The sequence below is a fragment of the Nocardia abscessus NBRC 100374 genome (assembly GCF_000308455.1).
Taxonomy (GTDB): Bacteria; Actinomycetota; Actinomycetes; order Mycobacteriales; family Mycobacteriaceae; genus Nocardia; species Nocardia abscessus.
Genome location: NZ_BAFP01000064.1, coordinates 57,308 through 113,321, shown reverse-complemented (window position 1 = coordinate 113,321; position 56,014 = coordinate 57,308). Strand labels below are relative to the sequence as shown.

Below are 56,014 nucleotides of genomic sequence, written 5' to 3'. Positions count from 1 at the left end.
GGCCCATGAACTGGTTGCACGGCACGCCGACCACGCTGAAACCGCGCGGCCCGAAGGACTTGTGCAGTTCGACCAGACCGGAGTACTGCGGCGTCAGTCCGCATTTCGAGGCCACGTTGACCAGCAGGACGGCGCGGTCGCCGACCAGGTCGGCCAGCGTCGTCGGTTCGCCGGACAGCGTGCGTAGCGGAACTTCTCGAAGGCTCATACCTATGGACCTGCCCATTCTTGATACCGTGGATCCACCCCGACGGCCACGCTACCGGATCGACCGGGCCGGTGACCGTCGCAGGCGCCGCGAGGGAACCGCGCTCAGCGCAACCTGGTTCGGCGCATCAGCCGCAGTGAGGTCAGGGTCATCTTCAGCTGCTTGTCGTAGGGCTGCCCCGCCCGGGCGGCGAGCACCTGTTTCTTGAGCACGCCGACGTTCACCGTGTCGGTGTACTTCAGCAGGCCCTGGTCGCCGTGGCGGGTACCGACTCCGGACTGCTTCACCCCACCCGACGGCGTGCCTTTGGCGGCGTAGGTGGCGACGAAACCGTCGTTGATGTTGATATTGCCCGCTTGCAGCTGGGCGGCGATCCGCTCGGCGTGCGCGAAGTCCCGGGTCCACACACTCGCGTTCAAGCCGTAGTCGGTGGCGTTGGCCAGGCGCACCGCCTCCTGCTCGTCGTCGAACGTATACACGGTGACGACCGGGCCGAAGGTCTCCAGCGTCGCGTGGGTCATCTCGGGTGTCACGCCGGTCAGCACGGTGGCCTCGTAGAACGCGGGACCTACGTCGGGGCGCGCCTGCCCGCCGACGTGCACCGTGGCGCCTTTGGCCCGCGCGTCCTCGACGTGGGCGGCGACCCGTTCCAGATGCTGCGGCGACACGAGGGAGCCGAATTCCGGCGTGTAGTCGTAGGCGGCGCCGATCTTCCCGTTCAATTCGGCCGCGGCGGCGACCAACCGGCGCAGGAACTCGTCGTGGACGGAGCGGTGCACGTAGATCCGTTCGATGTGCATGCACGCCTGCCCCGAGTTGGCGAACGCCGCGAACACCGCGCCGGGGATCACCTCGTCCAGGTTCGCGTCGGCGAGCACGATCATCGGATTCTTGCCGCCCAGTTCCAGGCTGCACCCGATGAGGTTGCGGCCGGCCTGCTCGCCGACGATCCGGCCGGTGGCGGTGGAGCCGGTGAACATGACGAAGTCGACATTGTCGATCAGGGTCGGTCCGATGTCGGGTCCTTCCCCGCACACCACTTGGACCAGACCGCGGGGCAGCCCGGCGCGGTGCAGCAGCTCGACGCCGAAGAGCACGCACAGCGCGGTCTTGTTGTCCGGCTTCAGCACGACGCCGTTGCCCGCGATCAGCGCGGGCATGGCGTCGGACAGGGCGATGGCGAAGGGGAAGTTCCAGGGCGCGATCACCGCGACGAGCCCCTTGGGACGGTGCTGCTCGGTGGAGGTGGTCAGCAGCGGCATCGGGCCGCCGCGGCGCTTCGGCCGCAGCACCCGGCGTGCGGTCTTGAGGTAGTGGCTGATCACCATGGGCACGTCGCAGGATTCCTCGACGGCCATGCGACGAGTCTTGCCGCACCCGATCTGGATGAGGTCGGCGGTGGTCTCCACTTCGCCGAGCATCAGCTCGTGCAGCCGCTCGAACACGCGCAGCCGCTGCCGCAGCGGCAGCGCGGCCCACTCCGTCTGCGCGGCCCGGGCGGCGGCGCACGCGGTCCGGACGTCCTGCGGGGACGACTGCGGCAGCTCCCCGACCGGCGCGCCGCTGTAGACCTCGGTCATCTCGAACGGCGCCGCGCTACCGTCGGCGGCGACCAGGCCGGTCAGCCGGGCGATCAGCTCCCCGGTGATCCTGGCGGGCAGGGTGCCCTTCGCCTTGTCGGTGTGTGCTGTGCTCATCGGATCTTCTCCATGACGTCGGGCATCGCCGCAGGTGCCGGGCCGGACAGTGCGACTGAATTAGAACACGTTCCGGTTTTGGATTCATCGTATTCGCCCCGGCACGCCCTGCCTACCCGCCGCGCGCGGGGAATTCCGCTCACTCGTCCGCGGCGATCGACAACGCCTGGGTGGGGCAGTAGCGCACGGCGCGCTGCACGTCGGCCTGCGATCGCGGGTCCCCGGCGGCGTCGCGGATCTCCACTTTGCCGTGCTTGGGCACATGGAACGCCTCGGGCGCCTCGTCCTGGCACACGGCATGTCCCTGACACAGATCCAGATCGACCAGCACGCGCATCGTCGCACTTCCTTACTGGTCGCTCGGCGCCGCGTCGTCCGCGAGCGGACGCACCGGCGCCTCGGGTTGCACCTCGACCAGAACCAAGTGCGAGCCGCGCGGCGTGGACACCACCGCGACCACCGCGGCGGCCAGGTCGCTCGCGCGCAGCATGAACGGGTGCCTGGCGAACCCCCAGGCCTTCCAGTCCTCCAGCACCGGGCCGACGATCTCGGGCGTAGTGTCCATGCCCATGCCGGTCAGAGTAGGGCCCGGCCGGACCAGCGACAGGCGGATGCCGCTGCCCTCGAGCTCCATTCGCATCTGCGCTGCCATCGCTTCCAAGCCCGCCTTGGCGGCACTGTAGGCGCCGGTGCGCGGACGCGGTTCGGGCGCACAGTCCGAGCTGATCAGCACCACGTCGCCGCGTTGCCTGCGCAGCATGCCCGGCAGCACCCGGTGCACGAGACGCTGCGCGCCGACGAGATGGACCTGCACCTGGTGCACGAACCGTTCCGGATCCATCGCGTGCGCTTGACCGAACTCGATGTCTCCCGCACTGGACACCAGGATCTCGGTGGGGCCGAGCGCTTCTTCGGCGGCGCGCACGAACTCGTCGACCGAATCCGGCTCGGTGACGTCGAGGCGGTGGGCGAAGGCCGCACCGCCGTTGGCGCGAATCTTGTCCGCCAGCTCGGCGCACTGATCGACGCGGCGCGCGCCGAGCGCGACGGGGTGGCCGAGTTCGGCCAGGGCCACGGCGGTGGCTGCGCCGATTCCGGAGGAAGCGCCGGAGACGAGCGCCGGCCTGCGCTCGGGATGAGGGGCGAATCTTGGCATTATCGAGTCTCCACGGTGATGGGTAGGTGTGCGAAGTTACGCACATCGGACGAGTGAATACGTGCGATCCCGGATTCCAGGACGTCGTAGGACCGCACTCGCGACCTGAACTCGTACAGGGCGGCGGGCGCTTCCGGGCCTGCGAGGTGCGCACCGAGGCAGACGTGCGCTCGCGGATCGAATACCAGCGGCGCCACCGCAGTCGTCATCGCCCACACTCCGAAACCGATAACACGTTCCGCCTTGCGACATGGTGCTGCGGCGCAGGCAAAGACAGATAGCTGGACATGTGTCTGGACAGTACCACCGCACTTCGGTCCCGAACAATACTTCCGGACCACCAACCATTTCACCCGCCTGAGCCGAATGCAGGAGGGTGTCAAACGGGCCGCCCCGCCGCAGGACACAACCTCGGTGAAAGTGGCAGAGTTAGAACCTGTTATTGCCACAGATCACATTCCGAGACTATATTCCGTACACGTGTCCAGACAGTATCGGAGTAATCCATGAGCAGCCTTCTGCCCGCCGACGGGTCCCGCCTGCTGATCGGCGGCAAGCAGGTCGAGGGCGCCGACGGTGTCTTCGCGACGGTGAATCCCGCGACCGAGGAGGTCCTCGGCCTCGCCGCCGACGCGAACGCGGCCGATCTCGACGCGGCCGTCGACGCCGCGCGCACCGCGTTCGACGAGACGACCTGGTCGCGCGATCACGCCTTCCGCGCCCGCTGCCTCGAGCAGTTGCGCACCGCGCTGCAATCGCACGTCGAGGAGCTGCGCGAGATCACCATCGCCGAGGTCGGCGCCCCGCGGATGCTCACCGGCGGCCCGCAGCTGGAAGGCCCCGTGGCCGACCTCGGCTACTCGGCCGGGCTGGCCGAAACCTACGACTGGGAAACCGATCTGGGCGTGGCCGAGCCGATGGGCATCAAGACGCGCCGCGTGCTGCGGCGCGAGCCGATCGGCGTGGTCGGGGCGATCACGCCCTGGAACTTCCCGCATCAGATCAACTTCGCCAAGCTCGGCCCGGCGCTCGCCGCGGGGAACACCGTCGTGCTCAAACCGGCTCCCGACACCCCGTGGTGCGCGGCGGCAGTCGGCGCCATCATCGCCGAGGAGACCGATATCCCGGCCGGCGTCGTGAACATCGTGACCTCCGCCGACCACACGCTCGGCGCCCGGCTCACCGCGGACCCGCGCGTCGACATGATCAGTTTCACCGGGTCCACCGCCACCGGCCGCGCCGTCATGACGGGCGCGGCGGCGACGCTGAAGAAGGCATTTCTCGAACTGGGCGGGAAATCGGCGTTCATCATGCTCGATGACGCCGACATCGCCGCGGCCTGCTCGGTGGCGGCGTTCTCGGTGTGCGTGCACGCCGGACAAGGATGCGCTCTGTCCACCCGACTGCTGGTCCCCCGGGCCGCCTACGACCGAGCGGTGCAGGCGGCCGCCGCCACGCTGGGCGGGATCAGGCCGGGCGATCCCGCCGACCCGCGCACCATCTGCGGGCCGCTGATCTCCGAACGGCAGCGCGCCAGGGTCGAACGTTATCTCGACATCGCGCGCACCGAAGGCGGGCGGATCGTGGTCGGCGGCGGCAGGCCGGCCCAGCACGAGCGCGGGTTCTTCATCGAACCGACCCTGATCGCGGACGTCCCCAACAGCGCGACGGTCGCCCGCGAGGAGATCTTCGGCCCGGTGCTGGTGATCATCCCGCACGACGGTGACGCGGACGCCGTCCGCATCGCCAACGACTCCCCCTACGGCCTCTCCGGTTCGGTGTGGGGAACCGACCCCGAACGCATCCGGCGCGTCACCGAAGGCGTGCGCACCGGGACGCTGAGCGTCAACGGCGGCGTCTGGTACTCCGCCGACGTCCCGTTCGGCGGCTACAAGCAATCCGGCCTCGGCCGCGAAATGGGCGTCGCCGGATTCGAGGAGTACCTCGAGACCAAAGTCATCGCCTCCCCGGCCTGATTCCGCCGCGGGACAACGACAACACAGAGGAGCTGAACCTCATGGCCCGTTTCACGGGAAGATCCGCCATCGTCACCGGTGCCGCCCAGGGCATCGGCGCGGCCTACGCGCAGGCGCTGGCCGCCGAGGGCGCGAACGTCGTCGTCGCCGACAAGAACGCCGAGGGCGGCGCGGCGGTCGTCGAGAAGATCGTCGCCGACGGCGGCACCGCGGTGTTCGGTCAGGTCGACGTGTCCGATCCCGAATCCGCCACCGAGCTGGCCGATTTCACCGTCGCCGAGTTCGGCGGCATCGACCACCTGGTGAACAATGCCGCCATCTACGGCGAGATGAAGCTGAACCTGCTGCTGACCGTGCCGTGGGATTACTACAAGAAGTTCATGAGCGTGAACATGGACGGCGCGCTCACGATGACCCGCGCCGTCTGGCCGCACATGTCCAAGCGCGGCAGCGGATCGATCGTCAACCAGTCCTCCACGGCCGCGTGGCTGTATTCCAGCTTCTACGGCCTGGCGAAGGTCGGCATCAACGGGCTCACCCAGCAACTGGCCTTCGAACTCGGCGGGTCGAACATCCGCGTCAACGCCATCGCGCCCGGTCCGATCGACACCGACGCCACCAAAGCGGTCACCCCCGACGTGATCGTCGACGACATCGTCAAACGCCTGCCGCTCAAGCGGATGGGCACCCCGCAGGACTTGGTCGGCGCCTGCCTGTTCCTGCTGTCGGATGAGGCGAGCTGGGTCACCGGGCAGATCTTCAACGTCGACGGCGGACAGATCGTGCGGTCATGAGCCCCCGCATCGGATTCCTCGGCCTCGGCAATATGGGCGCGCCGATGGCCAAGCGCCTGCTGGAATGGCCGGGCGGGCTGGCGGTGTGTGACATGCGGGCCGAAGCGGTCGAGCCGTTTTTGGCGGCCGGGGCCGACGCGGTCACCTCGGCCGCCGAACTGGCCAGGCAGGCCGCGGTCATCTCGATCACCGTGGTGAACGACGCCCAGGTCCGCGAGGTGATCACGGGTCCGGAAGGCGTCTTGCGGACCGCCGCGCCGGGCACCGTGATCGCCGTGCACTCCACGATCGGTGATCGCACAGCCGAAGAACTCGGCGCTGTCTGCGCGGACCGTGGCGTCGAACTGGTGGACGCGCCCATCAGCGGCGGCGCGGCCGGTGCGACACGCGGTGCGCTCGCGGTCATGGTCGGCGGCAGCGAGGCGGCCTTCGAGCAGGTGCGCGAACCGTTCGGCTGCTTCGCCGATCTGATCGTGCACGCCGGGCCGATCGGCGCGGGCACGCGCATGAAACTGGCACGCAACCTGCTGCACTTCGTCTCTTTCACCGCGGCCACCGAGGCGCAGCGCCTGGCCGAGGCGGCCGGTCTCGACCTCACCGCGCTCGGCAAGGTGGTGCGGCACTCCGACGCGGTCACCGGCGGGCCCGGCGCCATCATGCTGCGCGACACCACCGCCCCGATCCAGGACGGCGACTTCTGGCTGCCGATCCTGCGGCACGTGCGCGACCTCGGCGAGAAAGACCTGAGTCTCGCCCTGGAACTGGGTGAACGGCTCGGCACCGCGCTGCCACTGGCCCAATCGGCCCTCGACCGGCTCGGCCCCGGACTCGGCGTCGGGACGGGCACCTCCGCATCGGAAAGGCAATCATCATGAGCGACAACGGTTCCGGCGAGACCGTGCGGCAGCGCGGTCTGGCCAAGATGGCCGAGGTGTACGGCACGGAGTTCCAGGACTACCCCGGCCCCCACTTCGCGCTGACCTCCGACCATCTCTTCGCCGAGATCTGGTCGCGGCCCGGCCTCACCATCCGAGACCGCAGGCTGCTGCTGCTCGGGGCGTTGGCGGCGCAGGGCGCCATCGACACCGCGGGCATCCAGATCGGGGCCGCACTGCGCAACGGCGAACTCACCGAAGAACAGCTGCACGAGATCGCGGTGTTCCTGTGCTACTACGTGGGTTGGCCGAACGGCACCAAACTCGACCTGCTGGTGGGCACGATTGTCGCGCAGCAGAAGAAGGCCGCCCGCGCGCAGTCCGCGCCCGCCGAACAGTGAAGGATCCGTTGACCATGTCTGACGCCACCACCATTCGCCCCTTGCGCGCGAGCCGAGTCGAGACCTGGGACCACCGTGCCGACGTGGTCGTCGCCGGATACGGCATCGCCGGGGTCTGCGCCGCCATCGAAGCCGCCCGCGCGGGCGCGGACGTGCTGGTTCTCGAGCGCACCGGCGGCTGGGGTGGCGCCGCCGCCCTGGCGGGCGGATTCATCTACCTCGGCGGCGGCACACCGCTGCAGCAGGCCCTCGGCTTCGAGGACACACCGGAGAACATGGAGACCTTCCTGCTCGCGGCGCTCGGTCCCGGCGTGGACAAGGCGAAGATCGCCGACTACTGCCGCGGCAGCGTCGAGCACTTCAACTGGCTGATGTCCTGCGGTGTGCCGTTCCGCGAGGCGTTCTGGGGCGAGCCCGGCTGGGAACCGCCGCACGACGAGGGACTGATGTACTCCGGCGGCGAGAACGCCGCGCCCTTCAACACGATCGCCGAACCCGCTCCGCGCGGCCATGTTCCGCAGATGGCCGACAAGCGCACCGGGGAGAAGGGCGGCGGCTACATGCTGATGAAGCCGCTGGCCGACACCGCGGAAGCGCTGGGCGTCCGCGCCGAATACGACATCCGGATCGCGCGGCTGATCGTGGACGACGACGATCGCGTCGTCGGCGTGCTGGCCCGCCGCTACGGCAAGCAGATCGCCATCCGCGCCGAGCGCGGCGTCGTGCTGGCCACCGGCAGCTTCGCCTATCACAAGGAGATGATCGAAGCCTACGCGCCGCGGCTGATCGGCAGGCCCGGCGCCGCGATCGAGGAGCACGACGGCATCGGCATCCGGCTGGCGCAGGCGCTCGGCGCGGAGCTGGCCCACATGGACGCGACCGAGGTGGCGTTCTTCGGAGACCCGCAGCTGCTGGCGCGCGGCATCCTGGTCAACGGGCGCGGCCAGCGCTACATCCCCGAGGACACCTACCCCGGCCGGATCGGGCAGGCCACGCTGATCCAGCAGGACAACCAGGCGTACCTGGTGATCGATGAGGCGGCGTACGAGGAGGCGCTGACGACCGAGACCTCCACCCCGTTCTTCCGCCAGCCCCCGACCTGGGTGGCGGAGACGATCGCCGAACTGGAAGCCGAGATGGGCCTGCCCGGCCAGGCGTTGCAGGCCACCGTGGAGTGCTACAACCTGCACGCCGCCGACGGCGCGGACCCGTTGCTGGGCAAGAAGCCGGAATGGGTGCGCCCGTTGCGCGGACCGGTGGCGGCGTTCGACATGCGCGGCTTCACCGCGGGTTTCACCCTCGGCGGACTGCGCACCGACCTCGATTCCCGGGTGCTGCACGTCTCCGGCGAGCCGATCCCCGGGCTGTTCGCGGCCGGACGGTGCACCTCCGGTCTGTGCGCGGGCGGCTACGTCAGCGGCGCGTCGCTGGGCGACGGCAGCTTCTACGGGCGCCGGGCCGGCATCGCGGCGGCCAAGAACTGAACCGCTCCGACCCACCTAGTAGGATCCAGACACATGTCCGAACCCGATTCCGTCATTCTCGAGGCGACCCGCCGCAGGCTCTCCGGTAAACAGGCCGACACGGTCGACAAGCTGACCCGCTCGGCGGTGGAAGTGCTTGCGCGGGAAGGTTTCGCGGGCATGACCATCCGGATGGTCGCCGCGGCGGCCGGCGTCGGGACGGCCACGGCGTACACGTACTTCTCCTCCAAGGAGCACTTGGTCGCGGAGATCTTCTGGCGGCGGTTGGTCGCGTCGCCGTCGCCGGTCAGCGAGGACGAGGACCCGACGGTCCGGGTCCTCGCCGAACTGCGGAACATCGCGATGCTGGTGGCCGACGAGCAGGAGCTCTCCGGCGCGGTCACCAGCGCCCTGCTCGGCCGCGACCCCGACGTGGAGCATCTGCGCAGCCGGATCGGGGCCGAGATCCGCAAGCGCATCATCCGTGCCCTCGCCCCGGAGCCCGACCCGGACGTGGTCGAATCGCTGGAATTGCTGTACGCGGGCGCGCTGGTGCGCGCGGGCATGGGCTACGGGTCCTACTCCGAGATCGCCGATCGCATCGAGACCTCCGCGCTGCTGATCCTGCGGTAGCTCGGACGACGCCGGACGACTTCGTGCCGGTTAACCGAAACCGGGCCACGCGGCGCGCGCTTGCTCGTATCTTTGCCGTAGTCGGTGCAGATCGGAGTGGGAAAAGTGCAACCTGGTGAGCTTTCCGTGGACTACGTCGTCGTCGGCTCGGGATCGGCGGGCGCGGTGGTGGCCGAGCGGCTCAGCGCCGATCCGGGCACCACGGTGGCGCTGCTGGAAGCGGGCCCGCCGGACAAGAACAAGTTCGCGCACATTCCCGCCGGGTTCGCGAAACTCTTCCGCTCCGAGGTGGACTGGGATTACCTCACCCAGCCGCAGCCGGAACTGAAGAACCGCGAGATCTACTGGCCGCGCGGCAAGATGTTCGGCGGCTCGTCCTCGATGAACGCCATGATGTGGGTACGCGGATTCCGGGCGGACTACGACGAGTGGGCGCTGCTGGCGGGTGCGGAGTGGGGCTTCGCCGCGGCCGTCGAGCAGTTCCGCCGCATCGAGCGCGTGGAGAACGCCCAGTACCCCGACGAAGGCACCGAGGGTCCGCTGCACGTTTCCCGGCAGCGCAGCCCGCGCGGCCTCACCGCCGCCTATCTGGCCGCGGTCGAGGAGGCGGGATACCAGGTCGAGCCGCCGAACCGGCCGCAGCCGGACGGGTTCAGCGAGACCATGGTGACCCAGCGCGCGGGTCGCCGCTGGAGCACCGCCGACGCCTACCTGCGGCCCGCCCTGCGCAGGCCGAACCTCACGGTGCGCAGCGAGGCGCTGGCCACCCGGGTGCTGTTCGAGGGCACGCGTGCCGTCGGCGTGGAATACCGCCGAGGCGGTGGCACGCACACGGTGACCGCGCGGCGCGAGGTCGTGCTGTGCGGCGGTGCGATCAACAGCCCGCAACTGCTGATGCTCTCGGGCATCGGCGACCGGGACGAACTGGCCCGCCACGGCATCGAGGTGCGCCACCACGCGCCGGAGGTGGGAGCGAATCTGCAGGACCATCTGGTCGCGGGCCTGGGCTACGGCGTCGCGGGCGACTCGCTGTTCGGCGCCGAGAAGCCGCGCCAGCTGCTGGCCTACCTGCTCCGCCATCGCGGCATGCTCACCTCGAACGTCGGTGAGGCCTACGGGTTCGTGCGCAGCAGGCCGGACCTGGAGTTCCCCGATCTGGAGCTGGTCTTCGCGCCCGCGCCGTTCTACTACGAGGGACTCCAGGACCCGACCGAACACGGCGTCATCCTGGCAACGGTGCTGCTGCGGCCGCAGAGCCGGGGACGGATCGCCCTGTCCGGCCCGGACCCGTCCGCCAAGCCGGTCATCGATCCTCGCTACCTGTCCGACAGCGCGGGTGCCGACCGCGCCGCGATCATGGCCGGACTGCGCGTATGCGCCGCCATCGCCGCCAAGCCCTCGATGAAGGCGGTGCTCGGCCCGCTGATCTACCCGCCGCAGGCGCCCGCGGAACCGGAAGCCGTGCTGGAACTGACGCTCAACTCCTACGCGCACACGCTCTACCACCCGGTCGGCACCTGCCGCATGGGCACCGACGCCACCAGTGTCGTGACGCCCCGGCTGGAAGTACGTGGCGTGCAGGGACTCCGAGTGGCCGACGCCTCGGTGATGCCGCTCATCATCCGCGGCCACACGCACGCGCCCGCGGTGTTCATCGGCGAGCAGGCGGCCAAGTTCATCCTTGCGGGCTAGGAGTCCGCCCTCCGATGCGGCCGGGGGTTCGCTTGAACCCCGCGACCGGCGTCGTAGCCCGCACGAGTGCCTGCTTTCGTCCGGGCTCACCGACACCTGCCTCGGATCCGCCCGGCTCCGCGCCGTCCGGAGCGGAGGTCCGTACGCCGATTCATGCTCTACGCGCAGCGGTGAAGCCAGCTCGCACCGTTACGACGCGAGGGCAAATCCCAGCGAGGCGGCGGCCAGCGCGAGGAATGGCAGCGGGTAACCGAGATGCGCGTACTGCCGCGCCCGCAGCAGGGTCAGCTCCGCACCGACGAAGTAGACGACCAGCCCGGCCGCCGCGGCCACTGCGATCGGCGCAACCGCCAGCCCCACCAGCAGCCCGGCCCCGCCGACCGCCTTGACGACCGCCAGTGGCGTCAGCCATGACTCCGGAATCCCGGAGCCCCGCATGTTCGTCCGCACCCACTCGGCGCGAACCACATCGATGCCTGCCGCGAGCAACGCGGCCGCGGCCGCGAGCACTGTGGCGACAACGTAAGCGACGTCCATACGAATACCCTTCTGTCAGATGTCGCGCCCGGCCCACACCTCGGTCACCTGGGCGCTGTCGAATCCGTCATCTCGATGACGGACCACGAAGCGGAAAGGTGACCGATGCACACCGACGACGAGTTGGCGCGGGAATTCGAGTCCCTGCGCGGCCATCTGCACGCGGTCGCCTACCGCATGCTCGGCTCACCGACCGAGGCCGACGACGCGGTGCAGGAGACTTGGCTGCGGCTGACTCGCCACGACATCGAGGACGTACGGAACCTGCCGGGCTGGCTGACCACCGTCGTGTCCCGGATCTGCCTGGACATGCTGCGCACGAGGGCGGCGCGGCGCGAGGACCCGCTCGATGACCCGTCCCGGCTCGACGGCGGCGCCGAGGAGAACGAACCGGAACGCGAGGCGGTGCTCATCGAATCGGTCGGCCGGGCGCTGCTGGTGGTGCTGGACCGGCTCGGCCCCGACGAACGAGTCGCGTTCGTCCTGCACGACTTGTTCGCGGTGCCGTTCGACCGGATCGGGCCGATCGTCGGGCGCACAACGCCGACCACCAAGAAACTGGCCAGCCGCGCCCGGCAACGCGTCCGCGGCGACCACACCGCCGGTACCGCGGAACTCGCCGCACAGCGACATGTCGTCGACGCGTTCCTGGGCGCGGCCCGCACCGGCGACCTCGACCGGCTCCTGGCCGTGCTCGCCCCCGACGTGGTCCGGACCGCCGATGCGGCCGCACTCCCGCCGGGGCTGGCCACGACGGTGCGCGGCGCGTCGACGGTGGCCGCGGAAACCGTGCTGCTGCGCAGGCGTTCGCAGGTGGCGACGCTCGCGCTGGTGGATGGTCACCCAGGCATCGTGGTCGCGCCGCACGGCAGGCTGCTGCTCGCGCTCACGGTCACGGTGCGCGGCGACCGAGTGGCCGGATACCGGGTGATCGCCGATCCGGCCAGGCTGCGCGAACTCTCGATCGCCCTGCTGCCCAGTTGATTTCGATCAGCCTCGACTCAGGACGTCGGCACCCGCTGCGGCACACCGCCCGGCTCGGCGCGTTCCGCCGACCTGCGCCGCCGGAATTCGCGCGGCGTCTCGCCGAAACGCGCCTTGAACGCCGCGGAGAACCACGCCGGGGTGAATCCGGCGCGGACCGCCAACTCCCGGATGGGATCCTCCGCCCGCGCGGGATCCTCGAGCAGATCGCGTGCGGCGCGCAGCGCTTCGTCGCGCCGCACGTCGCGGTAGGTGGTGCCGGACTGTTGCAGGACCACGCGCAACTGCCGGGGCGACCAGCCCAGCGCGTGCGCCACCGCGGGCAGCCGCACGTCGCCCCGGCCGACGTTGGCTCGCACGTACTGCCGGATCTGAGCGACGATCTGGGCGTGGTGGGACCGCTGCGGATGGGTGTCGCCGAGGGAGATCATGCTCAGCAACTCCGCGATCCGGTCGCAGACCGCGTTGAACTCGTGATCGGAGAGGTTCGACTGCTCGGCGTGGGTGCTGCGGATCATGGCCCGGGCGATCCGGCCGAGGCCGGAGTTCAGGTCGATCGTCATGCCGCGCTCGGCCAGTGGTCCCGCGCGGTGGTCGAGTTCCGCGCGAGGCAGCTGGATCGCGTAGGCCGACAACAGCGGGATGTGTATCTGGCACAGATCGTCCAGGGCGGTCACCGCGGCCTGATCGGGCTGCGCCGAGGTCTCCTCGTCGCGATACCGCACCGAGTACACGCCCCGCTCGGGGACGACCACCCAGTAGAAGTCGTCGCACGAGACGCGGCGAATGTTCGTCCGCGTGCGGTATGAGGTGCTGGTTCCGCGCTGCTCCCAGCGCAACAAGCGGTAGACGGCCGATTCCTGGACCGTCAGTCCCGAATACCACCGGTCGGGATCGCCGTACCGGTAGTCCATCGGAACGAAGCTGTTGGCGATCGTGGTCCACGACGTGGAATCGCTCGCGGTCACGCCATAGCACTGCATGCTGACAACCTATCGCCGCCCGATTTCTCCGATATCGTATCGTCCACCGAAACGATATGGCTCGCCCCGCGATCTCTGCGCGGCTGGGAAGCCTCGGTCCGCTTCCTGCGCGGCCGCTGGATTCCCCGGCCCGGAGCGGGTTGCGCGCGGGAATACCGCGGGTTTCAGCGCGCGGGCACCCTGGCGAAACCGAGCGGCGGCGTGGGCGCGGGCCCGGTTCGCACCACGGGGCGGAAATCAGGCAGTACCGGCAGCACGTCGGCATTGCGGGCGGCGTAACAGCGCACGACGGGCAGCGCGCGCGCCACTTCGGCGCGTTCCACCGGCTCGTGATCGATGAAACCGATGGCGTCGAGGCCGAGACCGAGCGTGCGCCCGATCCGCGTGATCGCCGAAGACTTGGGGCCCCAGCCGATCTCGACGGCCGAGAACATCTCGTAGACGCCGTACCGGTACAGCTTGTCCAGCGTCCACTCCCGCTCACCGCGGCTGGCGACGGCATGCCAGATCCCGCGCTCGCTGAGCACGCGCAGAGTGCGCAGCGCGGCGGGCCGCAACGCGCCCACAGTCGCGTCGCACACGGCACCGTCCCACAAAGTGTTGTCCAGTTCCCAGACAAGACATCTCAGAGCCGGTCTCATCGCCCTGCCCCTATCGTTGCGTCATCACTGCCTTTCCGCCGTGACGTGCGCGGCGGATGGGCACTGCACACCATCCAGGACACGACACGTGCCGGACAAGACCCGCATTACATGGCCACGCCCGGCGCGGGTGATCCTACCGGCATGCCGGCCGCGCCTCGCGGCAACGACAGAACCGGCACCGGCGCCGCCCGGCACGTCGGTAGCACCGAGGCCGGAGTGTGACAACTGTCATCAAAAACCGGTCACATGTCCAACTGCTGTGACCGCTCACAACTCGTTCCGACCGGTCTCGCACGCTCTCACAGAACCCGTGGATCGGGTCCGCAAAAGACATCGACCGATTAGTGTGAATGCGCTGCACACCAATCGTGGGCGGAAGGGAGTCGCCAATGTCCGTCGACAGTTCGGCCCGGCAGAGCCTGACCCTGTCAGGCAAGCCGATGTCGTCCCCGCTGAAGGACGTTCGCGGGCTATCGCGTCAGATGGTCGGGCATTTCGTCGAGAACGTCATCCCGTGCGGCACCCTACCGGGTGACGCCATCGCAGGCGACGTCACCACCATCACCCGCGTCTGCCTGGAGCTGGCGGTGAGCATGCTCGACGGACAGGACCTGCCGGAGAAACTCCAGCGGCTCGGTGACGCCGCCGCGGGGTGGGCACGCGAAGGAGTGCCGATCGACACCATCCACCACTCGATCCACGAGGGCTTCAAGATGGGCCTGGACCTGGTGGTGTCCGGCGCGACGATGAAGGACTACGACGACCTCGTCGACGGCGCCAAGATGGTCGTCGAGATGCTCGACATGATCAACTCGGCGGTCTCCATGGCCTACGTCCGCGAGCTGCGCGCGGTGGTCAGCGAGCACCACACCGCCGTGCACACGCTGACCTCGGCGCTGCTGGGCGGCCACAGCACCTCCACCATGGCTCGGGAATGCGGCATCGCCATCGCTGCCTCGTATGCCGTTCTGGCGGTGGCGATTCCGCCGCACCGCGAGGAACGCAATCCGATGGTGGACGGCAAGGTCGTCGCGCGCCGGAAACTGCGCCGGGTCCAGGCCGAGCTGGCCACCCGGTGTGGCGAGGCCGCGCTGTCGCTGCTGAGCGTCGACGGCGGCACGGTGCTCATCCCCTCCGGCCATCTGGACAACGACCAGCTGGACACCCTGGTCACCCAGCTGTCGCACGCCGCGCAGGTGGGCGTCACCGCGACCATGGTCGAGGCCATCCCCGAGAAGATCCCCACCGCCGCCGACCAGGCGCACGAACTGCTCGACATGGTGCAGCGCTTGGAGGCGGTGGCCGGACTCTACCGCTTCGACGAACTGGCGCTGGAATACCAGCTGACCAGGCCGGGGCCCGGCCGCGAATACCTGGGCTCGCTGCTGGACCCGCTGGACGCGCATCCGGAACTGCTGGAGACGCTGCAACGGCACATCGCCAACAACCTCAACCGGCAGCGCACCGCACGCGTGCTACACGTGCACACCAACACGGTGGACTACCGGCTCAAACGGATCGGACAGCTCACCGGCTTCGACCCGTCCCAGCCCTCGGGCCTGTGGTACCTGCGCTCGGCGCTGGTGGCCCGCACGTATCGCACCACCTGAGCATCGAATGCCGAGCCCCGCGGGAGAGTCCGCGGGGGCTATCGCTCACCGGCTCCGGTCAGTACCGACGCATCGATGAAGGACGGATCGCGCGGAGTGTCCGTGCAGTAGGGCTGCGTGGACTCGGAGGCGCACAACTCCTCTTCCTCGACCAGTCGCTCGATCATCGAAGAACCGGTCCTCGACGGGGCGCAGCGCTTCGATCGGGGCAACCAGACATTCTCAGGGACAACGCAATCCGACCAATCGTGTCGGGTACGCGCCACGTTCCACCGCGGCAGGGGGGCATTCGGGCATCTCCCCGTACATGTGTCGTTAATGTCGTGTTTACGATGTCTCGGTGCTAGTGAACGATGTTCAAGGGAGCTTGACCCCACCGGGCGAGCGTGTGGGTATCGAAGAGCTCCGCGAGCGTCGGTTGCGGCCGGTGGTGGTGTGGTGCGGTATCGCCGTCATCGTGCTCGCGCTGATCGGCGGCGAGTTCATGGCCGCGCACATCGGGGCGCTCGGACCGCTGACCAGTCTGTTGCGGGACTATGCGGGCACGCCGAAGTCGGCGACCACACCGTGGGCGGGCTTTCTGCTGGCTCTGGTCGGGATCACGATGCGCGCACGCGTCGGCGCCGTCACCGCGGCGATCGCCATCGACCTGCTGTTCGTGGTGATCCGGGCGGCGGAAGGACGGCCGTTCACCGTCGGCAACGGCCCGACCATCGTGCTCACCGCACTGGCGGTGATCGCGTTCGCGCGGTGGGACGGACAGCGACGGCGTACCGCGTTGCGCGCCATCGCCTTCGGCGCACTGCTGATCTCGGCGACCAAGGTCAGCGAGATCTGGTTGGACATCACCGCGTGGGCCTGCCCGCTGGTCCTCGACCCGTACGTGCAAGTCGCCGACCGTGCCCTCGGCAGCCCGTCGTGGCTGGTCGGGCGCGCGCTCGACGCGGCGGGACCGATCGCGTCGGGCGTGGTGCGCTGGGTGTACTTCGAGCTTCCCCTGGCGGCGGTGCTGGTGGCCGCCTGGCAGCTGCGCGGCGTGACCGCCGGTGCGTGGCCGCGGCACTACCTGGTGCGGACGTTCCTGACGCTCGGCGTCGTCGGGCCGATCTGGTATGTGGTCTTCCCGGTCGTGGGGCCGGTACTCGCGTACGGCCCGCAAGGGCTGGGCTTCGAGATCGCCGACGTGTGGCCGAATGTCGTTCCGGCGGTGCCGTCCTCGATCGAGGCGTTGCGCTTCGACGGCATCACCCCGCGCAACTGCATGCCGTCCCTGCACACCGCCTGGGCGCTGGCGTTGTTCATCCACTCTCGCCGCGGTCCCGTGTGGTTACGCTGGGGCGGCGCGTTCTGGCTGGTGTGCACGCTCACCGCGACACTCGGCCTCGGCGCCCACTACGGCATCGACCTGGTCGTGGGCGCGGCGTTGTGCCTGACGGTCGAATCCGCGCTGCGCGACCCCGACCGGGGGTGGGATCCCCAGCGCGTCCGGATCGTGGCCGTGGGGGTCGCGGTCTGCGCAGGAGTACTGCTGTGCATTCGCTTCTTCGCCGTGCAGATGGCGACGTACCCGTTGCCGTTCGCGATTGCGATCCTCGGTGCGCTGGGTGCGCTGGCGATCATGTTCTACACCATGTGGTTCGGCGCGGCATCGGTCGAAGCGACCAACGCGGCCGGCCGGTCGTGAGCCATCACACCGACCACCGGCTCGGCGGAGGGATGGCCACGCCCCGGCAGCGTCGCTGACGGGGCGGGTGTCCGGTCTGCGGCGAACCACCGGCCTTCCGCGCTCAGCGACCGGTCTCGACAGCGCGAGTGCTCGGGCGATGAGCGGCCAGCGTCGAGGCCAGCGCTGCCCGATCCAGCTTGCCCCGCGGCGTGCGCGGCAGGCTGTCCACGACCAGAACCTGCACCGGCATACTCGGGCTCGGCAACCTCGCGCGCAGCTGCCGCCAGATCTCGTCGGCGCTCGGTGCGGCCTCGCCCACCACGATCGCGGCCGCGGGCGCCTCCCCCATGCGTGCGTCGGGCACGCCGATGCAGGCGGCCTCGGCGATACCCGGTATCGCGGTCAGCGCGGCTTCGACCGACGCGGGTTCCACGTTGAGACCGGCCCGGATCACCATGTCGCTCTCCCGGCCGAACAGCCGCAGGCGGTCGCCGATCACCTCGCCCCGGTCGCCGACGGTCATCCAGCCGTCGACGGGCCCGCCGGTCACGCCGTCCGCGGTGAGGTAGCCGTCGAACAGCATGTCGCTGCGCACGTACACCAGGCCGTCGCGAACCCGTGCCTGCACGCCGTAGAACAGTTCACCGGCCGACTTCTCGTCGTCTTCCCCGAGTCCGCGATCGAAGGAGACGAAGCTCAGTTCGGACGCACCGTAGAAGTGCACGAGTGCGGCGTTCGGCAAGACCTCTTGCAACGCTTGCCGTCCCGTGCGTGGCCACCGGGCAGCGGAGGACAGCACTTCCCGAACGCCGCGCACGGGGCCGATCCCCGCGCGCACCACGTCCCACGCGATCGTCGGCACCGAATACAGTTGCGTCGCACCGTCTTGCAGCGAGTCGGCCGCCGACCGCAGATCGACGGTCGCGCCCCTGGTCAAAGCGTGCAACGCGCCGTAGAGGAAATGCGTGTGGTCCAGCACACCGGGCACCGACACCTGGTCTCCGGCACCGATGTCGAAGGTGCGGTCGGAGCGATCCAGCGTGGTGGCCCAGGACCGCTGGTCGCGTACGAACAGTTTCGGCTCGCCCGTGGTGCCGGAGGTGATGCCGGCCAACAGTTCGGCACCCGGATCCACCCGGCCCACCGACCCCTCGGATGCCAAAGTGGCGGCGGTTCGCACAGTTCCCTCGAATCCCAGCCGCCGCAAACGCCGATGCTGGTGCGGCGCGGCCACCACGGCTCCCGGCTCGGCGAGCGCGAGCACCCGGCTCAGCTGGGCGGGCAGCAAATGGCGGTGCAGCAGGACGACACTCACTCCCGCGTGCATCGCCGCCGTCACCGTCACCAGCGATTCGACGTCGGAGGTGGGCAGCACGGCCACCCGGTGCATCCCATCGAGCCCGGCGGCGGTACTGACGACCTTCGACCAGAATTGTTCGTAACCGACCCGCTCGCGTCCCGAGATCACCGCGGTCGCCCGCGGATTCGCCGCGACCTGCCGAGCGATTCGCGCGGCGAGCAGTTCAGTCATCGTCCACTCCCCTCGCCGCGAGGGCGTCGCCCATCGCGTCGGCCGTCCGCAATGCGCGCACCAGCACCGGCGTCACCAGCGCCGTCATCGACCATTCCAGCCCACGCGCACGCCGCGCTTCGGCGACGTCGTGCACGATCCCGGCCAGCAACGGGACACAGCGGATGGCCAGAGCCAGCAGCAGGCCGATTCGCTCGGGATCGACACCGACCCTGCGCAGCGGACCGAGCCACCGGGTCACGGCATCGAGCATGTCGGTCACCCGCGTGGTCAGGGTGAACAGCGCCGCGAGCGCCACCGAGAGCACCAGCACGCCGCACACTACCGCCGCCCGCGCGGGCGAGGTGATCAACACCTGGAACGCGGCGATGAGCAGCACCATCCACACCAGCGGACGCAATTGGGCCAGCGCGACGCGCCACGGGGTTCCGGCTGCCGCGAACAGTCCGGCCACCGCCGTGGCGGCGACCAGCACCTGCACCGGGGTGCGCACGAAAACCGTGCCGGCCACGATCGACACCAGCAGCAGCACCAGCTTCGCCCCGGCGGGTATCCGGTGCAGCAGCGAATTCCCCGGACGATACAGGCCGATCATTCGACCGCTGCCCGGTATGCCGCGACGGCGTCGCCGGGTGGTCCGTCGAACGCCACCGCCCCGTCGTCGATCACGATGACGCGTTCGAAGCTCTCCAGCAACGACAGCTGATGCGTCACGACGATCACCTGCTGGTCCACGCCGTCCAGCGCCTCGGCGACGACCCTCGCATTGCGCAGGTCCAGCAGGGTGGTCGGCTCGTCGGCCACGATCACCTCCGGTCGGCGGATCAGCACGGCACCGAGAGCGAGCAACTGTTTCTGCCCGCCGGAAAGCAGGTGCGAGGGATGCTCGGCGTGGCCCGCGAGACCGAATCGTTCCAGGATCTCCCCGACGCGGGCGGCGACCTCCGGTTTGCTCAGCCCCGTGCGCCGCAGCGAGAAAGCGAGATCCTCGGCCACCGTGGGCATCACGATCTGGGTGTCGGGATCGGTGAAGACGAAACCCACCTTTCGCCGCACCTGCGCGCCCTTGCGGGAAACGTCCACGCCGTCCACCGTGACCGTGCCGGAGGTCGGTGTCAGCAGGCCGTTGATCATGCGCGCGAGGGTCGATTTGCCGGATCCGTTGGACCCGATGATGCCGACGCGGCGCTCGCTGATCCGCAAGGTGATGTCGCGCAGCACCTTGCGTTCGCCGAAGCGGTGGCCGACCGAGTCGAAGACGATCTCGCTCACGACACTCGCTCCACGAGCACGGCGATCCCCTGCCCACCGCCGATGGCGCAGGCCGCAAGACCGAGCGCCGGGCCGCCCTCGGCCAGCATCTGACTCGCCAGGCGCACCAGCAAGATCGCTCCGGACGCTCCCCACGGATGACCCATCGCGATGGCGCCGCCCTGCGGGCAGATCGTGGACTCGTCGAGGCCCAATTCGTCCGCCACCGCCAGCACCACCGAAGCGAACGCCTCGGTGATCTCGATGACGCCGAGATCCTCAACGCGAAAACCGGTCCGGCGCAGCAATTTCCGGATCGCGGGCACCGGACCGAGGCCGGGCAGAGCCGGGTCGGATCCGGCGACCGCGCAGCCGAGGATCCGCAGCGCGGGCAGCCCGGCGGCCATCGACTCGGTGGTGACCGCCATGACCGCCGCGCCGTCGGAGATGCCACAGGAATTGCCCGCGGTGGCCGTGCCCTCGACGCCGAAGCTGGGGCGCAGCCGCGCGAGCCGGGTCGCGGTCATTCCCGCCCGGATGCGCTCGTCCCGGCGCACGTCGCCGATCGGCACGATCTCCGCGGAGAAGTCGGCGGCCGCGGCGAGCGTGTGCGAGCGAGCCGCGTAGGCGTCCTGCCGCTCCCGGCTGATGCCGCGCGCCCGCGCGAGATCGTCGGCGGCAACGCCCATGTCCGGATCCGGAAAGCCTTGTGGCGCAAGGGGAGCCCGGGTGTACCGCGCAGGCTCGGCAGTACCGGTCGGCGGCCAGAAGCGCCACGGGGCGGTGCTGGCCGATTCCACCCCTCCGGCGAGGACGAGTTCGTCCGCGCCGCTGCGCACCCGCAACGCCGCCTGCATCACCGCGTCGAGGCCGGAGCCGCACTGCCGGTCGACGGTGACTCCCGGGACGTGCACGCCCATCCCCGCGCGCAACGCCGCCACGCGGGCGGGGTCACCTCCGGGGCCCAGACAGTTTCCGAGGACCACGTCGTCCACTTCGGCGTCGATGCCCGCGCCGCGCACCGACGCCAGCACCGACTGCAGTACGGGAGCGGCCAGGTCGATGATGGTGACGTCCGCCAATCCGTGCCCCGCGTTGCCGATCGGCGTGCGGCGCGGCGCGACCAGAACGGGAACGGGGCTCATATCAGCAAGTCTCTCAGCCGGCCCCGGGCGACCTTTCCGGCGGCGGTCCGCGGCAGCGCGGGCAGCGGCACCCACCGGCGCGGCATCGCCTCCTTGGCCAGCAAGCCACGTGCCCGCGACCGGATCTCGTCGAGTCCGGCGCCGCCGTCCAACTGCACCGCGGCCGTGATGATTTCACCCAGCACGGCATGCGGCGAGCCGATCACGGCCACCGCGGCGATGCCGTCGAGCGATTCCAGGACGCGCTCCACGTCCTCGGCGACCACCGTGGTGCCGCCGACGTTGATCGCGCAATCGCCCCTGCCCAGCACCGTCAGCTCGCGGTCGTCGCCGAGGACGGCGAGGTCGCCGACCGCGAACCATTCGGGCGCGCCCAGCACGTGGTAGGGCGATCGAACGGAGAGCAGTCCGTCGCGTACTTCGGCCTCGACTCCGTCGAGCAGCCGCATCGGCTCGGGAACGCGGCGCGCCGCCACCAACGAGACCTCGGAGGATCCGTAGTACTCGACGACCTCGACGGAGCCCGCCGCGGCCAGCGCGCCATCGTCCAGCGCGATGCCCGCCACGATCGCGGTACGCAGGCGTGGGCAAGTGCGCACCACCTCACGCAGTACCGCGGGGACCGCGTGCACCACGGTGGCCCGCGCCGGATCGTCGGTGACGCACGCGCCGCGCCACAGCGCGTGCAGGGCACCGAACAGATGCATCGTCGCGTGCAGCGGGCCGGTGATCAGGACGCGATCGGCCGGTGCCACGCCGGTGATCGCGGTGAACGCGGGAAAACTGTCGTACCAGGAAGCGGCCGTCCTGGCCAGCGGCCGGGGACGACCGGTCGAGCCGGAGGTCGCCACCAGCAGAAACGCCCCGGGCGGGATCTCCGCGCGCTGCGGCCGCGCGGCGGGATTCTCGACGCGTACCGGGATACCACGCCGTGCCGCGGCGCAGACGCAGATCAGCGCGTCCGGCACGGGCAGGGCCGACGCGTCGTAGCCGGTCGCGTCCGGGTTCCGGGCGATCCACTGCTCGATCGCGCGGTCGAGTTCGCGGTAGGTATAGGCGCGGCCGCCGAAGTCGACGGCGGGGTCGTCGCCCGTGCCGCCGAGTTCGGGACTAAGCACGGATCAGACCCGGATACGCGCGGTGCACGCCCTTGGCCACCACGCTCGCGACCACGACCTTCAGCAGGTCGCCGGGAATGAACGCCCAGTTCGTGGTGATCGCTGCCCTGACCCCGAGATCGGTGCGCAGCAGCAGGCCCACGGTGCCGAAGAGGTAGATGATCAGCAGGCCACCGATGGCGTTGATCAGCAGGCCGAGCGCGAGCGGGTATTTCGGCAGGATGCGGGCGGTGCACAATCCGATGAACAGCGCCGCGGGAATCCAGCCGACGAGATATCCGGCACTGGGCCCCGCCAGCGCCGTCAACCCGGTACGGCCACCGGACAGCAGCGGCAGGCCGATCAGCGTGAGCGCCAGGAAGACCAGCACCGCGGCTGTCCCCTTGCGCGCCCCGAGCACCGCACCGGCCAGGATCACACCGAGGGTCTGCACCGTGATGGGGACACCACTGAACCCGACCGTGATGGCGCCCGGCAGGCCGAGCGCCGCGATCAATGCCGCGAAGACGGCGATCTGCGCCATGTCCCGCGCGGAAATCCCGGCTCTGGACTCCCGAGAGTTCTCGACACCCTCCACGACGACCCTCCGCATAGAACTTGAACGACGTTCAAGGTAGCAGGACGAGTGCGATGCCGCGCGGATCGGGCCGCTTGGGGACCAGTCCCCGCGCGGGAGTCCGTCGACCGTGCCTAGCGGTGGGTCCAATCGGGTTGGGTGAAGTGAGCCACTCTCGCCGCGGCAGCGTCTGTGCCGAGCAGGACGACTTCGCGGAACTGCCAGAGCATCGCACCGGTGGGTGCGTGGATGGTCATCTCCGGGCCGAGCCGCATCTGCAGCAGGCCCGCCGCACCGGCCGGCGCGGCATCGTCGCGAAGCTCCGCTTGCCGCACCGCGTCTTCGGCCCGAACCCAGCGCGGGGTGTCCTCGGCGGCGAGCCGGGCGAGGTCGACCAGGTGGACCGAGTAGACCTCGTCCGGATTGGGCCGCAGCTGCGCGGCGTCGGCCAGCGCCAGGACCAGAGGGGTGATCGTGAATCCGGACGCGGCGGGGAAGTCGTCGAGCGCGCCGAGCAAGTCGTCCGGACGCGCGCACAAGCCCAGTTCTTCGTGTAGTTCACGTAAGGCGGCTTGTTCGGCGGTCTCGCTTTCGTCCAGCCGCCCGCCGGGCAGCCCCCACTGTCCGGCGTTGCGGCCGCGATAGGCGCGCTTGATGACGATCACCGACAGCGGTCCACCAGGCTCCTCGACCACGCACAGAACTACCGCCGCGCGACGTACACCGGGCGCATCCGAGACCTCGATACGCGGGAACCCGGCCAGGCGAGAGTGCGCGAGCACGCGGAAGTCATCGATGCTCCTGGGCAGAGGCACACTCGGGGTCGGCTCCATGGCTTCGATCTTGCCCGAGCGCCGTGTACAGCACACGTCAGAAATTTGATAGTTGAATGCGCATATCTACGTAAAGTCATATTTGTCACTTGGTTGATCGAGAGGAGTAATCACTCAACCGCAGTCGGACGCTTCGACGGGAAGCCATCGCCGTCACACGTACCTATCCGTCGATCACCGACCGCCCCGTGCCGCGGCTTCGCCGACACATTCCCCTACCCACGCCAGAAAGTCGCGAACATCATTGCCAGGCAGCGCGAATGCGTCCGAGCGTGGGCGCTGGAAGCTGAGCAGCGCCGATTCGATGAGGGACCGGAATTCCCACTCGGACTTCGAGATCGTCTGCGCCGCTGACCGTTTGGGCATCCAGCGACCCGTGCGGCAAAATGCCACCGACCGGCAGCCGTTCAACACCTGATTGTCGGCGAGGTGCCCCTCTCCCCCAGCATGCTCATGGACGGAGGCCAGAATCGCGGCGAGCAGGTCGCGTCGCGAGGGCGCCGCGATGACCTGCCGCACCGGGGCCCCGTACAGCACACGCCCCGCTTGGCGGGCGATGGAACGATCGATGACATACCAGAAAGACGATGATTCCGCCGGATCGAAACTCACGCGGTTCGGCAGCATCGGACCGGTATTGAGGTCCATGAGGTAACCGGCCTCGCCGGACGGAACGGCGACGAAGTCCGCACCGTAGACCACCAACTCCAGCCCGGCCGCCGGGCAGAACAGCGCGGGGTGAGCGAGTGACTCGGCCAGCTCACCCAGAACCTGCGCAGGGAGTGACGGGGCGGCGACGATCACCACGTCGACGTCGCTGCGCCCGTGTCGATAGTCGTCGAGTGCGACCGACCCCACCGCGATGACGCTGATCAGCTGACTGCCACAGAGGGTGCAGGCGCGTCGCACGAGATCTTCCAGGTAGGCACGCAACTCGATCGGCAGGGATCGCGGATCCATCCGGGCGTGGGGCATGCGGCCAGTATCCGGCACGTCCACCTTGTGGCCGATTACACGCCTACTTCCCGCAGCTCGATCGCGACATTCACCAGAAGCCGGCGAGCCGGCCCCCAGTACGTATCGGAGTGGCGATCGCTCCAGCGCCGACGGACACGATCCTGTCGCGAGGCGCGCGTATCACACTGCGTAGGAACGCGTCCCATCTGAGCCCACGGCGGCCGCGCCGGGGCCGCGATGCGCCCGGATCAGTAGCGCCGCCCTCAGATAGCACAGGCCGGTGACGTCGTTCGGGCCGAATCCGGTGATCTGTTCGATCCGTTTCAACCGGTAGTCCACCGTATTCGTGTGCACGTACAGTCTGCGAGCGGTCCGCGCGCGTTGCATGTTCATCGCCATATGCACTTCGAGCGTTTGCAGCAACTCCGGGTGCTCTTCGAGGGAATCGAGGACAGCACTCAGGTAGTCGCGGGCTGGGCCGGGCCGGGTCAACTGGTACTCGAATGCCAATTCGTGCGGGCGATACACCTTGCTCTCGCCACCGAGCCGGTGAACGATGTCGACGAGTTCATGAACTTGCTCGGCAGCGCGCGGGATCTCCGCGGGCGCCGCTGCCATGACAACCGCTTTGACCGGTACCTGAGCCGCGGCGGACAAATGAACGATCAACTGGTCCAGATCCGGATCGGCGAATTCCGAGACGGGTAACAGCAGCGTACCGCCGTCGACGCTCAACAATGACAACACTTTGCCGCCGCACCGGTTGGCCAGTTCCGCCTGAACCCGCCGTAACTTCCGGCGCGCGACCACTTTCGCATCGAGCGAGGAATCGCGTTCCTCGGGATGCGGTGGCAGTTCCAATGCCATTACGTGATAGCGGTCGGCTACCTCGATGCCACACTCCCGTGCCATGGTCGAGGGGTTCTGTCCGCCCAGTAGCGCCGAGGTCAATGTGTGGACGGCGGTGTGATGCTCGCTGACCGCCGAACGTAGTTCGCGAACGTAGGCCACCGACACTGCTGAGGTGATCATGCCCAGGGCATCCATCAGACGTCGGGCGATCCCGGCGACCGTGGCGTAGTCATGGGTGGTGGCATCGGCCAGAAGGAGGTCGAATCCGAGTTTGAAGCCTTCGTGGATAGCGTGAAGGATGGTGTCGATAGGGATCCCCTCCCGTGCCCAGTCGCCGGCGGCATCCCGCACTCGCTCGGTCCGCCCCGGAAGGTCCCGCCCGTCGAGCATGCTCTTCGTCAATTCCAAGCACACCCGAGTGACGGTGGTGATATCGCCATCGAGAGCTTCGCCGGGCAACGTCGCGCACGGCACGACGTTCTCGATGAAATGACCCACCATCTGGCGGGAGATGTTCCGCACATCCTTCAGCGGAGTCGAAACCGGCTGGCCCGACGAGGTCAGAAACGGCTCAGCAGAGGTAGCGACAGACATTGTGACTCCTTACCACCCATAGGCCACTGGGCAGGGACTTACGCTACCTCGAACGCCGAACTTGCCGTTCCACCTCCGCTTGTGAGAAAGAGGAACGGATATCCGGATCGTTTAGGGATTCCGACAACCAACGCCAGGACGAGAATCAGGTAGTCAGCAGAGCAACTGTCCGGGCTCAGAGCCGTTGGCGCTGCGTGCACCCGAATCCTCCTGAGCCCGGCCAGGTCCGAGCCGCCGACCTGAAGTGCGATCTTGCGCCGGAAGACCACATCGCCGACGGCCTGGGCGCCGTTGGGCTGCCGCCGATCGACCTTGCTGCGCGGCGGTGACGATTCCGGAACGGCCTCGCCACCGCCGTGTACAACTGAGCAGGCCGATTACAGGCAGAAGCTGATCTCGACCGGGCCGACCGGGATGCCGGTGCACACTTCCACCGAGCCCGACACGGGTGTGGCCGTGGTGGCAGCCGCGGAGGCGGTGCCGAGGGCGACGGCGGACAGCGTGAACGCGGCGACGGCGAACGGACGAATAATCTTGCGGTTCATACGTATTCCTCGGTGCTGTGTGATGCGTCCCGGGTTCGGGACGAGGCCGATCAGATCACGGCCCGTGGGCTCCAGCTGACTATTCACGCCGATTTTGGAGGCTTTCAGATCAATGTTTGCGAACTTGTCGTGGATATTCACAAAAATATGAACTTGAATACGCACAGTTATTCTGTCGATTGATTGCGCCTTCCGTTTCGGCATTCGATACCACGAGGGCGTACTGCGTCGCCCTGCCGACGAGACATTCTCGGTGACAAGACATCGAACGGGATCCGACGGCCGTTATCGGATCGGATGCACCATGGAGCGGCACACAGTGAAGACCGACCGCGACGCAAGGTCATCTGTTCTTCACCGGCACCGTGATCTCGAATCGGCTGGCAGGATGGGTTGTTCAGCACCCACACCGGAGAGGGACAGATGACCATCCTGGTAACCGGAGCCACCGCGAACATCGGCCGCAAGGTCGTCGACCACCTGCTCGCGCAGGGAGTCGACGATATCCGCGCACTGACCAACAACCCACGGAAGGCAGCGCTGCCCGCTGGGGTCGAGGTCGTTGAGGGCCACCTGCGTCGGCCGGACACCCTGCCCGCGGCGTTCGCGGGTGTGGAGCGGATGTACCTGGCGCCGACACCGGACAGTGTCACCGAGGTGCTCGCGCTGGCCCGCGCGGCCGGTGTCCGGCATGTCGTCGATCTGTCCGGCGAACCGGAGAGCTGGTGGGGCGGCGTCTGCATGGCTGTCGAGGACAGCGGCCTGGCCTGGACCCACCTGTGGCCTGGCGATTTCATGGAGAACACCCTCAGCTGGTCGCACCAGATCCGCTCAGGCGCCGTGCGGGATCCGCGGCCCGAAGCCGCGAGCGCGCCCATCGCCATGAACGACATCGCCGCCGTCGCCGCCACCGCCCTGCTGAGCGACAACCATCTCGGCCGCGCCTTCCCGTTGGCGGGGCCGGAGATCCTCACTCGCACAGACCTGGTCCGGCACCTCGCCGACGCACTCGGCCGCGACATCAGCTTGCACCGGTCCTCGCGCGAGGACACCATCACCGCGCTGACCCCCACCATGGGCGACACCGCGACCTGGTATGTCGACAATGTTCTCTGCGGTTTCGACCCGGACCCCGCGACCCTGCCCATCACCAGCGTCCAGGACGTCACCGGCCGACCCGCGACTACCTTCGCCCGGTGGGCCGCAGCCAACGCCGCACGCTTCGCCGCCGACTGAAACCACGCTCACCAGCGTTCACCGACCGCCTCGCACCGCTCCCGCAATGCCTCCGGGGTTCGGCCGGTCGACGACTATCACCATGCCGAGTCCAGACGATGCACTGCCACCGCGACATTCCGCTCACGGCCAGCGCTCATCCTGCACTCATCGCTCAAAGCGGCAGCCCGAGGCCCTCCGCCAAGACCGGCCACGAATTCTTCAGCGCTTCTTGCCAATACCCCCAGGAATGGGTACCGGTGGGCTGAAAGTCATAGGTGGCGGGGATACCGAGAGCGTTGAGCCGGTCGCGCATGTTGTGGGTGCACCAGTTCACCGCAGCCTCGATCACGCCGCCCAGCACGAGCTGGTTCAGATAGCCACGCGGCCCCGGCTGGGCATACGCGCCGTTGTAGGTGTCATACATGCCCGGAATGCCGGTCCCGGTGGACAGGAACAGGCGGATGCCGCGGAGTTGGTCGGCGTGCAGGTAGGGATCGTTGGCCGCCCACATCGGGTCGTCGGGTGGGCCGTACATGTTCTCGGTGTCGCCGCCGCCCCAGCTTTCGACAGCGAGTTCGATGAACTCACGGCCGATCGGGTCACTGGTCTGCGCGCAACCACTGTAGGCCGCGACTGCCTGGTACAGCCCGGGTTTGGCGATCGGCAGCTGCAGCACCGAGGTTCCGGAGGTGGACAGGCCCGCGATGGCGTTTACGCCGGTGGTGCCGAACTCGGCGTCGATCAGCGGCGGCAGCTCTTCGGTGAGAAACGTCTTCCATTTGTACACACCCAGTTTCGGGTCCGGCGCACGCCAATCGGTGTAATAGCTCCAGCGCCCACCCACCGGTTGCACGACATTCACGTCCTTGTCGGCAAGGAAGCGCAACACGTCGGTGTTCTTCTGCCAGGTCGCGCTGTCCTGTCCACCACCGCCACCGTTCAACAGATACAACGTCGGCCTCGGCACCGAACGGTCGGCCGGACGCAGCACCTTCACCATGATGTCCTGCCCCATCGCCGCGGAATGCACCCGCAACTGCACGGTCCGGTCGTCCTCGGCCCACGAGCCGGTGATCGACGCGGTATCGGCGCTGCCAGGCGGTGACGCCGTGACCAGTCCTGCGATCACGGCGAACGTCACCGCCAGCACGACGAGCGCGTGAGCCGCGGAGCGCCGAGCTGTTCGGATTCTCACCCGCACGCTGCCCGAATCGGCAACAGACGCGGCCGCACGTCCGGCGCCGACGTCGGAACTAGGTTTCATCGCTAGCTTTCCTCCAACCGTCACGTTCGTCTACCCGCCACCGATTCAGCTCTCGACGACGCACAAGCTCCGCCAACGCTAAGCCGAAGAAGGCAGCGCATTCTCCCGGTTCGGATTGGGTCTGGACACCTCACGAATCGGCCCGATTGCCCTGATGGCGCAACACAAGTAGAGGCAAGACCGCGCAGTGCGTCTGATGGTGGCGCGTAGGTAGGTGCGGCGGTCGGCGATACTGCGCGTATACGAGATGCTGGAGCGGCTGCCGAAGCTGACACCGAACACGAATCAGGAGAACTGCATTGGCGAAGCTACACCGGCCCGGGCGCCCTGCCGATCTGCCGGATGCGCGGCTGCTGTGGGCGCGGTGGGCGGCCGTAGCGGTCGCTACCTACGATCGCGACGAAGAGCTCGAGCCGCAGCAGCATCGTTCGGGATACTGGATCGATGACGACGGCCTGCACTGGGACGACTGCGGTTGTACCTGGTGGGTGCTGAAGTGGTTCGGCGACGGCCGTGCAGTGCTCGTCGGAGAAGACGAATCGAGCAAGGTCAAGGGGTACGAGCCCGCGATCGACCTGCTGGCCGGAGCGCCGGAATGGTTGCCGCGACGCTACCTGCAGGATCTGATCAATGCCTACATGGTCGGCTGTATCTACTGGTTCGATGAGGGGGCCTGGCACCGGGCGCCCTACCCCAACGATCTGGCCGACGACGGACTCGACTGTGGCATCTCGGCTTTGACGACACGGGTGGACGCGGTCGGCGAGATCGCCGAACGGCTGGAGTTCGACGCCACCGACACCGGTATGCCGGAGCTGTGTGAACAACTGCTCGACGACGCCGAGCGTGGCGCTCTCACCGAGACCGTACTTCGATCCTTCGCCGAGACGATGGTGCGGTTGAAGGCACAGCACTACCCCGAGGACGATTCCCAACCACGCACCGACAACGACCTCGCCGCCATGTTCGCACTGGCCGCGCGGGCCGGTCTCGACACGCCCACCTGGACCGGCACGCTCGGCATCCGAAGCTGAACCGGACGGCCCTTTGCCCGGTCAGGCGGCGTATATGCCCGACCCACCCTGCCCCACTACGACATCATGAAGACGGCGAAGAACCCTGACCTCGCACGACGCACATCCGAAAGATCATCCTGACATCGGCATGACCGGCTCACGTTGCTCGCGAAAGCAATCCGCGTTCCGCGCGCTCGTCGAAAAGGGCCGAGTAGTGCTGGATCTGCGCGCCGATCCGTACCTGCGTCCCGAGCGAGCCGCGTGCACCGCCTCCGGCCGGCCCCGCCCGCGCTGCCGAAGGGGCGGCGGCGTGTCGGGCAGCCGGCTCACCGCACAGCGTGTCGTCGCGATGCCGTCAGTCGCCGGACACCGAAAGCCAGTGCGACCATCGCTGTGATCGCCGCGGCCACAGGTCCATATGTTCGCAATGCAGCGATCCGCTCGCGTGCTGCCTGCGATTGGCTGATCATTTCGTCGATGGTCTGTTCATCGAAGCGCAGGTTGCCGTCGAAGACGGTGACAGGTGCGGGATCGGCTATGGCGGTGGCCAGATACCGACGTTGATGCTCGCTCACCACGATGATCGCGCCGGTGACGGGATCGACCCAGAGGTCGCGGGTAGCGGAGTAGTACAGCGACATCGTGACCGATTCCTCGTCACCGGTTCGCCCCGTCATCCGCGCGGGGAGAGTCAGCGGCCCCCGCGTCGGCAGTAGACCGGACAACTCGACCGGGTTGATGTCGGCGCGGAAATGCAGGAGTCGCAGTCCCGCTCGCACAGTGGCCTCATCGATGTACCGCAGGCGAATCTCCTGTTGGGAGATGACGTCGAAGTACGGGTAATCGCGCCTGCCGGTGTCGAAAGGAAACTTGTACTGCAACCCGTTGCGTACTGTCTCGAGCGGACGTTGACCGGGCTCGAAAACCGTCAGTGCTGGACTTCGCCGCGCCGCGGGGGTGGTCCGGTTCATGCTCACCTGGTCGACCAGCGCATCGAGAAGACTGTCCCGGCCCGAGCGGTCCAGCCTCGTCGACTGCTGCGTGACACGCAGTGTGACAGTCTCGGAATCTGTGGGCCCGACAGTGGTCACCAAGGTCGAAAGTTCGATCGGGACGTCGCGTTCGACGTGGAGTCTGCCCTGTAACTGCAGATCGAGATCCGCCATCGTGCCTGTGCCGGACGCGATCACCTGCCGAACCTGAGCAGGGAATTTGATCAGCCTGTCGGCGACGTAGCTCGGCAGGATTATCGCGATCATAGCGAGTAGGGCGGCGGTCGCGAGCGCGGAATTTCCGAGATATCCAGTGCGCGACCGCCTCTCGACGCTCGGTTGGTCACCCCGCTCGACTTCGAGATGCACAGGAAAGTAATCGATCTTGGTCATGAGGATTCGCCTTTGAATTTCGACCCGGCCTTGGAGCTACCGCGGTGGGCGCTGTGTCGGCAGAGTGCTCCTGCCGGAATTCGGCGAGGGCCGAGGGCCGACGACTCCCTCCGAAGACTGATGATATCGTCATATGCGACGCAAAGTCTCAGTCAAGTTGTTCTGACGAATTCGTCACAATACGCGTGCGAGCACCGATCGATCGGCGGCGAATTCTCGACGTCCAAGACTCGACATCCCCGTTGTGTCATGGTCATCGACCCTTCATCGGTTGGGGTCGAACGGTTCGGTACCCAGAACGAACCGGAGTCCGGAGATGCCGGAATGTGTTCGGGCGTAGTCCAGTTCCTGGTCGATGTCGCCGACATGGTTGACGATGGGAAGGGCGATGCCGAGGGTCGACAGGGTGCCGAGGGCGCGACCATCGCGATCGAGGAAGGCGCTGCCGCTGTCGCCGGGAATACCGGGCGTGGGCGCGGTTGAGCGTGTGGGTCCAGCCGCCGACGGCAGGGTCATCGTTCACGCTCTCGCCGACCTGGGGGGACAGACCGGAGACGCCGCCACGCAGGCTGGAGTTGCCGTAGCTGTAGACGCGATCGCCCGCCGCGGCTCCGGTGGTATTGATTCCGGTCGGCCCGCCCCAGTGCGGCAGGCTCGGGTTCACCTTGCCCAGATCCGCCGCCGCGATCTTCACCAGTGCGAAATCGTTGTAGGCGCAGGCCTTCCGGTCCTTCTCGCCGTTCTGCTGCATGGTGAGCCAGCTGCTGTAGACGAGTCGGCCGCTGCCGATGGTCCTGCCGTGCGAGATCAAGGATCCGTCCCGGTTGAAGGCGACGGTGGTGCCGACCAAGCTTTGTGACGAAAGCGTCATACATGCTGGAGGCCACCGTGGCGGGCGCGCCTACCTCTGGAGACAGTCTCTACACCTGGTGAGTACGCAGTTGATACCGGCGCTCGGCGTACGCCATGTCGTCACGCCACAGCCGCGTCGCGGCGCGAGTCATCAGCGGGCGCAACACCGGCAGAGCCCGACGCGCGTACCGGAACCCCGGCCGCTCCGAGTTCGCGATCACGGCCTCGATCACCGCGGTGCGCGGGCGGCCGTCGGGTCCGGGACCCATCGGGGTCGCGTGGGTTTCGACCACGCTTCCCGCTCCCTCACCGGAGACGACTCGCATGACGACGGTGCGCGGATCCGGACAGGTGAACTCGGCCTCGACGGGCACGCCGAGCCGACGGGTCACTCGGAAAGTCACGGTGAGCAAGAACCGATGATTCTCCTCGGTGATATCGCGCCGCGGCGGCGCCTGCGCCACCTCCAAGTGGGTGAACGAGTACGGATGCAGCCATGAGCCGTGCCAGGGATCGAGTCGATTCGCGATGATGTCGCGGGGCTCACATACGCCGGTCAAACGCGTCACCGCGTGCACGGTGGTGTCGGCGGGGCGGGCGCCGATGATCGGTGTGTCGGCGGGTGATTGCTTTCCGATCGCGTCCAGCCGTACCCAGGCCAGCACGCCGTCGTCGTAACTGGGGTACGGACACCATCGGGCGGATCCGGTTGCTTCTACCCGCAGACCGTGCCATCGGCAGATCAGTGCGGCGTCGTCGACCTGCGCCTGGGTGAGTGGTGCTCCCAGGTGCGGACACGCGCCCGGACCGACGTGCAGGATGTTCCGCTCGTCTCGCCAGGCAACGAGTTCGACCCCGCAGATGGTCGTGCCGAACGGACGGTCGCGGCCGACACTGCGACTGGCGGCGAAGGTGTACCAGTTACCCGATGGCCGCTGTTGTGACCATCGCAGTGCGGCCGCGATGAGGCCGGGGTCCGCATCCGCGTGTGTCGGCCGCTGCCGGGACCATTTTTCGGGCGAGAATCGCTGCAGCGGAATGTCTTTCGGCCATCTGCCGAACTCGGCGCGTTTGCTCACGGCGTCCTCTGGCGGGTGGCGAGCGTGCGCAGGATCGCCGATCGGCCATGGCTGGGGACCGTCTGCAGGGAGTGCCCCGCGCCCGCCCACTGACGCACGAGCGTGTTGGCCGCGATCCAGCCGGTGGTCGCGGCCCGTTCCATCAAAGCTACCGGCAGGTCGACCCGTATGCCGTCGCCGGCCAGGACCAACCGGGGGTGCGGAGTCGATACGCCGGGCCGTCGAGCGAAGTCTCCAGGCGCATACCGTGGGCAATCCTGCCGCCACAACATGTTCTCCCCCACGATGCGGGCCTCGGCAGTCTCGGGGTAGATCTCGTACAGCCGGGCCAGCAACCGGTCGCGCACCTCGTGACGTGCCGCGTCGCACGGTATCTCGTCCGCGACGGCGTAGGCGTGCAATTCGACGACGCTTCCACCGTTTCCGCCCGCCCAGTCCGCTGCTTGCTTCTCGTACCTGTTCACCACGCTGATGTTGTCGAGCGGATCCAGATTTCCGGTGCCCAGGAAGCTCGGACGGTCGGCGCGCACCGGCTGGTTCAGCCACAGACGATGCACGGCGAAGGACGGTGCGACAGCCATGTGGGCTACCTGTGAACGCCATGGGGCATCGCCGAGTGTCGGTGACGCGGCGACGATCCGGCGCAGCCCGGTGACATCGACGGCCAAGACCACCGTGTCGGCTTTCATCTCGGCGCCGGTGTCGTCTGCCACGCGGAACCCGGTCGTGTCATCGGTATCGATTCGGTCGACGCACACGCCCGTGTGGAAGCGGACCGTGCCTGGCCGCCCGGGCACTCGCGGCGCGGTGAGGTAGTCCGCGAGCGGTGTCCACAGGCTGACATCGAAATTGTCTTCTGCCACATCGAAGAGCAGGCCTTCACTGGAGCCCAGGAAGTAGATGTGGAACATCGTCGCCAGCTCGGCGGCGGACATGTGCTGGGGAGCGACGAAGAAGCTGCGCGAGAAGACCTCGAATGCGAGGTGGCGGGCTGCGTCGGGAAAGTTGACGCGACGCAGGAACGTTTCCGCATCCAGGTGGTCGATCCGGTGGTAGATGTCCGGGACCGAGACCGCGGCCAGCGGCGCGGCAGCGCGTGGGTCCATACGAATCAGATCGCGAAGGCGAAAGGTCGGGCTGCGCAGTGCGAAGGCGAGCGCATTCCAAGGCGGGGTGCTCGGAAGATGACGGAAGGTGTCGCGACGGCCCTCGGCATCGATGAGCGGGTAGTCATCGAGCCGCCGCAGCCTGTCTAACTGCGGATCGGTGCGAGCCAGCAGTTTCCGGAGGTTGTAGTACTGCGCGAAGAACGCGTGGAAGCCACGGTTCATCCCGACCGCGCTGCGGTCGGGCAGGTGTTCGGCCCAGCCGCCGACGCGTCCACCCAGGTACCGCTCGCGTTCGATGACCTCGACGTGGAAGCCTCGTTCGGCCAACCCCGTCGCGGCCGCCAGGCCCGCGATCCCCGCACCGACCACAACGGCGCACGGGCGCCGACCGCCACGGCCGACGTCCATGTGCCCCGCGGCTGCCGGATAGCGCACCCGCCGGGGATCCCCGCCGCGCCGAGCAGCCGATGCACCGAACCTCATTGCCGCGCACCCCTCTGCCGCTGCCGTGTCCGCTCCCAGCCCAGTAGCGCGGATGTCACCAAGACAAAACCGAACAAGAAGTCCTCCACCGGGATATCCCAGGGAAATCGAAGTCCGAGAATGTGTTTCGGGTTGTACCGCACGATCGGCGCGTCGAGCCTGGTCAACCACCCGTCGACGGGAATCTGAAACCCCAGGACGATCAGTATCGTCAGCCAGTAGCCGGGCCGCCGGAACAGCCCGGTCCGCAACAGCGCGCACTCGACCAGACACACCACGACGACCGCCGCAACGGCGGGCAGCGTGTACCCCGAACCCACAAAGCTCGTCATCGCTGCCCTTTCGTCGCGCTCCTGGCGCTGCGGCGGCCCATGTCGAGCAGTGTTTCGACCGCGCCGTAGGTCAGCAGCCCGCACAGCGGGACAACGAGGAAGAACAGCAGCTCCTCCAGCGGAATCGCGCCGGGCAGGAATACCCCGAGGAGATAGCGGGGATTGAAATCCCACACGCCGCCGGCAATCGCCACCAGGTCCCAGACCACGAACAACACGACGGTGGGCAGCAGGGCGCCGAGCAGAAGTCGCGGCCGGCGGTAGACACCAGGACCGAGGAACTCCAGCGGAGCGGTCAGTACCAGGCAGGCGACGAGAACGAGGAGATAACGCCAATGGTCCATACCAACACCTCACGTATGTTCGCGCGGATCGGCGGAATCGAGCGGTAATGCGGAATCGTCCGGTGTGGCGCGCGAAGTGTTCGGCCGAGCCGGTCCGGCGGGTCGCCGTACCCACCACGCTCGCAGCTGGCCCGCCGCGCCGACCTGTAGTCGCCGACCGATTCCGACTCTGGCACGTCGGCCGAACACCTCGAAATCCGCGGCTTCGATGCGGTCGAGTATCTCTGCGTACAGGGTTGCCGCGGTCGTTACGCATGGCCGCGAGCGGGGCGCGAGAAACTCGATCCCACCGAGCGCGTAATCATAGATCTTTCTGGTGATCGCGTGTTGCGCCGCCAACGCGCGACGCACTCGCGGCTCGCCTCGGCGATGTCGGCGGCACCAGAACAGCAACTCTCGGTCCACGCCGTACGCGGCCAGCTCGTCAGCGGGCAGATAGATGCGGTTACGAGCCAGGTCCTCATCGACGTCGCGCAGGAAGTTGGTCAGCTGAAATGCCTTGCCGAGGGCGGCCGCGTACGGCGCTGCCGCCGCCGAGTCCGTGGTGCCGAGCACCGGCAGCAGCTGTAGCCCGATCACCTCCGCCGAACCGTAGACGTAGCGGTCCAGCGCGGCGCGGTCCGGAAAGTCGGTGACGGAGAGATCCAGACGCATCGAGGCCAAGAACGCACTGAACAGATGGCTCGGTATCCGATAGGCCTCGGCGGTGTGCAGCACCGCGGCCAGCACCGGATCGCCACCGGTGTCCCCGGCCTCGAACTGTCGTGCCAGCCTGTCCAATCGGGCAGCGCGTTCGGCCGTCGACAAAAACGGGTCGAATTCGTCCAGGATATCGTCGGCGCGCCGGGCGAATCCGTACAGCGCGTGCACGGCGGGCCGTTGATCGGGTGCGAGCAACCGAGTGGCGAGAAAGAAGGTTTTCCCATGCCGAGCGTTGAGCTCGCGACAGATCCGATACGACCGCCGCAGTCCCTGTTCCGTGATGCCGGCGGCATCGAGTTCCGTGCGGATCAATTCCATCTCCTCTCGGCAGCGAGAACGGCAGGCATCGGCCGGACCCCGGTGGCGGCGCGAACGGCGCGGCACCGCGTTCTCGAGCCCGTTTACCCCCGCGCTGGTGGCTGTGACCGAACGCGTCGAGCGGCAGTGAGCCGAGGGATCCCGCACGCGCGGTCATCCTCGGTTCCTCGGACTCGAATGCCGTTCGCGGATGGCGGACGCGGAACGCTGCGGGCCTGAGGACACCTCCGTCAGTACCGCAGCGATCACCTCGAAGGGCGACCGCTTCGCCATCTCCGCCGCCAACCGGCTTGCCGCGTGACGGAAGCTGCCGGAATCGAGCACCCTGTCGACCGCCGTCGCGATAGCTGCGGACCGCGGCCATGCGGTACCGAGATCGACGCCTGCTCCGGCGTATGCCACGCGGGCCGCGGTCTCCGGTTTGTCCGCGGTATCGCCCGCGACGATCAATGGCACGCCGTAGCTCAGTGCCTGGTTCACGCCACCGTAGCCACCATTGGTGATCATCACGTCGACGCGGGGCAAAAGCTGTGCGTAGGGGATGAAATCGGTGGCGTACGCGTTGGCAGGCAGGGGCCCGATCGGTGTGGGCGAGCCACCGGTGCACGCCACAACCCGCACGTCGGAGCGTTGGCTCAGCACGGACAGGGTGGGGCGGAGCAACTGATCGAAACACCGGTTGTCCCATGTGCCCTGTGTGACGTGAACGATCCTCTTTGCCTCCCCCAGGGCGGGCCACCAACTCGGCAAGTCGGCATCCCCGGACATCGGGTTCGAAATCGGTCCGGTGAAGACCACCGACGGCGGCAGATCTCCTCGCGGATATTCGAATCCGGGCACAGTGAACTGCAGAATCCGATCGGCCAGGAGAGGCCAGTCCAGCAGGAAAACAGGCGCGGGCCCCATGTCGAGCGCACGCAGAATCGCGTTCATCCTGGCCTGGTCACCACGAAACAAGACCTGCTGCACGAAGCGGTTCATAGCCGTGTAATCACGACCAGCTTGCGGCTGCCAGCCGATCCCGAACGGCGGACAATCCGCGCTGGACAACATCAACGGAACGACGCCGCAGACAATTACCGGCGGCCGCTTCCGCTGCGACAACAGCAGCGGAATGGCCCCGGTGAACATCACATCGACGAGAACGGCATCGAATTCCGTTCGCTCCAGCTCACCGGCCAGCGCACGGCACTGTGCGGCCATCGGGGCGAGGAAAGCAGACCGCAGCTCCGCCCGGCCGGTTCGCCACCGCCGTATCAAATCCGAAGCTCGACCTCGTGGCAGCGCAGCGCGTGTCATTTCGGCGTCTCGCGGCAGCGCCGAGAATTCGACACCCTGCGCCCGGCTGGATGCGCGATACGCAGTTCCGGTGACCAAGCGCACCTGATCACCACGCCGCCGCAGGTCAGCCGCGACGGCTTGCATGGGTGCCACATGCCCGGGTATCGGACTCGCTGCCAACAGGTATCGAGCCATGCCGAGAGTCCTTCGCTGATCTCGTGACACATCGCAATGGATTCGAATGTGCTTGCCGTACCGAGTCGTCGGCTCGATATCGCCGACTCCCGCATCGTGAATGCTCACGGCGGAACAGTTGGAGGGGTCTGAGCGCGCAGAAACCTGTGCGTACCGAGTACGCGTCCACCTTGATTATCTCAAATACCGGCAGTTCATCGGACTGAAACGCGCAGAAGACACGCGGTCCGGCTCGAGCACTGCAGTCGATGCCGACCAGTGCGAACTCATATGCATGTCGTCCAATGCTTCTGCGACTGATGGGCACCTACGACTCGACTGCGCGCTCTCCGCGTGAAAACCACCCCGGTGGGTAGCCCATGAGCGTGACCGAACCCGGAAACCAGAACGCACCCGAACTGGGCGACCAGACCGACACCTCCCACCCCGACGACCTGGATCTCGAGACCCGCGTAACCCCGGAGAATCAGGACGTGAACGAGGACGCGGGCGCCGTCGAACCGCCCGACTGAGCACGGTTTCGCCGACCGTGGCCGGGGAATTCCGGCCGTATGGGCATCACCGTCGCCGTCACCGGGCCGACCGGCGAGATCGGCATCTCCGCGGTCACCGCACTTCAGCACGACCCGGCAGTGGACCGGATCGTCGGGATGGCCCGCCGACCGTTCGACCCTGCCGCGCACGGCTGGACCAAGACCGAGTACCGGCGCGGCGACATCCTCGACCGAGCGGCCGTGGACGCCCTGGTCGCGGACGCCGACGTGGTGATCCACCTGGCGTTCGTGATCATGGGTTCGCGAGCGGAAAGCGCGCGAGTGAATCTCGCGGGCACCCGCAACGTCTTCGAGGCGACGGCCGCCTCCGAGCGGGCCCGCCGCCTCGTCTACACGTCTTCGGTCGCCGCCTACGGCTACCACCCGGAAAATCCCTCCCCCATTACCGAGGACGTACCGCCCGAGGGTTCGCCCGAGCACTACTACTCCGAGCAGAAGGCCGAATGCGAGGCGGCGCTCGCCGAGATCACCACCGGCTCCGGCCTCGAGGTCTTCGTGCTGCGGCCGTGCATCGTGGCCGGCCCGAAAGCACCGGCCCTGCACGATCTGCCGTGGGAGAAACTTCCCCGTCCGCTGCGTACGCTGGCTCGGTCGAATCCGCTGTTCAAGCCGGTGATCCCCGACCCAGGACACCCGCTGCAACTCGTCCACCACGACGACGTGGCCGCCGCCATCGCACTGGCCGCCACCGCGGACGCGCCGCCCGGCGCCTACAACATCGCCGGCGACGGCACCCTCAGCCTGTCCGACGTGGTAGCCGCGCTGGGCGGCAGGCCGGTGCGCGTCCCCGCGGTCGCCGCCACCGCCGCATCCGCGGCTCTCGCCCGTCTCCCCTTCGTGCCCGCCACTCTCGAGTGGCTGCACATCGTCCGCACTCCCGTGGTCATGGACACCACCCGCGCGAAGCGGCACCTCGGCTGGGAACCGGCGCACACCTCCGCCGAGACCCTCGCAGCGCTCGCCGCCGCCCGCTGAACCGCCGAGGGGCGCGACCGGTCGTAGTGGGCGGGCCGCCTACATGGTGATGACGATATTGCCTCTGGCGTGATGCGCCAGCATGTGGGCGACCGCGTGAGCGGCTTCGGTGAGTGGGTAGGACTTCTCGATGATCACCTTGACGTCGCCGGACACCAGCAGAGCGGCGAGATCGTCGAGGTTCTCGCGGGTGGGGAGACAGGTGGCGGTGCGGACGTCGGTCGGGCCCCAGCGCATCGTCATCGCTCGCGCGATTCGCGGCAGGCTGCCGAACAGCCCGTGGGCGGGCCCGACGCTGTTGGGGATGAAGGTTCCCCCGGCTGTCAGCAGTTCGGCAGTCGAGGCGGGCGGGTGGTTCAACACGTTGTCGAGGATCAGGTCGTAGCGTTGGGTGCCTCGGGTGTAGTCCGTGCGCGTGTAGTCGATGATCTCGTCGGCGCCGAGCGACTGGACGAACTCGGCGTTGCGGGTGCTGCACACGCCGGTGACATGCGCGCCCAGCGTCTTGGCGATCTGTACCGCGAATGTCCCCACACCGCCGGACGCGCCGTTGATCAGCACGCGCTTGCCGGGCCCGGCCCGGCCCACGTCTCGTATCGCGAGCAGCGCCGTGATGCCCGACATGACCGCTGCCGCTGCCTCTTCGAAGGACAGCGACGTGGGTTTGGTGATCAGCTGGGACGCCGGCGCCACGGTGTATTCGGCGAACGTGCCCACCGACGACTTGACGCTGTTGTCCCACAGCGAACCGAACACCTCGTCGCCCGGCCGGAAGTCGGTCACGTTCTTGCCGACGGTCTGCACGATTCCGGCGACGTCGCTTCCCCGCACCGGCGTCGACGGTCTCGCGATCCCGAATTGCAGCCGCAGGAGGTAGGGGACTCCGGTCACCGCCAGCCAGTCCGGGGTGTTCACGCTGGTGGCCCGCATCCGAATCAGGACGTCATCGTCACCGGGGGTGGGTCGGGCGATGTCGTCGAGTGCGAGTACCTGTTCGGGCGGGCCGTAGCCGCGTTGGACGATCGCCCGCATCGTGGGGCTCCGATCGCCGCCGGATGCGTCGGGGGTGATCGCGTTCGCCCATGTCGACATGGTGTCCTCCTCGGATGCCGGAGCCGGGCCGCCAGTGCTGACGGTATGACGCAATCCTCGCGATCCGCCCGGCGCACCACATCGGACGAGCGGTTCGATCCGCGCCGTCCGTTAGGCCGGTCGCCGCTAGGACTTTCGGCCGATGCGCTCCACCGGTCAGCGCTTGACGCGATGGGTCTCGTAGGCCCAGATGACGATCTCGACGCGGTTGCGCGCGCCGAGTTTGGCCATCAGGCTCGCGATGTGGGTCTTGACCGTGCTGAGGCTGATGTGCAGTTCCGCGGCGATCTCGTGGTTGGTGCGCCCGCGGGCCACGACGGCCAGGATCTGCTCCTCGCGTTCGGTGAGCGCGCTGGCCGGCTGGACCGGCGACGCGGCGGGCCCGGCGCCGGCGAAGGCGGTGAGCAGACGCGCGGTGACAGTCGGGGCGATCAGCGCGTCGCCGCGCGCGGCGGCGTGGACGGCCTGCGTGAGCATCGCGGTCCCGGCCTCCTTCAACAGGAATCCGCGGGCGCCGGCCCGCAGCGCCGCGTAGACGTACTCGTCGAGGTCGAAGGTGGTGATGACGACGACGGCGAGGGGGTCATCGACGGTCGGCCCGGCCAGCCGGCGAGTGGCTTCGATACCGTCGACGCGCGGCATGCGGATATCGAACAAGCACACGTCGGGGCGGAGGTCGAGGGCCAGCTCGACGGCCTGTTCCCCGTCGGCCGCCGCGCCGACGACCTCGATGCCCGGTTGAGCGTCGAGGATCATCACCAGTCCGGTGCGGACGATCTCCTGGTCGTCGGCGACGACCACGCGCAGGTTCGTGTCCACCGGCTCGCCTGCCCTCATGTCGCCGCGCCTTCGCGGGGCAGCACGGCCGTCACGGTCCATCCGCGGCCGGGGTTCGGGCCCGCCGCACAGGTGCCGCCGAGCAGGTCGGCGCGCTCGCTCATACCGACCAGCCCGTAGCCCGGCGTGACGATCGAGCGGGCTGGACCGCCGTCGCCGTCGTCGCGCACGAGCAGCCGCACCGCTGCGTCGTCGGCGGTGACCCGGACTTCGATGCGGGTGGCGTTTCGCGCGTGCCGCACGGCATTGGTGACCGACTCCTGGGCCAAGCGGTAGATCGCGGCGCCGAGGGTCGCGGGCAGATCGGTGACATCGCCGCTGATCTCGACGTCGACGGACGGACCGGTAGCGGTGGTCTCGGCCAGTCGTTCCAGATCGGTGATGCCGCGGGTGGGGGTGCGGTCCTCTTCCGCGAGCGGCTGGTCTCGCCGGAGCACGCGCACGATGGCGCGCATCTCGGCGAGTGTGCTCGCGGCCTCGGCCTCGATCAGGCGCAGGGCGTCGACGGCGGCGCCCGGTGCGGACTGCGCGGTCGCCAGGCCGGCCTGGGCACGAATCGCTATGGCCGACACATGATGCGCGACGGTGTCGTGCAGATCGCGTGCCAGTCGTTCGCGTTCGATCAGCTTGACCTGCTCGAGTTCACGCGCCTTCGCCCGAGCCCGGTACCGGAACGCCAAGCCCAGCGCGACAGCCGAGGACAGAACGACGAACGCCCCGGCGGCATCGGGGACCGGCAGACCGCCTGCGAGCAGCGCGATGCCCGCCGTCGCGAAGACAATCACCGATCCCGCCACGATGGCACGTCCGGATCCCCACCGGAACAACGTGTACGGCAGCAGCAGCAGCACCGCCATCGCGTCGATGCCCGACTGTTCGCCACCCAGCAGCACGGTCGTCGCGGCCGAACCTACGAACGCGATACCGGTCATCAGCAGCGGTCTGCTCCGCCGCCACAACAGCGTGGGCATGATCGCGACCGCGACGAGCACCCAGACGACCCGATGCGGAACATCGTGCCGCACAGCGCCTTCGAGCACCGCGAGCCCTACGAACACCCCCACCAGCGCCCAGTCCCGCCACGACCGCCGCGGTGGGTCAGGCGCGTGGGGTTCGTCCCATACCGAGCGGAGGAGGTGGCGCACGCCTCAATGATCGCATCGCAGGTGGTGCCGCACGCGCGCCGCTTCGCGGGTGAGGTGGTCGCGTTCGGCCGAGCTGGTGGCGGCGCGCGCAGCTTCGGCGTACAGGTCGGCGGCGTGGCTGAGATCGCCTGCGCGTTCGCGCAGGTATGCCGTCACCGCGATGTACCGCGGCAGGGCGGGGTCGACGTCACCGAGCGCGGCGAGGCCGGCCTGTGGCCCATCGGCTTCGCCCACCGCCACGGCGCGATTGAGCCGCACGATCGGGCTGCCGGTGAGGAGCAGCAGTTCGTCGTACCACTCCACGATCTGCACCCAGTCCGTCTCGGACGCGGTGCGGGCGTCGGCGTGCAGGGCGGCGATCGCGGCCTGGGCTTGGTACTCGCCGAGCCGGTCGCGGGCCAACGCGGTCTGCAGGATCGTCACTCCTTCGGCGATCAGCTCGGCGTCCCAGAGCGAGCGGTCCTGCTCTGCCAGCGGCACCAGGCGACCGCCGGGCCCGGTGCGCGAATCCCGGCGCGCGTGATGCAGCAGCATGAGCGCGAGCAATCCGGCCGCTTCGGGCTCGTCGGAGAGGGCAGCGAGCTGGCGGGCGAGCCGGATCGCCTCGGCCGCCAGGTCGACATCCCCGCTGTATCCCTCGTTGAACACCAGGTAGAGCACTCGCAACACGGTCGCCAGGTCGCCGGGCTGCTCGAACCGGACCCCGGCGATGCGCCGTTTGGCCCGGCTGATCCGCTGTGCCATCGTCGCTTCCGGAATCAGGTAGGCCGTCGCGATCTGTCTGGTCGTCAAGCCACCGACCGCGCGCAGGGTCAGCGCGACTGCCGAACTCGGAGGCAGGGTGGGATGCGCGCACAGGAAGTAAAGGCGCAGTGTGTCGTCCATGGCAGGCACCGGGCCGCCGGCGGGTTCGGCCTCCACCGCGATCTCGCGCTCGCGCCGGGCCGTCTCCGCCCGGGCGGCGTCGAGGAATTTGCGCCACGCGACCGAGATCAGCCACGCCTTCGGATTGTGTGGTTGTTCCTCCGGCCAGGCTTCCAGTGCCCGGATCACGGCCTCCTGAACGGCGTCCTCGGCCGAGGCGAAGTCAGCTCCGCGACGGACGAGGACACCGATCACCGCAGGTACCAGCTCCCGCAGCAGCGGCTCGTTCAATCCGTCACCGCGGGCGACTCGGTGAGGAACGGCCGCACCTCCAGCCATTCGTGAATCGGCTCGCCACCGGCTCCGGGAGCCGCGGACAGCTCCCCGGCCAGCTCGACCGCTCGATCCCAGGAGTCCACGTCGATGATCATCCAGCCCGCGATGAGGTCCTTTGTCTCGGCGAACGGGCCATCGGTCACCGGTGGGCGTCCCGCACCGTCGGATCGTACGAAGGTGCCCTCTGGAGCCAGGGCCCGCGCGTCCACGAACTCGCCGGTCTCTTGCAGGCGGGCGGCGAAATCGTTCATGTACTGGATGTGGGCGTCGACCTCGTCAGGAGTCCATTGATCCATCGGCGGCTGGTCCATTGTCGGGGCCGGGCCACCGCGATAGTGCTTGAGCAGCAGATACTTCACCATGAGCTCCTTCTCGGTTGTACGGCCGGTTGGGCCGCTCGTGCACCAGGGACGGAGCCGGGGCGCTGTTCTCGACACCGTCGCCGGAAATTCGCGCAGTTTTTGGAGTGACGCCGATCACAGAAGCCGCAAGGGTGCACCCGCACGACAGCGTACGGTCCCGCCTGTGCGGCATCCCAGCAGTTCATCGCCGACCATTCGCCGAACACCCAGTGCACGGGTCACCGGAGGAGAAGTCCCTGCGGCTCGGTCGGCGGCCTGCTCACGAAGCGGCGCGTGCCCGTCGTCCGCAGCGACCTGAGCTACCTGCCGATCGCGGGCGCACTATCGAACTGCGGGAATCGGTACTACCGAGTGCGTGGTGGGCAGCAGCGGACGCAAGCGTCGCCTACGGCAGGCCGACTGATCGGCAGATCATCATGGCGTGCAGCGGTCCGCTGGGAAGCGAGATGATCAACCCCTTGTACCCGCCGCAGGCCGGCTCACGCGCGAGTGCCGGGGGTTACCTGATCTCAGCCGATTCGTGGTCGTGCACGCTGCCCAGTTCCGGCCGCCGCTCGGTCGTTCTTCACTGGTGCACGATGCTCTTGGCGCCCACCATGCGCACCAAGCTGAAGATCGGGAGACCGATCACCAAGTGTTCGATCCCGGTGGAGAGACCCACCCAGAGGTCGCTGGACAGTGCCAGTGGGATGATCACCGCCGCGGCGGTGAGGATTCCCACGATCCAACTGAAGAACAGCTCCGGCGAGGGGGTGCCGAGGCGCAGCAGGTACCAGAGCACTCCGGCCAGCAGCGCGCAGATGAAGGCCACGACCGCGAACCAATACGCGTCCTGGGCCATCGGGTTCCACACCCCGAAGCTGCCACTCTCGGTCACCCGGTGGGCGATGATCTCGATGATCCAGGCGCACAGCCAGGCCGCCAGCGCGGTGACCACCGCCGTCGCGATCACACCGCCTGCGAACATGCCGATGTTGACGTCCGGCCCCTGCTGCGGCCGAGACTGCCGGTCCGGATATTCGGACTGCTGATACGCGCCGGGTTCTTGACCGTACCCGGAACCTTGGCCGTATCCGTGATCTTGGCGGTACCCGTGATCTTGGCCGTACCCGGGATCACGGTAATTCCCCGGCTGGTAACCGGATTCATAACGTGCGGTGTGCTGGTCGCGCGGATCCATGGGGTTCAACCGCCGATCACCTCCGTCGAAAGCGTGCGTGTGCGTCGAGTGTAGGGCCAGACCGAGCGACCCGCTGCCCGCCTACCCAACTCCGCTCGGCCCGCGACCCCGCCACTGACCCACGCCGCTCCCTCGGAACGAAACCGCTGCCTCGCAACACGCTTACACCTGCGACAGCTGGACAACCAGACAGCTCCTCATGCCGACTCAGGCGGAGGCGGCCTCCCATGCGAACCCGTCCGGGTCGGCGAAGGACCCGATATCCCCGCCGATGACGATCCGATGCGACCCGCTGCCTTCCGGGGCGACACCGGCGTCCTTGGCGGCGGCCCGGCGGCCGTAGAGCGCCAGCTTGACCGCCGACGACGGGGCGTCGAACTCGACGTACTTGCTGCCGAAGCTCTTCGCCACGCTCAGGCCACGGTCGAGATAGAACTGCTTGGTCGCCTTGACGTTGTCGACGCCGAGGAGCACCACGAAATCATCGATCTCCCGGGTGGCCGGGCCGGTGTCCTTCTTCGCCGACGTCGCGATCTTCCAGATCGCGCCGTCCGGAGCCTGCACCACGCCGCCGTAGCCCCAGAAGCTCTTCTTGGCCGGCTTGAGCGTCGTCGCGCCTGCGTCGACGGCGGTGCCGATGAGGCTGTCGACGGTGCTCGGCTGAGACACCACGAGCGAGAGGATGAAGCCGCGGAACCCGCTCGTCGGCGCCTCGGAGGCGCGCACGCGCACTTTGTCGCCGAGACCGAACGCGGCGGCGTAGAAGGCCTCGGCGGCAGAGGGATCGGCCACCTCGAGCATGACGGACTCGATAGTGGGCTGGTCAGTGGTGATGTTCATGGCAGTAACGCTATGCGCTGCTCGGTACGCGGCGCTTCTCGATTCCTGATCAGTGTGGCGAGCCACCTCGATGCACTCGCCGCAGCAGGCCGCCCATACCGTTGTTGGGCGCCACCTGCCGGACGCGAGCCGACGACCGCCTGGCATCGATCTTCCGTCCGTTCACGATTCCGGCGGGAGAAGGGGTGCGGCGAACACTTCCTCGAGCGGGGTCGGGCCGGTGTAACGACGGCAGTTGCAGCCGACCCACTCTCGTAGGCCGTGGGTGCCTTTACGGGAGACCTCGGCGTGACACTTGCCTGTCGCACGGTCGTGCAGCGCCAAGTCGTGACCGCAACCGCAGCTCGCGGGAAGTTTCTTCTCCCCCGACCGAACTCGCCGCCGATGCCCGAAGCGGCCACATATCCAGCCGACGCCGAGCAGGCCGGCGCCGACTGCAAGACTCAGGGGGTCCAACATGATTGCAGTATACGTATACGCATAGCCGCAGTCACCGGATCGCGGCCTCGAACAGTCACCTGATCGCTTCCCACCTACGCGGCCACTCCCCTCCTCAGTCCCGATTCGAACTGAATTGCCGCGCTTGGCCGTTCGCTTTCGGTCCAGCAAGCGATCGAGAGATGGTCGACGAGTTCGACTGCCCGGTGACCCAGCCGGTGAGCATGCCGCGAGCGAGTCCACCGATGCCCGCTCCGATATGGCTCGCATCGAGGCCACGGATCACCCTGGAACCAGTCGGGGTGTACGAGCAGGATGGCGAGCTGCGGCTGTTCGTGGCGATTCAGGCAGAGGTGATCGGGTCCGAATCGGCGGACGCTCGAGGCGAGCGCGAGTCGGTCTCGGGGTGGCGCTGCTCGGCCTGCGCCGCGATGCGCCGGTCGATGACGGAGAGGGCGAACGCGCTCCAGCGAATGTTCTCCTGCTCGAACGAGATTCCGCGCAGCAGGGTGAGATACGGGCCGATCCGTTCGACCTCGGCCAGGTACGCCTGTTCACTGCGCCCGTCCAGCAACCGCGACCGCAGGCGTTCGTAGCGCGCCAGTTTCGTCTTGGACCATTCCATTCGCTCCGCGACGGCGGCGCGGACGGTGGACGCGTCCTCGCCGTCCATGCCCTGCACCTTGACCATCATCTCGTCACGAATGGCGGTGGGCTTGGCGGGCTCGGCGATGAATTCGTGCAGCGCATCCCGGCCTGCGGCGGTGATGGCGTGCAGACGCTTGTTGGGGCGGCGTTCCTGCTGGACGACACGGGTCTCGATGAGTCCGTCGGTCGCCATCCGGTCGAGCTCCTTGTACAGCTGCTGCGGCGTGGCCATCCAGAAGTTCGCGACCGAGGCGTCGAAGCTTTTGGCCAGGTCGTATCCGGACGCCTCGCCCTCCAGGAGCGCGGCGAGCACCGCGTTGCGTAGCGCCATCGCCCCAGGTTAACACAGGAGATGACTATACAATTCCTTGTTTACTCTGCTCTAGACGAGTAGCGTTCACGTCGCTAATGTTCCACAAACATACTCATAGAATTGACTATGAAAGGTGCGGACATGCATCCCTTTCGTGAAGCGGTCGAAGCACGTGACGAAGCGGCCATCGAGGCGCTGCTCGCCGACGATGTGGTGTTCACCAGCCCGGTGGCGTTCAAGCCGTACCCGGGCAAGGCGATCACCGCGGCCATCCTGCGCGCGGTGATCCGGGTGTTCGAAGACTTCCGGTACGTGCGTGAGATCGCGGATGCGCGCGGTCGCGATCACGCTCTCGTCTTCGAGGCCACCGTCGACGGCAAGCAGCTGACGGGATGCGATTTCCTGCACTTCGACGAGCACGGCAAGATCGACGACTTCATGGTGATGGTGCGCCCGCTGTCGGCCGCGCAAGCGCTGGCCACCCGTATGGGCGAGCAGTTCGCACGCATCGAGTCCGAAGCTTCTACGTAGTGGAGCCACACACCCCCGAATACGCCGAGGCCCACCGAGCGGCGGGTGCGAGGGTCCGCTCGGTGGGCACACCGCCACGCGCCGGGGACGTGCGCGCCGGGACGGAGGCGGGTTGAGGGATTCCGTCCGGCGGGCAGGAACGCGTGGCGGGCGGTGCTTCCGTCGAGCGAGCGTGCGAAGTAAGGGCACATGCCACGCCGCTCGACGGAAGCAGGTCTATCCGGAGATCACAGCGAGCCTCCGCCGCCGAGCAACCACGGGTTGAAGGTGCATTCCAGATTCGGATGACCGGCGGGGTCGAGCGCACGCAACGCGATGGACAGCGCCCGTGGCGAGTACATCATCGTGAGGTGGTCGGACACGTCCTGCTCGCATCCGTCCTGCAGGGTGATGTTCTGCACCGTCACGCCGGGCGCGGGCTTCAGGAAGGTCAGATCGTAAGGATTGGTGATCTCGTCGTAGCGGGTGCCGACGACGGTGTAGTCGACGCCGGAAACGGTGTCGCCGTTCTCGTTGAGCTTGTTGACGAAGTCCGAGCCGATGGTCTGCTGGATACCGGCGTGCCCGACGAAGATTTCGATGAAACCGAGGATGTCGATACCGAAGTTGTTGATCGCCCTGCCCAGCGCACCGATGCCGATCAGGCTGGTGCCGTGATGCGTCGCGCCGTAGGTGACCAGGTTCTTCACCTTGGCCGCGCCGCCCTCGAACTTGGTGTACCAGTTCGACATCGACCCGCCCTGTGAATGCGCGACGATGTCCACCTCCGGCGCCCCCGTCGCGGCCAGCACCCGATCGATGAAAGTCGCCAGCTGCTCGGCCGAGTCCTGAATGTAACCGGTGCCCATCACGCCGGGCAGTACCGAGCCGAGTCCGCCGCCTTCGAGCAGGTTCGACCGGCCGTAGTTGAAGGTGTAGGTGCAAAAGCCGGCGTCTTTGATCGGCTGGCCCATGTAGGCGAAGCCGTTGTAGGCGTTCATCCAGGTGCCGTGCACCAGAACCACCGGGCGCGGATGCTCGGCGGTCGGCTTGCAGTTCCAGTCGTTGGTGCCGGGCGGCGCGACGTCGGGATGGGTCAACCCGTAACCGAACGCGGCCAGCCACGAGGTCATCGGCGGGCCGTATCCCACGGTGTCGCTGGCGTAGCCGCCGGCCGAGCCCGAGCTGCTGCCCGACCCGCCGTAGCAGTCACCGGAACCGTTGCCCGACCCCGCGCCGCTGCCCGAGGTGCACGCCGAGCCGGTGCCCGCACTGCCCGAATCCGCCACGGGTGCCACCTTGCGGCCCGCCGCGATGTAATCGGCCAACTGCTGCTCGCTCGGCTGCGCCTCCGGCGCCGCGTTCGCGCCGGTCGCGCCGACGGCGAGCACCGACACGCTCAGCAGCACCGCCGCCAGGGACGAGCGCCCGTAGGTACTTCGTTTCATCAGTTGCCTTCCTGCAGAACCACAGTGTTCGACCAACGGCGCCGTTCTCGCTGGTAGACGGCACCGAAGCTGCGCCAACGCTAGAACCGGAAAACCAGGCCGCCTACGCGGAACGGCTGGATCTGGAGACCTCACGAATGCGTTTGTCGCGGCTAGGGATACGACACAAAGGGTGCGGAAAAGACAATTCACACAATTCGGCGCAAAGGTTCGACAGCACAAGTCGACGGCACGGAAACGGTGAATTATCCAGATCACCAAGCAGTTACGGTTTCGCAACGGCCTGCGGCCGCATCATGGAGGGACGCTTCACCCCAGCCATCGGTGGCCATCCGGTGGCTAACCGCTTGGAGATCTCGTGTCCGCCACCCTGGTTCCCCTCGCCCGCACCTTGCTGGGCACGCTCGCGGTCGCCGCCGCGCTGACCCACCTCCCACACGCGTCGGCGGAAGGCCCGGGCTCCGCCGGCGCAGGCCCCGCGACCGCCGTCCTTCCCGCGCTCGTCCCGGCGCCATCGCCGCCACCGACGGTGCACGGCCCCGTGACCGCCATCGTCGTACTCGGTTACGGCCTGCTGCCCGACGGCGGCATGCGCCCGGAACTGATCGACCGTCTGCACGCCGGATACCTGCAAGCCCTGCTGGCGCCCCTCTCGCCGATCATCGTGACCGGCGGCAACGCCCGCAACGGCGTCACCGAGGCGCGGGCCATGGCCGACTGGCTGATCGGCCGCGGCATGCCCGCCGCCCGGATCCATCTCGAACCGGAGGCCGACACGACCGCCCAGAATGCCGCGCGCTCGGCCACGATCATGCGCGCGATCGGCGCACGCGACGCCGTGGTGATCACCTCGGCCGACCACATCGACCGCGCGGTGGGCACCTTTCACGACGCCGGGGTGGACGTCGTCGGCGCCGTGACGCCCGAGCAGGTGCCCGCGCAGATCTGGCGGTTCGGCCCGCTCGCCTGACGAGAGCCGCCATCATCCACCGTTTCGCAATACAGGAGCAATCATGAACGAGACCGCGCTGAATCCGGCCGATCAGGCGAGGTCGCTGGTCGACCACCGTTACCGTTCCACTTTTCGATACGAGGTGGAACGAGAAAAGATCCGCGAATTCGCCCGCGCCGTCCAAGATGCCCATCCGGCGCATCGAAGCGAGTCCGCTGCCGCCGAACTCGGTTTTCCCGGGCTCGTCGCGCCCGCCACGTTCAGCTCGATCATCCTCACCCGGGTGCACCGCGAAATTCTGGACACGCTGATCACCGGCTACGATCCGACCCGAATTCTGCACGCGGACCAGGTTTTCGACTTCGGCAGGCCGTTGGTGGCCGGCGACCGCGTCACCTGTGACATCTATTTCGAATCGTTCCGGCACTTCGGCGACTACGACGTGCTCGCGATCAAAAGCGTGCTCATCGACCAGCACGGCACCGTGGTGCAGACCGGTTCCAGCGCGCTGCTCGCCCGCGTCGGCGGGCGCGATCCCGGATTGGCCGACGCCGTGCGCAAAGTCGCCATGGACGATCGAGCCCCCGCCGCCCCGCGACGAGCCCGGGGCAGCGCCGTCGTCCCGGCTGCCGCCGACTATCTCTCCCCGACGCCCACCCGCCGCTCTCCGCGACCGGTCGTCGACTTCGCCGATCTCTCCGTAGGCACCGAGCTGCCCGTTCGCACCATGCGGCTGTCCCGCGGCGACCTGGTCAACTACGCGGGTGTGACCGGCGAATCCAATCCGGTGCTGTTCGACGAGCGGGTCGCGCTCGCCAGCGGCCTGCCGACCGTGGTCGCGCCCGGCATGCTGAAACTCGGCCTGGCCACCTCGTTCCTGACCTCCTGGCTCGGCGACCCCACGGCGGTCACCCGATTCCGCGCGCAGTTCGCGCACAATACCCACCACCTGCGCATCCCACCGTTGGGCGCCGCGACGATCCAGTTCCGCGGCCGGGTCGCCTCGACCGATCCGCGCAGGCGGCGGGCGACCATCGCGGTCGACGCACGCGCCGACGGACGCAAGCTGTTCGGCTACGCCGCCGCCGAAGTGCTCTTCCCGCGGGCGGTTACGGCCGCGGTCTGATCAGGCCGCCGTGCCGGGCCGCGCGTCGGCTCGATCGCGCTCCCCGGTCGATCCACGCAGGAGGCCGACGACCAGCGCCAGGCGGCGATGCGACGCCAGCCGCGCGGCGCGATCGTAGGTGCTGGTATGCACGAGGATCTCGTCGGCGCCGGTCCGGCTGACCAACCGCTCCAGTTGATCGGCGACCTCGTCCTCGGTGCCGTACAGGCTGCCACGCAGGCCCTCGTCGAAAATTCGACGTTCCCGAGCGGTCATAGTGCGGGCCTCGATCTCCGAGGGCGGGATCAGGGGCGGGAACTCGCCACGGGTGCGCGAATAGACGGCCGCCCACGCCTCCGGCAGCAGCAACCGGTGCGCCTGCGCGGTGGTGTCGGCGATCACGATCGATCCGGAGACCACCACGTAAGGCGCGGCGCCCGGCAGGGAGGGGCGGAAATCCGCGCGATAGCGCTCGATGGCCTCGACCATACGGTCCTCGCCGCCGACCGCGGCGATCACCAGCGGCAACCCGAAGCGGGCCGCGCGTTCGGCGCCGGACCCGGTGGCCAGCAGGAACGCCGGAACCCGCAGCCCTTCGGCGGGCCAGGCGTGCACACCCTGCCTGCCCTCGGTGAAGTAGGCCAGCAGCTCGGTGAGCTGTGCATCGAAGTCTTCCGCGGCGCGCTTGTCGTGTCCGAGCGCGCGCCGCACGCCGTCGGTGAATCCGACCGAGCGGCCCAAGCCCATGTCGATGCGTCCCGGAAAGAGGGATTCCAGCACTCCGAACTGTTCGGCGACCACCAGCGGCTGGTGATTGGGCAGCATCACTCCACCCGTGCCGATCCGGATCCGGGAGGTCGCGGCAGCGGCGGCGGCCGCGAGCACGGTCGGCGCCGAACCCGCCACGCCGGGCACACTGTGGTGCTCGGCGACCCAGAAGCGGTGATAGCCCCACTCCTCGGCGTGCCGGGCGAACGCGACGGTCTCCCGCAGCGCGGCGGGATGGCTCTCGCCGCGCCGGACGCGCGAGCGGTCGAGGACGGAGAACCGGATCGAGGACAGCGGCGCGGACACGGTGGTTACAACGCACCGGCGCCGCGCTGATTCCGCGCCGCTCAGGAGGACGTGGCCACGCCCAGCGCCTGGGCCAGCACCCGCCACGCCTTCGGCAGCTGCGCCTGGAAATCCGGCCAGGTGTGCATGCCCTCCGCGGTGTACTCCACGGTGGCGGGAATCTTCAGCTCGTCCAGACGCGTGACGAACCGCTCGGTGCACGCACGGGCGCCCGCCTCCAGCGCCGCGCCACCACCCGCTGTCCGCAGCGCCTCCGCGATCGTCGGGGAGTTCGCGACCGCCACCAGATCGGCGCCGGTCGGCACTCCGGTGGCCGCCGAGAGGTAGATCGCGGTGCCGCGCAGCGCTTCCGCTTGCAGCAGGCTGTCGTGCGCGGCCCATTCCGGCGAGGTCGGCGGGCCCCACAGATTGTCCACGTTGCCGCCGCGCGAGGCGACCGTGATGGTGGTGACCGCGTGACCGAGCGGGTCGGCGGTGGAATAGCACCCGCTCATCCCGGCCACGGCGCGATACCAGCCGGGATGGCGCTGGGCGAGCATCATCGCCGCCTGTGCGCCCATCGAGACGCCGGCGATGGCGCGACGCCCGTCGGTGCGCAGCAGCGATTCCACGATGGGCGGCAGCTCGGTGGTGAGGAACGTCTCCCAGCGGTTGAGACCCAGGGCGGCGTCGTGCCGGGCCCAGTCGCTGTACATGCTGCCGGTGCCGCCGCCGGTCAGCACCACGTCCACCGGTTTGTCCGCGAAGAACTCGGCGGCCCCGCCCTTGGTCAGCCACGCCGAGGTGGCGTCGCCGTCGACGCCGTCGAGCAGATACAGCACCGGGCGCGGCGCCTCGCCGCTGCCGCGCAGCACCTCGACGGTGATGACCCGGCGCATCGCCGCCGAGGCGATGGACAGCCGTTCCCGCCCTGGAGCGACCCGCTCGGTCGAGAGCAGCCCCGTGCGGGTCATGGCCGGATCGACCGCGGGCGGCGGGGTGGGCGGCACCGGATCGGCCGGCACGGGGGCAGCGGTGGTCACGGCGATGAGGGCCATCGCCGCCACGGTGATCGGTACGCGCAGACTCATCCTGCCGCGGCAGCCCGTTCCGCTCGTCTGGCCGCCGCGCGTTCGCGCTGCTCCTCGAACCGCCGCGCCCGGATCTCGAGATCATCGAGGTAGGCGTGCAGCTCGTCGCGGGCGCGTGCACCGTCGCCGGTCAGATCGGTCCGTTCGAAGACGCGCCACGCGCGCAGGACCGGACGCACGACCACGTCGAGATGCTGACGCAGGTCGTAGATGCCGTGTTTCGCCAGCAGCACCGCGTTGCGCCGAAAGTTCGGCTGGGTCACCCCGGGCATCTGGAAGCGGGTGACCACGCTGGTGATCGCGCGTAGCGCTTCGTTCGGCACCAGGTCCAGGGCCGCGGCGCTGATGTTCCGGTAAAAAATCATATGCAGGTTCTCGTCGGCGGCGACACGCTGCAGCATACGCTCGGCGATGGGTTCCTCGCAGGCCGCTCCGGTATTCCGGTGGCTGATCCTGGTCGCCAACTCCTGCAGTGTGACGTAAGCCACTGAACACAGGAACACTTGCTCCGCGTCGGGTTTCGCGAAGCCCGAGGTCATGTGCGCCATCCGCGCCTGCTCGAGCAGCACCGGATCGACCGCGCGAGTCACCACCAGGTAGTCGCGCATCACGATGGCGTGGCGGTTCTCCTCGGCGGTCCACCGGCCGACCCAGGTGCCCCACACTCCGTCCAGGGAGAACGATTCCGAGATCTCCCGGTGATAGGACGGCAGATTGTCCTCGGTGAGCAGATTGGTGATCATCGCGGTCTGCGCGACCTCGGAAAGCCCGGATTGCCCCGGCTCCCAATCAATTCCGCCGAGGGCCGCGAAATTGCGTCCGTCGTCCCACGGCACGTAATCGTGCGGATTCCATGACGTCGCCTTGCGCAGATGATCATTGAGCAGGCGTTCGGCGGTGGGCTCGAGCTCACGCAGAATATCGCGATCGGACAACGCGGTGGACACTCGCACTCCTTTGCTCACCCTCGAGATCAGGGCACAGTCGACGATACCGGCGAAAGGTCAGGCCGACCGGCCGATTACGTGATCGTTGGGCGCGGTGATGATGGCCATGTGGCCCGCCTGGGGCAGCTCACAACCCGTTGTCTCGCCGGCGTCGGCGACCGGATACAGCCCAGCGGGCCTGCCCGCCGCCCGCAACCGGTCCAGCAGGTCGTGGGCGCGGCCGGCCAGTTCGGGGATGCGCGCGGTCCGCCCGGCGGCCACCGCGGCGGTCAACGGCACCTCGGCGGCCTCGCCGAGGATGGCCAGCACGTCCTCGGTCATGCTGAACATGCCGGTGCGGGCGGGCACGTCGTCGATCGGCACCAGCACCGTGCCGCCCGCGGCGGACAGCACCGACAATGCCCGGGAGCCGAGCGGATCGGCCAGCGCGGCCTGGACCCGGCGGAGTTTGCGCCGGGCCGCGTCCGCCCCCGCACCGGGTCTTCGCTCGTCCGGGTGCGCGGGAATGCCCAGCGCCACCACCTGATACGACCGGGCGATCGGAATGCCCGTCGCCCTGGCGAGCTCGCCGACCGCGTGTCCGCCGAGCAGGGCGGAGACCAACGTCTGGGCCGCGGTCTGATGCTCCCGCGCGACCGCGCGATGCTCGTCCACATAGGCGGTCGACGCCGCCACGGTCACCATTTCCAAGACGTGCACCGCCAGCCGGGCACCCGCGAGAAATTGGTCGGTCTGCTCGTCGGCGACCTCGTCGGCGAGGAATTCCAAACCGTTGCGGATTTCGTCGTGATACGCGCCGAGCACCGTTTCCAGCGCGATGCCCTCCCGCGCCCAGCGCGAGGCGAAACCGGCGATTTCCGGCGGCCGTACCGCCGCGGGCGCCGGACGCGGAGCCAGCAGTTCGACGGCGGCCGCCAAACAGTTCCGCGCGGTGGTCGCGACATCGCCGGACGCGTCGTGGCCGGAACGCTCCGCCAGGTGTTCGACGAGTTTCGATGTCAACGTCTCGGTACTCGTTCTCGGCTGCCTGCCCATCATGCCTCCC

At 68.3% G+C, this 56,014-nt stretch carries 59 protein-coding genes (1 of these 59 only partly in view); 17 read left to right on the top strand and 42 right to left on the bottom strand.

Going from position 1 to position 56,014, the window contains the following annotated elements; genetic code table 11:
- From ON19_RS12875 to ON19_RS12855, 5 genes are all read right to left on the bottom strand, one after another.
- On the bottom strand, positions 1-208 hold the 5' end (the start) of the coding sequence (locus ON19_RS12875) for a glutathione peroxidase (RefSeq protein ID WP_043690590.1). 278 nt of this gene lie to the left of the window's left edge; only the first 208 of its 486 coding nucleotides appear in the window; the start codon lies at positions 206-208; the stop codon falls past the left edge of the window.
- Between the two features lie 104 nt (positions 209-312).
- The gene (locus ON19_RS12870) at positions 313-1,905 is read right to left on the bottom strand and encodes a succinic semialdehyde dehydrogenase (RefSeq protein ID WP_043690585.1); all 1,593 of its coding nucleotides are present in this window, start codon (positions 1,903-1,905) and stop codon (positions 313-315) included.
- A 139-nt stretch (positions 1,906-2,044) separates the two neighbouring features.
- Positions 2,045-2,242, bottom strand: coding sequence for a ferredoxin (locus ON19_RS12865; RefSeq protein ID WP_043690582.1), 198 nt, complete (start codon positions 2,240-2,242; stop codon positions 2,045-2,047).
- A 12-nt stretch (positions 2,243-2,254) separates the two neighbouring features.
- Entirely contained in the window at positions 2,255-3,061 is an 807-nt protein-coding gene (locus ON19_RS12860) for an SDR family oxidoreductase (protein WP_043690580.1), read from the bottom strand.
- Positions 3,061-3,270 (bottom strand): hypothetical protein, encoded by a 210-nt coding sequence (locus ON19_RS12855; protein WP_051168806.1) that lies wholly within the window; start codon positions 3,268-3,270, stop codon positions 3,061-3,063. Before ON19_RS12855 ends, ON19_RS12860 begins: the two co-directional genes overlap by 1 nt.
- Positions 3,271-3,567: 297 nt before the next feature.
- Between ON19_RS12855 and ON19_RS12850 the strand changes: the two genes are divergently transcribed.
- The 7 genes from ON19_RS12850 to ON19_RS12820 all read left to right on the top strand — a co-directional run bounded on the left by ON19_RS12850 (position 3,568) and on the right by ON19_RS12820 (position 10,895).
- A complete protein-coding gene (locus tag ON19_RS12850; RefSeq protein WP_043690577.1) occupies positions 3,568-5,037 on the top strand; it encodes an aldehyde dehydrogenase in 1,470 nt (489 codons plus the stop codon).
- 41 nt (positions 5,038-5,078) lie between these two features.
- Positions 5,079-5,831, top strand: a complete 753-nt coding sequence (locus ON19_RS12845) for an SDR family oxidoreductase (RefSeq protein ID WP_043690576.1) — start codon at positions 5,079-5,081, stop codon at positions 5,829-5,831.
- Entirely contained in the window at positions 5,828-6,706 is an 879-nt protein-coding gene (locus ON19_RS12840; protein ID WP_043690573.1) for an NAD(P)-dependent oxidoreductase, read from the top strand. Before ON19_RS12845 ends, ON19_RS12840 begins: the two co-directional genes overlap by 4 nt.
- Positions 6,703-7,107: a carboxymuconolactone decarboxylase family protein gene (locus ON19_RS12835; protein WP_043690569.1), complete on the top strand. Its 405-nt coding sequence runs from the start codon at positions 6,703-6,705 to the stop codon at positions 7,105-7,107. The genes ON19_RS12840 and ON19_RS12835 overlap by 4 nt, the downstream gene beginning before the upstream one ends.
- Positions 7,108-7,121: 14 nt before the next feature.
- Positions 7,122-8,591: an FAD-dependent oxidoreductase gene (locus ON19_RS12830; protein ID WP_043690767.1), complete on the top strand. Its 1,470-nt coding sequence runs from the start codon at positions 7,122-7,124 to the stop codon at positions 8,589-8,591.
- A 33-nt stretch (positions 8,592-8,624) separates the two neighbouring features.
- Positions 8,625-9,203: a TetR/AcrR family transcriptional regulator gene (locus tag ON19_RS12825; protein WP_043690566.1), complete on the top strand. Its 579-nt coding sequence runs from the start codon at positions 8,625-8,627 to the stop codon at positions 9,201-9,203.
- A 126-nt stretch (positions 9,204-9,329) separates the two neighbouring features.
- The gene (locus tag ON19_RS12820; RefSeq protein WP_051168805.1) at positions 9,330-10,895 is read left to right on the top strand and encodes a GMC family oxidoreductase; all 1,566 of its coding nucleotides are present in this window, start codon (positions 9,330-9,332) and stop codon (positions 10,893-10,895) included.
- Between the two features lie 189 nt (positions 10,896-11,084).
- Here the strand turns inward: ON19_RS12820 and ON19_RS12815 are convergent, their stop codons facing one another.
- Entirely contained in the window at positions 11,085-11,432 is a 348-nt protein-coding gene (locus ON19_RS12815) for a DoxX family protein (protein ID WP_043690559.1), read from the bottom strand.
- A 105-nt stretch (positions 11,433-11,537) separates the two neighbouring features.
- Between ON19_RS12815 and ON19_RS12810 the strand changes: the two genes are divergently transcribed.
- On the top strand, positions 11,538-12,416 hold the full coding sequence (locus ON19_RS12810; protein ID WP_043690555.1) for a sigma-70 family RNA polymerase sigma factor: 879 nt from the start codon (positions 11,538-11,540) through the stop codon (positions 12,414-12,416).
- A gap of 17 nt (positions 12,417-12,433) precedes the next feature.
- Here ON19_RS12810 and ON19_RS38865 read toward each other — a convergent pair whose 3' ends face one another.
- On the bottom strand, positions 12,434-13,399 hold the full coding sequence (locus ON19_RS38865) for an AraC family transcriptional regulator (protein ID WP_051168804.1): 966 nt from the start codon (positions 13,397-13,399) through the stop codon (positions 12,434-12,436).
- 164 nt (positions 13,400-13,563) lie between these two features.
- Positions 13,564-14,040: a hypothetical protein gene (locus ON19_RS12800; RefSeq protein ID WP_043690551.1), complete on the bottom strand. Its 477-nt coding sequence runs from the start codon at positions 14,038-14,040 to the stop codon at positions 13,564-13,566.
- A 392-nt stretch (positions 14,041-14,432) separates the two neighbouring features.
- On the opposite strand from ON19_RS12800, the gene ON19_RS12790 reads away from it, so the two are divergent.
- The gene (locus ON19_RS12790) at positions 14,433-15,653 is read left to right on the top strand and encodes a PucR family transcriptional regulator (protein ID WP_043690541.1); all 1,221 of its coding nucleotides are present in this window, start codon (positions 14,433-14,435) and stop codon (positions 15,651-15,653) included.
- Between the two features lie 38 nt (positions 15,654-15,691).
- Here the strand turns inward: ON19_RS12790 and ON19_RS43680 are convergent, their stop codons facing one another.
- Positions 15,692-15,820 (bottom strand): hypothetical protein, encoded by a 129-nt coding sequence (locus tag ON19_RS43680; RefSeq protein WP_255218380.1) that lies wholly within the window; start codon positions 15,818-15,820, stop codon positions 15,692-15,694.
- A 173-nt stretch (positions 15,821-15,993) separates the two neighbouring features.
- Here ON19_RS43680 and ON19_RS12785 point away from each other — a divergent pair, with 173 nt between their 5' ends.
- Positions 15,994-17,337: a phosphatase PAP2 family protein gene (locus ON19_RS12785; protein ID WP_227954865.1), complete on the top strand. Its 1,344-nt coding sequence runs from the start codon at positions 15,994-15,996 to the stop codon at positions 17,335-17,337.
- Positions 17,338-17,440: 103 nt separating this feature from the next.
- Here the strand turns inward: ON19_RS12785 and ON19_RS12780 are convergent, their stop codons facing one another.
- The 10 genes from ON19_RS12780 to ON19_RS12735 form a co-directional block, all read right to left on the bottom strand.
- Positions 17,441-18,850, bottom strand: a complete 1,410-nt coding sequence (locus tag ON19_RS12780) for an AMP-binding protein (protein ID WP_043690537.1) — start codon at positions 18,848-18,850, stop codon at positions 17,441-17,443.
- Entirely contained in the window at positions 18,843-19,445 is a 603-nt protein-coding gene (locus tag ON19_RS12775; protein ID WP_043690534.1) for an energy-coupling factor transporter transmembrane component T family protein, read from the bottom strand. Before ON19_RS12775 ends, ON19_RS12780 begins: the two co-directional genes overlap by 8 nt.
- Positions 19,442-20,122, bottom strand: coding sequence for an energy-coupling factor ABC transporter ATP-binding protein (locus ON19_RS12770; protein WP_043690529.1), 681 nt, complete (start codon positions 20,120-20,122; stop codon positions 19,442-19,444). Before ON19_RS12770 ends, ON19_RS12775 begins: the two co-directional genes overlap by 4 nt.
- The gene (locus tag ON19_RS12765) at positions 20,119-21,246 is read right to left on the bottom strand and encodes a thiolase family protein (RefSeq protein WP_043690525.1); all 1,128 of its coding nucleotides are present in this window, start codon (positions 21,244-21,246) and stop codon (positions 20,119-20,121) included. Before ON19_RS12765 ends, ON19_RS12770 begins: the two co-directional genes overlap by 4 nt.
- The gene (locus ON19_RS12760; RefSeq protein WP_043690522.1) at positions 21,243-22,364 is read right to left on the bottom strand and encodes a class I adenylate-forming enzyme family protein; all 1,122 of its coding nucleotides are present in this window, start codon (positions 22,362-22,364) and stop codon (positions 21,243-21,245) included. The genes ON19_RS12765 and ON19_RS12760 overlap by 4 nt, the downstream gene beginning before the upstream one ends.
- Positions 22,357-22,941: a biotin transporter BioY gene (locus ON19_RS12755; protein WP_174377692.1), complete on the bottom strand. Its 585-nt coding sequence runs from the start codon at positions 22,939-22,941 to the stop codon at positions 22,357-22,359. Before ON19_RS12755 ends, ON19_RS12760 begins: the two co-directional genes overlap by 8 nt.
- 113 nt (positions 22,942-23,054) lie before the next feature.
- Positions 23,055-23,735 (bottom strand): NUDIX hydrolase, encoded by a 681-nt coding sequence (locus ON19_RS12750; protein ID WP_227954866.1) that lies wholly within the window; start codon positions 23,733-23,735, stop codon positions 23,055-23,057.
- A gap of 192 nt (positions 23,736-23,927) precedes the next feature.
- Positions 23,928-24,728, bottom strand: coding sequence for an aminoglycoside adenylyltransferase domain-containing protein (locus ON19_RS12745; protein ID WP_218006400.1), 801 nt, complete (start codon positions 24,726-24,728; stop codon positions 23,928-23,930).
- A 162-nt stretch (positions 24,729-24,890) separates the two neighbouring features.
- Positions 24,891-26,156 (bottom strand): PucR family transcriptional regulator, encoded by a 1,266-nt coding sequence (locus ON19_RS12740; protein WP_043690516.1) that lies wholly within the window; start codon positions 26,154-26,156, stop codon positions 24,891-24,893.
- A gap of 377 nt (positions 26,157-26,533) precedes the next feature.
- Positions 26,534-26,866: a hypothetical protein gene (locus ON19_RS12735; RefSeq protein ID WP_157229682.1), complete on the bottom strand. Its 333-nt coding sequence runs from the start codon at positions 26,864-26,866 to the stop codon at positions 26,534-26,536.
- A 258-nt stretch (positions 26,867-27,124) separates the two neighbouring features.
- Between ON19_RS12735 and ON19_RS12730 the strand changes: the two genes are divergently transcribed.
- A complete protein-coding gene (locus tag ON19_RS12730; RefSeq protein ID WP_043690750.1) occupies positions 27,125-27,937 on the top strand; it encodes an SDR family oxidoreductase in 813 nt (270 codons plus the stop codon).
- Positions 27,938-28,091: 154 nt separating this feature from the next.
- On the opposite strand, the gene ON19_RS12725 is transcribed toward ON19_RS12730, so the two are convergent.
- Positions 28,092-29,183 (bottom strand): alpha/beta hydrolase, encoded by a 1,092-nt coding sequence (locus ON19_RS12725; protein ID WP_083899329.1) that lies wholly within the window; start codon positions 29,181-29,183, stop codon positions 28,092-28,094.
- Between the two features lie 299 nt (positions 29,184-29,482).
- On the opposite strand from ON19_RS12725, the gene ON19_RS38860 reads away from it, so the two are divergent.
- Positions 29,483-30,217, top strand: coding sequence for a hypothetical protein (locus ON19_RS38860; RefSeq protein WP_051168801.1), 735 nt, complete (start codon positions 29,483-29,485; stop codon positions 30,215-30,217).
- 308 nt (positions 30,218-30,525) lie between these two features.
- On the opposite strand, the gene pgfA is transcribed toward ON19_RS38860, so the two are convergent.
- The 8 genes from pgfA to ON19_RS12680 form a co-directional block, all read right to left on the bottom strand.
- Positions 30,526-31,584 (bottom strand): cell envelope lipid trafficking protein PgfA, encoded by a 1,059-nt coding sequence (gene pgfA, locus ON19_RS12715; protein WP_043690510.1) that lies wholly within the window; start codon positions 31,582-31,584, stop codon positions 30,526-30,528.
- A gap of 264 nt (positions 31,585-31,848) precedes the next feature.
- Positions 31,849-32,100 carry a hypothetical protein gene (locus tag ON19_RS43120; RefSeq protein WP_051168800.1) on the bottom strand — a complete coding sequence of 84 codons (252 nt, stop codon included), beginning with the start codon at positions 32,098-32,100 and terminating at the stop codon, positions 31,849-31,851.
- A gap of 404 nt (positions 32,101-32,504) precedes the next feature.
- The gene (locus ON19_RS12705; protein ID WP_043690508.1) at positions 32,505-33,515 is read right to left on the bottom strand and encodes a Rieske (2Fe-2S) protein; all 1,011 of its coding nucleotides are present in this window, start codon (positions 33,513-33,515) and stop codon (positions 32,505-32,507) included.
- The gene (locus tag ON19_RS12700; RefSeq protein WP_051168799.1) at positions 33,512-35,107 is read right to left on the bottom strand and encodes an FAD-dependent oxidoreductase; all 1,596 of its coding nucleotides are present in this window, start codon (positions 35,105-35,107) and stop codon (positions 33,512-33,514) included. Before ON19_RS12700 ends, ON19_RS12705 begins: the two co-directional genes overlap by 4 nt.
- On the bottom strand, positions 35,104-35,439 hold the full coding sequence (locus tag ON19_RS12695) for a lycopene cyclase domain-containing protein (RefSeq protein WP_043690503.1): 336 nt from the start codon (positions 35,437-35,439) through the stop codon (positions 35,104-35,106). The genes ON19_RS12700 and ON19_RS12695 overlap by 4 nt, the downstream gene beginning before the upstream one ends.
- Positions 35,436-35,783 (bottom strand): lycopene cyclase domain-containing protein, encoded by a 348-nt coding sequence (locus tag ON19_RS12690; RefSeq protein ID WP_043690500.1) that lies wholly within the window; start codon positions 35,781-35,783, stop codon positions 35,436-35,438. The genes ON19_RS12695 and ON19_RS12690 overlap by 4 nt, the downstream gene beginning before the upstream one ends.
- Before the next feature lie 9 nt (positions 35,784-35,792).
- Positions 35,793-36,797, bottom strand: a complete 1,005-nt coding sequence (locus tag ON19_RS12685) for a phytoene/squalene synthase family protein (protein ID WP_083899333.1) — start codon at positions 36,795-36,797, stop codon at positions 35,793-35,795.
- A 159-nt stretch (positions 36,798-36,956) separates the two neighbouring features.
- Positions 36,957-38,006 (bottom strand): glycosyltransferase, encoded by a 1,050-nt coding sequence (locus ON19_RS12680; RefSeq protein ID WP_227954867.1) that lies wholly within the window; start codon positions 38,004-38,006, stop codon positions 36,957-36,959.
- A gap of 638 nt (positions 38,007-38,644) precedes the next feature.
- Between ON19_RS12680 and ON19_RS41805 the strand changes: the two genes are divergently transcribed.
- Both ON19_RS41805 and ON19_RS12675 read left to right on the top strand, forming a co-directional pair.
- A complete protein-coding gene (locus tag ON19_RS41805; protein WP_157229681.1) occupies positions 38,645-38,791 on the top strand; it encodes a hypothetical protein in 147 nt (48 codons plus the stop codon).
- Between the two features lie 39 nt (positions 38,792-38,830).
- Complete coding sequence (locus tag ON19_RS12675; RefSeq protein WP_043690497.1) at positions 38,831-39,808, top strand: NAD-dependent epimerase/dehydratase family protein; 978 nt, start codon at positions 38,831-38,833, stop codon at positions 39,806-39,808.
- A gap of 39 nt (positions 39,809-39,847) precedes the next feature.
- Here ON19_RS12675 and ON19_RS12670 read toward each other — a convergent pair whose 3' ends face one another.
- The 9 genes from ON19_RS12670 to ON19_RS12635 form a co-directional block, all read right to left on the bottom strand.
- Positions 39,848-40,900: an NAD(P)-dependent alcohol dehydrogenase gene (locus ON19_RS12670; protein WP_051168797.1), complete on the bottom strand. Its 1,053-nt coding sequence runs from the start codon at positions 40,898-40,900 to the stop codon at positions 39,848-39,850.
- A gap of 156 nt (positions 40,901-41,056) precedes the next feature.
- Positions 41,057-41,737 carry a response regulator gene (locus tag ON19_RS12665; protein WP_043690493.1) on the bottom strand — a complete coding sequence of 227 codons (681 nt, stop codon included), beginning with the start codon at positions 41,735-41,737 and terminating at the stop codon, positions 41,057-41,059.
- Positions 41,734-42,882 (bottom strand): ATP-binding protein, encoded by a 1,149-nt coding sequence (locus ON19_RS12660; RefSeq protein ID WP_043690490.1) that lies wholly within the window; start codon positions 42,880-42,882, stop codon positions 41,734-41,736. The genes ON19_RS12665 and ON19_RS12660 overlap by 4 nt, the downstream gene beginning before the upstream one ends.
- 3 nt (positions 42,883-42,885) lie before the next feature.
- Positions 42,886-44,037 (bottom strand): RNA polymerase sigma factor, encoded by a 1,152-nt coding sequence (locus ON19_RS12655; RefSeq protein ID WP_043690487.1) that lies wholly within the window; start codon positions 44,035-44,037, stop codon positions 42,886-42,888.
- Complete coding sequence (locus ON19_RS12650; protein WP_218006399.1) at positions 44,034-44,444, bottom strand: YciI family protein; 411 nt, start codon at positions 44,442-44,444, stop codon at positions 44,034-44,036. The genes ON19_RS12655 and ON19_RS12650 overlap by 4 nt, the downstream gene beginning before the upstream one ends.
- 565 nt (positions 44,445-45,009) lie before the next feature.
- Entirely contained in the window at positions 45,010-45,624 is a 615-nt protein-coding gene (locus ON19_RS12645; protein ID WP_043690483.1) for a hypothetical protein, read from the bottom strand.
- Between the two features lie 207 nt (positions 45,625-45,831).
- The gene (locus ON19_RS12640; protein WP_043690480.1) at positions 45,832-46,464 is read right to left on the bottom strand and encodes a VOC family protein; all 633 of its coding nucleotides are present in this window, start codon (positions 46,462-46,464) and stop codon (positions 45,832-45,834) included.
- A gap of 162 nt (positions 46,465-46,626) precedes the next feature.
- Positions 46,627-46,923 (bottom strand): hypothetical protein, encoded by a 297-nt coding sequence (locus ON19_RS40125; RefSeq protein ID WP_227954868.1) that lies wholly within the window; start codon positions 46,921-46,923, stop codon positions 46,627-46,629.
- 322 nt (positions 46,924-47,245) lie between these two features.
- Entirely contained in the window at positions 47,246-47,881 is a 636-nt protein-coding gene (locus tag ON19_RS12635) for a PadR family transcriptional regulator (protein WP_043690476.1), read from the bottom strand.
- Positions 47,882-48,004: 123 nt separating this feature from the next.
- Between ON19_RS12635 and ON19_RS12630 the strand changes: the two genes are divergently transcribed.
- Positions 48,005-48,394 (top strand): nuclear transport factor 2 family protein, encoded by a 390-nt coding sequence (locus ON19_RS12630; RefSeq protein WP_043690727.1) that lies wholly within the window; start codon positions 48,005-48,007, stop codon positions 48,392-48,394.
- A 227-nt stretch (positions 48,395-48,621) separates the two neighbouring features.
- On the opposite strand, the gene ON19_RS12625 is transcribed toward ON19_RS12630, so the two are convergent.
- A complete protein-coding gene (locus ON19_RS12625) occupies positions 48,622-49,821 on the bottom strand; it encodes an esterase/lipase family protein (protein WP_043690474.1) in 1,200 nt (399 codons plus the stop codon).
- Positions 49,822-50,179: 358 nt separating this feature from the next.
- On the opposite strand from ON19_RS12625, the gene ON19_RS12620 reads away from it, so the two are divergent.
- Both ON19_RS12620 and ON19_RS12615 read left to right on the top strand, forming a co-directional pair.
- Complete coding sequence (locus tag ON19_RS12620) at positions 50,180-50,791, top strand: YdcF family protein (RefSeq protein WP_051168796.1); 612 nt, start codon at positions 50,180-50,182, stop codon at positions 50,789-50,791.
- A 43-nt stretch (positions 50,792-50,834) separates the two neighbouring features.
- Positions 50,835-51,899, top strand: a complete 1,065-nt coding sequence (locus tag ON19_RS12615) for a fused (3R)-hydroxyacyl-ACP dehydratase subunits HadA/HadB (RefSeq protein ID WP_043690472.1) — start codon at positions 50,835-50,837, stop codon at positions 51,897-51,899.
- On the opposite strand, the gene ON19_RS12610 is transcribed toward ON19_RS12615, so the two are convergent.
- Genes ON19_RS12610 through ON19_RS12595 form a run of 4 tightly spaced genes read right to left on the bottom strand, consistent with a single transcriptional unit; the run spans position 51,900 to position 55,971 of the window.
- Positions 51,900-52,952 (bottom strand): LLM class flavin-dependent oxidoreductase, encoded by a 1,053-nt coding sequence (locus ON19_RS12610; protein WP_043690469.1) that lies wholly within the window; start codon positions 52,950-52,952, stop codon positions 51,900-51,902. It abuts the gene before it with no gap.
- Positions 52,953-52,993: 41 nt separating this feature from the next.
- Positions 52,994-54,022 carry an alpha/beta hydrolase gene (locus ON19_RS12605; protein ID WP_043690465.1) on the bottom strand — a complete coding sequence of 343 codons (1,029 nt, stop codon included), beginning with the start codon at positions 54,020-54,022 and terminating at the stop codon, positions 52,994-52,996.
- The gene (locus ON19_RS12600) at positions 54,019-54,969 is read right to left on the bottom strand and encodes an acyl-ACP desaturase (protein ID WP_043690461.1); all 951 of its coding nucleotides are present in this window, start codon (positions 54,967-54,969) and stop codon (positions 54,019-54,021) included. Before ON19_RS12600 ends, ON19_RS12605 begins: the two co-directional genes overlap by 4 nt.
- A 57-nt stretch (positions 54,970-55,026) precedes the next feature.
- Positions 55,027-55,971, bottom strand: coding sequence for an RsbRD N-terminal domain-containing protein (locus ON19_RS12595; RefSeq protein ID WP_227954869.1), 945 nt, complete (start codon positions 55,969-55,971; stop codon positions 55,027-55,029).
- Positions 55,972-56,014 lie beyond the last annotated feature (43 nt).

What these genes read in the sequence shown, in the direction of transcription:
- ON19_RS40125 (WP_227954868.1), bottom strand. Translation starts at nt 46,923, where the DNA reads ATGTTGGACCCCCTGAGTCTTGCAGTCGGCGCCGGCCTGCTCGGCGTC.
- ON19_RS12840 (WP_043690573.1), top strand. Translation starts at nt 5,828, where the DNA reads ATGAGCCCCCGCATCGGATTCCTCGGCCTCGGCAATATGGGCGCGCCG.
- ON19_RS12700 (WP_051168799.1), bottom strand. Translation starts at nt 35,107, where the DNA reads ATGAGGTTCGGTGCATCGGCTGCTCGGCGCGGCGGGGATCCCCGGCGG.
- ON19_RS12615 (WP_043690472.1), top strand. Translation starts at nt 50,835, where the DNA reads ATGAACGAGACCGCGCTGAATCCGGCCGATCAGGCGAGGTCGCTGGTC.
- ON19_RS12870 (WP_043690585.1), bottom strand. Translation starts at nt 1,905, where the DNA reads ATGAGCACAGCACACACCGACAAGGCGAAGGGCACCCTGCCCGCCAGG.
- ON19_RS12745 (WP_218006400.1), bottom strand. Translation starts at nt 24,728, where the DNA reads ATGCCCCACGCCCGGATGGATCCGCGATCCCTGCCGATCGAGTTGCGT.
- ON19_RS12630 (WP_043690727.1), top strand. Translation starts at nt 48,005, where the DNA reads ATGCATCCCTTTCGTGAAGCGGTCGAAGCACGTGACGAAGCGGCCATC.
- ON19_RS12605 (WP_043690465.1), bottom strand. Translation starts at nt 54,022, where the DNA reads ATGAGTCTGCGCGTACCGATCACCGTGGCGGCGATGGCCCTCATCGCC.
- ON19_RS12730 (WP_043690750.1), top strand. Translation starts at nt 27,125, where the DNA reads ATGACCATCCTGGTAACCGGAGCCACCGCGAACATCGGCCGCAAGGTC.
- ON19_RS12670 (WP_051168797.1), bottom strand. Translation starts at nt 40,900, where the DNA reads ATGTCGACATGGGCGAACGCGATCACCCCCGACGCATCCGGCGGCGAT.
- ON19_RS12815 (WP_043690559.1), bottom strand. Translation starts at nt 11,432, where the DNA reads ATGGACGTCGCTTACGTTGTCGCCACAGTGCTCGCGGCCGCGGCCGCG.
- ON19_RS12740 (WP_043690516.1), bottom strand. Translation starts at nt 26,156, where the DNA reads ATGTCTGTCGCTACCTCTGCTGAGCCGTTTCTGACCTCGTCGGGCCAG.
- ON19_RS12650 (WP_218006399.1), bottom strand. Translation starts at nt 44,444, where the DNA reads ATGGTGAAGTATCTGCTGCTCAAGCACTATCGCGGTGGCCCGGCCCCG.
- pgfA (WP_043690510.1), bottom strand. Translation starts at nt 31,584, where the DNA reads ATGACCAAGATCGATTACTTTCCTGTGCATCTCGAAGTCGAGCGGGGT.
- ON19_RS12775 (WP_043690534.1), bottom strand. Translation starts at nt 19,445, where the DNA reads ATGATCGGCCTGTATCGTCCGGGGAATTCGCTGCTGCACCGGATACCC.
- ON19_RS12800 (WP_043690551.1), bottom strand. Translation starts at nt 14,040, where the DNA reads ATGAGACCGGCTCTGAGATGTCTTGTCTGGGAACTGGACAACACTTTG.
- ON19_RS12690 (WP_043690500.1), bottom strand. Translation starts at nt 35,783, where the DNA reads ATGGACCATTGGCGTTATCTCCTCGTTCTCGTCGCCTGCCTGGTACTG.
- ON19_RS12680 (WP_227954867.1), bottom strand. Translation starts at nt 38,006, where the DNA reads ATGGCCGCACAGTGCCGTGCGCTGGCCGGTGAGCTGGAGCGAACGGAA.
- ON19_RS38865 (WP_051168804.1), bottom strand. Translation starts at nt 13,399, where the DNA reads ATGCAGTGCTATGGCGTGACCGCGAGCGATTCCACGTCGTGGACCACG.
- ON19_RS43120 (WP_051168800.1), bottom strand. Translation starts at nt 32,100, where the DNA reads ATGACCCTGCCGTCGGCGGCTGGACCCACACGCTCAACCGCGCCCACG.
- ON19_RS12810 (WP_043690555.1), top strand. Translation starts at nt 11,538, where the DNA reads ATGCACACCGACGACGAGTTGGCGCGGGAATTCGAGTCCCTGCGCGGC.
- ON19_RS12850 (WP_043690577.1), top strand. Translation starts at nt 3,568, where the DNA reads ATGAGCAGCCTTCTGCCCGCCGACGGGTCCCGCCTGCTGATCGGCGGC.
- ON19_RS12635 (WP_043690476.1), bottom strand. Translation starts at nt 47,881, where the DNA reads ATGGCGCTACGCAACGCGGTGCTCGCCGCGCTCCTGGAGGGCGAGGCG.
- ON19_RS12790 (WP_043690541.1), top strand. Translation starts at nt 14,433, where the DNA reads ATGTCCGTCGACAGTTCGGCCCGGCAGAGCCTGACCCTGTCAGGCAAG.
- ON19_RS12640 (WP_043690480.1), bottom strand. Translation starts at nt 46,464, where the DNA reads ATGAACATCACCACTGACCAGCCCACTATCGAGTCCGTCATGCTCGAG.
- ON19_RS12765 (WP_043690525.1), bottom strand. Translation starts at nt 21,246, where the DNA reads ATGAGCCCCGTTCCCGTTCTGGTCGCGCCGCGCCGCACGCCGATCGGC.
- ON19_RS12695 (WP_043690503.1), bottom strand. Translation starts at nt 35,439, where the DNA reads ATGACGAGCTTTGTGGGTTCGGGGTACACGCTGCCCGCCGTTGCGGCG.
- ON19_RS12665 (WP_043690493.1), bottom strand. Translation starts at nt 41,737, where the DNA reads ATGAGGGCAGGCGAGCCGGTGGACACGAACCTGCGCGTGGTCGTCGCC.
- ON19_RS12835 (WP_043690569.1), top strand. Translation starts at nt 6,703, where the DNA reads ATGAGCGACAACGGTTCCGGCGAGACCGTGCGGCAGCGCGGTCTGGCC.
- ON19_RS12845 (WP_043690576.1), top strand. Translation starts at nt 5,079, where the DNA reads ATGGCCCGTTTCACGGGAAGATCCGCCATCGTCACCGGTGCCGCCCAG.
- ON19_RS43680 (WP_255218380.1), bottom strand. Translation starts at nt 15,820, where the DNA reads ATGATCGAGCGACTGGTCGAGGAAGAGGAGTTGTGCGCCTCCGAGTCC.
- ON19_RS12855 (WP_051168806.1), bottom strand. Translation starts at nt 3,270, where the DNA reads ATGACGACTGCGGTGGCGCCGCTGGTATTCGATCCGCGAGCGCACGTC.
- ON19_RS12780 (WP_043690537.1), bottom strand. Translation starts at nt 18,850, where the DNA reads ATGACTGAACTGCTCGCCGCGCGAATCGCTCGGCAGGTCGCGGCGAAT.
- ON19_RS12865 (WP_043690582.1), bottom strand. Translation starts at nt 2,242, where the DNA reads ATGCGCGTGCTGGTCGATCTGGATCTGTGTCAGGGACATGCCGTGTGC.
- ON19_RS12830 (WP_043690767.1), top strand. Translation starts at nt 7,122, where the DNA reads ATGTCTGACGCCACCACCATTCGCCCCTTGCGCGCGAGCCGAGTCGAG.
- ON19_RS12825 (WP_043690566.1), top strand. Translation starts at nt 8,625, where the DNA reads ATGTCCGAACCCGATTCCGTCATTCTCGAGGCGACCCGCCGCAGGCTC.
- ON19_RS12645 (WP_043690483.1), bottom strand. Translation starts at nt 45,624, where the DNA reads ATGGATCCGCGCGACCAGCACACCGCACGTTATGAATCCGGTTACCAG.
- ON19_RS12860 (WP_043690580.1), bottom strand. Translation starts at nt 3,061, where the DNA reads ATGCCAAGATTCGCCCCTCATCCCGAGCGCAGGCCGGCGCTCGTCTCC.
- ON19_RS12625 (WP_043690474.1), bottom strand. Translation starts at nt 49,821, where the DNA reads ATGAAACGAAGTACCTACGGGCGCTCGTCCCTGGCGGCGGTGCTGCTG.
- ON19_RS12725 (WP_083899329.1), bottom strand. Translation starts at nt 29,183, where the DNA reads ATGAAACCTAGTTCCGACGTCGGCGCCGGACGTGCGGCCGCGTCTGTT.
- ON19_RS12675 (WP_043690497.1), top strand. Translation starts at nt 38,831, where the DNA reads ATGGGCATCACCGTCGCCGTCACCGGGCCGACCGGCGAGATCGGCATC.